Below are 57,671 nucleotides of genomic sequence, written 5' to 3'. Positions count from 1 at the left end.
CTTGCTGTTCTCTTTTAAAACCTCCCCATTTCCCAGCAGGTATAACAAGCGCTTGTATTTGTCCATCTCTCTCATCAATTTCTAAATCTGCATGACCTAAAACTCCCATTTTTTCTGCTCTTTCTAAATCCACAATCTCTTTACCACTTAATTCACTTAAACGCATTAAATCTCCCCCTATCCTATTTTTCATGAAGGTTATCCTATAATAAGTACCTATTCTGCATATACAAAAAAAATAACCGTATCTCATATAAAAGAGATACGGTTATTTCCGAAAGCGAATGAATTACAAAATCGATTAAAGTTTCATTCCTTTTGGCAGTTTTCCATCTGGACTAATAAGTGCCGCAGAGAATTCATCGGTAAACATATTGCGAATTAACTCGTCTACATTTTGCTTTGTTACAGTGTTTACACTTTCAATAATCTCATCAAGAGAACGATGTTTACGAAGAAGCAATTCGTTTTTACCATTACGGCTCATACGACTATTCGTACTTTCTAAACTTAACATTAAGTTCCCTTTTAATTGTTCTTTACTGTTAACAAGCTCTTTTTCTGTAATACCTGTATTTTTCAACGTATTTAACGTTTCTTGCATTGTTTCATACAGTGTATCTAATTGTTTACTACCTGTTCCACCGTAAAGTGTTAACATTCCTGTATCTTCATAAGAAGAGTGATAAGAGAATACTGAGTACGCCAATCCACGTTGCTCACGTACTTCTTGGAATAAACGGCTACTCATACTACCGCCTAAAACATTATTTAATACAATTAAGTTATAAATATCTTCGTGTCCCATTTGCAAGCCTTTATATCCTAAACATAAATGCGCTTGTTCTGTTTCCTTCTTACGTGCTACTTTATTGAAATGGAAAATTGGGCTATGTACTTGTTCACGATTTGTTGTTCCTTCGTAACTACCGAAATATTGCTCTACAGTTTGTAAAAATGCTTCATCAATATTCCCTGCAATTGATACAACAACATTTTCAGGTGTGTAATGATCTTTCATATATTGGCGTAACGTATCACCTGTAAATGTTTCAAGCGTTTCTTCTGTTCCTAAAATAGGATATCCAAGCGGATGCGTTTCATATGTTGCTTTCGTTAACATATCATGTACAATATCATCTGGCGCATCTTCGTACATTTTTATTTCTTCACATACAACATTCTTCTCTTTTTTCAGTTCTTCCTCATCAAATGTTGAATTAAAGAACATATCTGCTAAAACATCTAACGCGTATTTAGCATGCTCATCTAGCACTTTCGCATAGTAACATGTATATTCTTTTGAAGTAAAAGCATTTACTTGTCCACCAATGCTATCAAATGATTCTGCAATCTCTCTTGCACTTCGCGTTTCTGTCCCTTTAAAGAACATATGTTCCAAAAAGTGTGAAACCCCATTATTTTTTTCATTTTCATTTCTTGAACCTGCGTGGATCCATATACCAATCGCAACCGAGCGTACAGTTGGTATATTCTCCATAACAATTCTTACACCATTTTTACACGTATATTTTTTAATCAAAAACTTTCCTCCTAATGCCAGTTTCTCTAAATAATTGCTATTATTTAATGATAACAAGTTTAGAGTTGAATGTCATGCAAATGTATTTAATCCACACGTTTTTCATCTAGTAATTCTGTAATATTCCCCACTTTATATCCTTGTTCCTTTAAATTTTTAATCATAGTATCTAGCGCTTCTGTTGTAGATGAAGTAGGATGCATTAGCACAATAGCACCTGGATGTATTTTTCGCATTACTCTCTGCAATAGCACACCCGGTTCTGGCCGCTTCCAATCAATTGTATCTACAGTCCACATAATCGTCCCCATTTGGAAATCATCTGCTATTTTTACTACCTCATCTCGAAAGCTTCCGCTTGGTGGAGCAAACCATCTCACTTTCTGATTCGTAGCCGCTTCTATCATTCGATTCGTTTTTTGTAATTGCTCTCGTATTTCATCTGAAGATAGCGTTTTCATATTGGGGTGTGTGTAAGAATGATTTCCTACTTCTTGATTTGCATCGACAATCATTTTGGCAAATCGTAAGTTTTCTTTCACCCAGCGTCCTTCTAAAAAGAAAGTCGCCTTCACATCATGTTTTTTCAATATCTCTAATATACGTGGCAAATACTCATTACCCCAGGCCACATTAATTGTTAATCCCACCATTTTTTTATTTGGATGTCCTCGATAAATGGGAGCTGGTGGTAAATCTTCTAAGTGAATACTCGGCGATACTTCCTTAAATTCAAGTTGTTTTTGATCAAACTTCTTGATTTTCTTCATATTATTATAGGACGCTTCTATATCCACTTGTTTTCCATTATACCCAGGCATCGCCTTCCAAATCTTATCAATCATCGCATTTTGCGGCATAATCTCGTACTGTTTTGCATGTTTTTGAATCTCTTCATGCAAATTATCCTGCGCAAAAACGGAATAAGAGCCAAAACCCACATATAAAGAAAATATAAATATGTACGCTAATATACGAGCTTTCATATAAAACCCTCCCATTAACTATAAAAAAGAAACCATTTTCTTCTTATCTTTGTTAATTTGAGCGTTATGATGAAAACTATACCTATACTCACATAAAAATCTAAATGAATCACATTTTTTACATAACAAAAAAAGCCAGCTAAACTGGCTTTCACTTATTGTTGTTCTTGTGCGTTTTCTTCTTTAGCGTTTTCTTCTTTAGCTGCTTCTTTTTCTTGCTCTTCTTTTAGCAATACTTTTCTAGATAAGTTTACACGACCTTGTTTGTCAATCTCGATAACTTTAACTGAAATCTCATCATCGATTTTCACAACATCTTCTACCTTACCTACACGCTCAAGTGCAAGTTCAGAGATGTGAACAAGTCCATCTTTACCGCTAAATAATTCAACGAACGCACCGAATTTTTCAACACGTTTAACTTTTCCTAAGTAGATTTCGCCTACTTGTACTTCGCGAACGATATCTTCGATAATTTTCTTCGCTTTTTCATTCATCTCTTGATTAATTGATGAAATGAATACTGTACCATCTTGCTCGATGTCAATTTTAACGCCAGTTTCTTCAATGATTTTATTAATTTGTTTACCACTTGGTCCAATAACATCACGAATTTTATCTGGGTTAATTGTCATTGTAATAATCTTTGGAGCATACGCAGATAACTCAATGCGAGGTTCAGCGATAACAGATAACATGTGATCTAGAATGTGCATACGACCAACTTTCGCTTGTTGTAATGCTTCTTCTAAAATCTCACGAGATAAACCATCGATTTTAATGTCCATTTGTAGTGCAGTTACACCTTTTGCAGTACCTGCTACTTTAAAGTCCATATCACCTAAATGGTCTTCCATTCCTTGAATATCTGTTAATATTGTGTAATGCTCACCAGATTTCACTAGACCCATTGCAATACCAGCAACTGGTGCTTTAAGTGGTACACCCGCATCCATCATCGCTAATGTACTACCGCAAATACTCGCTTGTGAAGTAGAACCATTTGATTCTAATACTTCAGATACAAGACGAACTGTATATGGGAAATCCTTTTCAGATGGAATTACAGGTTCAAGAGCACGTTCTCCTAGTGCACCGTGACCAATTTCACGACGACCTGGTCCACGCATTGGTCTTGTTTCACCAACACTAAATGAAGGGAAATTATAATGGTGCATAAAGCGTTTTGACTCTTCTACACCTAGACCATCTAAAATTTGCACATCGCCTAATGCACCTAATGTACAAATACTTAATGCTTGCGTTTGTCCACGTGTGAATAGACCAGAACCATGTGTACGAGATAAAAGGCCAACCTCTGATGCTAAAGGACGAATTTCATCACCTTTACGACCATCTGGGCGGATTTTTTCAACTGTAATAAGACGACGTACTTCTTCTTTTACAATTTTATATAAAATCTCACTTACTTGTCCTAATGTATCAGCATCAGCTTCCTCAGCTTCGTAATGCTCAATTACACGCTTTTTCACTACGCTAATTGCATCTTCACGTGCATGTTTTTCGTGCACTTGAATTGCAGAATGCATATCTGTCTCAGCCATTTCACGTACAGCTTGGTTCAAAACAGCATCCACTTCATAAAGTTTCACTGCTGTTTTCTCTTTACCGACAGCTTGTACAATCTCTTCTTGGAATGCAATTAGACGTTTAATTTCATCGTGTCCAAACATAATTGCTTCTAACATTGTTTCTTCAGGTACTTGATCCGCTCCTGCTTCAACCATGTTAATTGCATCTTTCGTACCAGCTACAACAAGGTGCATATCACTTTGTTCTTGCTGTTCAACTGTTGGATTAATAACGAACTCGCCATTAATACGACCAACTGTCGCACCTGCGATTGGACCTTCAAATGGAATATCTGAAATAGATAATGCTAATGAAGAACCAAGCATAGCTGCCATCTCAGAAGAACAGTCTTGATCAACACTCATTACGATGCTGACAACTTGTACTTCATTACGGAAACCATCTGCGAAAAGTGGACGGATTGGACGGTCAATTAAACGACTTGCTAAAATTGCTTTTTCACTTGGACGGCCTTCGCGCTTAATAAAACCGCCTGGGATTTTTCCAACTGCATATAAACGCTCTTCATAGTTTACTGTAAGCGGGAAGAAATCTACATTTTTTGGCTCTTTTGATGCAGTTGCTGTAGATAGAACTGCTGTGTCGCCATATCTTACTAATACTGCTCCGTTTGCTTGTTTTGCAAGCTGACTTGTTTCAATTGTTAGCTGACGACCAGCTAAATCTATCGAGAAGACTTGCTTTTCCTGACTCATTTAAGTACCCCTCTCAATTTAAAATATTCAATTCTTCTATGTAAATGGATAGTATATCACAATATTCTTTCCTCTAGTATTGCCGAAAATTAAGTAAGCTATAAAGAGTAGAAGATATATTTTTACCTAACAAAAAAGCGGGAATATTCCCGCTTCTTTGACTATCGACGTAAGCCAAGCTTTGTGATTAATTCACGGTAACGCGTGATATCGCTATTACGAAGGTAAGTAAGTAAGTTACGACGTTTACCAACCATCTTTAATAGACCACGACGTGAATGATGATCCTTCTTGTGAGTACGTAAGTGCTCGTTTAGAGTGTTAATTTGCTCCGTTAGGACAGCAATTTGAACCTCTGGAGAACCAGTATCAGTCTCATGAGTTCTAAATTGTGCAATGATTTCATTTTTACGCTCTTGTGTTAAAGCCATCCTATTTCACCTCCTAATAATTAAACCCCCAGTTACCTAGCAAGCATCGGTGAGTCGCAATGCCAAGTAATGGTTGTCATAAAGTACATAACATAGAATACTACTTTTCATTTGAAAAAGCAAGTATATTCTTTACGCTCGCAAAATATTCTTGGGCAATCTTTTTATCTTGAGCGATTTGCGCAACTAACTCATCAATTCCATTAAACTTTTTTTCTTCTCTTATACGCATGTGCCACTCCACTGTAACACTTTGATCGTATATGTCTTTATTAAATTCAAATAGATGCACTTCAATAGATAATTGACGCTCATTCTCTTTGAAAGTTGGTTTATATCCGATATTACATACACCATCATGCCATTCATCATGAACCTTCAACCTTACCGCATATACACCTACAGGTGGCAACAGATATTCATCACTTAAACCTACATTTGCAGTTGGAAAACCAATTTGACGTCCACGCTTATCACCGTGTACAACTGTTCCTTCTACCGTGTAAGCTCTCCCTAAAATAGATGGAATTTGTTCCATTTCACCGTTTCGAATTAACTTTCGTAATGAAGTAGAACTTACTTTTTCTTCTTGATATTCAACTTTTTCGATCACGGTCTGTGTAAACTCCCCTCTTGCATGAAATGGTAAAGTCTCCATCTTCCCTTTTCCTAAACGTCCATATGAATAATCAAAGCCTGCTACTACATGCTTTACATTTAAACCAATAATATACTCATCGACAAACTGTTGTGGCAATAATCCAGCAAATGGCTCATCGAATTTCACCACATATAAGATATCAATTCCTAAACTTGCGATGATTTCTTCTTTAAGGCGCATCGGTGTAATATACTCCACATGCGCTTCTTTTTTTCCTAATACAACAGATGGGTGTGGATGGAACGTCATGACAGCACTTTTACATCCTCTTTCATCCGCTATTTTTTTCGCTGTTCGAATCACACGTTGATGTCCTAAATGAATGCCATCAAAATATCCTAATGCCATTACAGTAGGTGGTAATTCTATTGTATTTTGTTCATGTGGATGAGTTAAATGAATAAGTTTCACGCTTGAATTCACCTTTTTCTGTAATAATCCTTCCAATAATTCATTATAGCTTTAGTTCTTGATTATTCACAAGTACTTTCATTGGCTTTAGCATGCCAGGGTGTTTTGGGTGATGCTCATAAATTGCTAAGCAACGATCATTTTTATCAAATACTGTAATAAATGGTGCTGTTGTTCCTAATTCATTCTTTAAGAACATACCGTTCTTTATTTTTTCAGCTTGCTTTTCATCTACAACCATTTTTGGAAACTTACTTAGCGCCTCATCAATTGAGATGAAAATAGACTCTACTGTTCCATTTTGCACGTTTTCTTCAATTTCTTCAAATGATATGCAATCTTCTAGTAAAAATTCACCAGATGCTGTTCTTACAAGGTGAGACATATGTGATGGAAATCCAAGTTTTTCACCAATCATTACTGCTAGCGTTCTTACATATGTTCCTTTACTACACGTTACACGGAAACGAAATGAAATGTTTTCCCCTTCAAAAACTTCACGTTCATCAAGTAATACAAATTCATGAATTGTAATTGTACGAACTGGACGTTCAACTTCTTGTCCTGCCCTTGCATATTCGTATAGTTTTTTCCCGTTAACTTTTACAGCAGAGAACATCGGTGGCATTTGTTCAATTGTCCCTGTTAGTTCCGCTAGTACCTCTTCTACTTCTTTACGTGTAATGACACGATTTACATCTTGTTTCTCCACAACTTCACCAGAAGCATCTTCTGTTGTTGTTGAAAACCCTAATGTCACTTCACCTTCGTATGTTTTTGTTTCACTTGTTAAAAATTGCGCAATTTTCGTTGCACGCCCTACGCAAATAGGTAATACTCCTGTTACATCTGGATCCAGTGTCCCTGTATGACCAATTCGTTTCTCACGCAATATCTTTCTTAATTTGAACACACAATCATGTGATGTCATTCCCTTTGGCTTATGTAATAATACTACACCTTCCATATATTCACCTCATCGTTATTCTTCTGTAGTAATTGTAATTATGCAAAACTTATTTTACATTGAAAAAATGGATAGACAAATGTCTATCCATTATTCTTCACGTTTACCGTCTTTATTAATTTCATGTAAAAGTGTATCAATTCGATGACCATATCCGATAGACTCATCAAACTCAAAGGAAATTTCCGGTGTTTTACGAAGACGAATACGTTGGCCAATTTCTGAACGAATAAAGCCTTTTGCCTTCGCTAAACCTTTTAATGTATTTTCTTTCTGTTCTTCGTCACCTAAAACAGAAATATATACTTTAGCAATTTGTAAATCTCCACTTACTTGTACATCTGTTACTGTAACAAATCCAATACGTGGGTCTTTAATTTTACGACTGATAATGTCGCCTAATTCTTTTTTCATTTGCTCGCCCACACGGTTCGCACGTAATTTCATAACTCTTCACCTCATTCAATACCATTCCAAATGTGTTATCGTACGTTCAATTTCAGGAAATGAATCGATATACTCAAGTACACGATTCATTTCTTTTTCACAGACAACACGATTTGAGGATACGGAAACAATTGCAATTTCTGTACGTTGCCATACATCTTGATGCCCAACTTCAGAAACAGCTACATTATAGCGCTGTTTCACACGAGTTAACACACGTTGTAAAATTGCTCGTTTCTCTTTTAAAGAATGCACATCGTAAATCATACACTCGAATGAGAGTGAAGCGATAATCATCGCTTCACTTCTTCCATAACGTATGCTTCAATGATGTCCCCTTCTTTAAGATCATTATATCTCTCAATTGTAATACCACACTCATAGTTTTGTGCAACTTCTTTTACGTCGTCTTTGAAACGTTTTAACGTATCAAGTTGTCCTTCGAAAACTACTACGCCATCACGGATAATACGAACGCCACTATCACGTGTAATTTTACCGTCTATTACGTAACAACCTGCGATTGTTCCAACTTTTGTTACTTTGAATGTTTGACGAACTTCCGCTTGACCGATTACTTTTTCTTCGAATTCTGGATCCAGCATACCTTGCATTGCTGATTCAATTTCTTCGATTACTTTATAGATAATACGGTGTAAACGAACATCAACTTTCTCTAATTCAGCTGTACGCTTCGCATTCACATCAGGGCGTACGTTAAATCCAATTATAATTGCATTAGATGCAGAAGCTAAAATAACATCAGATTCTGTAATCGCACCTACGCCTGTATGGATAATTTTCACTTTTACGCCTTCAACATCAATTTTACGAAGTGATGCTGCCATTGCTTCTACAGAACCTTGTACGTCTGCTTTCACAATTAAGTTAATTTCTTTTACATCACCCTCTTGGATTTGTTGGAATAAATCTTCCAGGCTGAATTTAGATTTCTCACCACGTTGTGCAACTAACGCTTCTTGTGCACGTGATTCACCGATTTGACGAGCTTTCTTCTCATCAGCGAATGCCATGAAACGATCTCCCGCTTGTGGCACTTCATTTAAACCTGTAATTTCAACAGGAGTTGATGGACCAGCAACTTTTACACGACGACCAATATCACTTACCATTGCACGAACACGACCGAATGATGTTCCAACAACAATTGGATCTCCAACTCGAAGTGTACCGTTTTGAACAAGTAATGTCGCGATAGTTCCTTTACCTTTATCAAGCTGTGCTTCAATTACAGTACCAGCTGCATAGCGATTTGGATTTGCTTTATATTCTTCTACTTCACTCACAAGAAGAATCATTTCTAGTAAGTTGTCAATTCCCTCGCCTTGAATTGCAGAAATTGGTACGAAAATCGTGTCTCCGCCCCAAGCTTCTGGAACTAATTCATATTCTGTTAACTCTTGCATTACACGATCAGGATTTGCCGCTGGTTTATCCATTTTATTCACAGCAACAATAATTGGTACTCCAGCTGCTTTCGCATGGCTAATCGCTTCAACTGTTTGTGGCATAACACCGTCATCAGCTGCAACAACAAGAATTGTAATATCTGTTACTTGTGCACCACGAGCACGCATTGTTGTAAATGCCGCGTGACCTGGTGTATCTAAGAACGTAATTTTCTTATCATTTACATCAACTTGGTATGCACCGATATGCTGAGTAATTCCACCAGCTTCGCCAGCAGTTACTTTTGAATTACGGATAGAGTCAAGCAATGTTGTTTTACCGTGGTCAACGTGTCCCATAATTGTAACAACAGCTGGACGTTCTTTTAAGTTTTCTTCATCATCTTGCTCATCGATAAATGTTTCAAATTCAGTTTCACTTACAACTACTTCTTCTTCTACTTCAATACCGTAATCAGTAGCAATTAACTCAATTGTATCTTTATCTAAGTCTTGGTTAATTGTTGCCATAATTCCTAGCATGAAGAGCTTTTTAATAATTTCAGATGGCTCTTTGCTTAACTTTTTAGCAAGGTCACCTACTGTAAGGCTTCCAGAGAAAGTGATTTTATCTGGTGTTTCTACTATTTGCGTTTGTTGTCTTCCAGCAAAGTTATCTTGACGTTTGTCTTCATTTCCTTTGCCTTTTTTCTTCTTCTTATTGCTGTTCTTTTTACTGCGAACAACTTTCTCTTCTACTTCAAACTCATCTGCAACAGAAGGTTTTTCTGCTTCAGTGTTATATTGATTATCTAATTTGTTTACTACTTCATCTTCTAACATTGTCATATGATTCGAAACCTCGATATTCATCTCTTTTAGTTTTGTCATAAGATCTTTACTTGAGATATTATTTTTTTTTGCATATTCATGTACTCGAATTTTACTCATACCTTCACCCCCGGTAATTTGTATCGAGCATGCTACGTAGCTTTTTCGCAAAGCCTTCATCTAACACAGCTACAACGACTCGCTCGTCTCTCCCAATCGCATGCCCTAATTGTTGTCGATTTTCGACTTTTCTCATTGGTATGTTGTAGTACGTGGTTTTATCAATGATACGTTTTGTAGTGTTCGCTGACGCATCTTCAGAAAGCAATACTAGCTTTGCTTTGCCACTTCGCACTTCTTTTAAAACGAGTTCTTCACCCGAAATAATTTTTCGAGCGCGGTTTGCTAGTCCTAAAAACGATTTCCAATCAGACACTTATTTCGACTCCTTCTCAACAAGCTCAAGAAGCTCTTCGTACAGAGAACTGTCGATTTTCGCTTTTAGATGATGTTCCAAAATGTTTTTCTTTTGGGCTTGAATAATGCTTTCTTTATCTTTTGATAAATATGCACCTCGTCCTGATTTTTTCCCTGATAAATCAATAGACACTTCGCCCTCTTTGGAACGAACAATGCGAACGAGCTCTCGTTTTGATTTCATCTCTTGCGTCGCAATACATTTTCGTAACGGAACTTTTCGATTGCTCATACTCATCACCTCTATTCGATTTCGTCTTCAACTGAATCGAATCCAAATGCGATTACGCTATCTTCTTCTGTCACAATACCAAGTTGTTTCGCATCAGACTCACTTTTAATATCAATTTTCCAGCCTGTTAATTTAGCTGCAAGACGCGCATTTTGTCCACGCTTACCAATCGCTAATGAAAGCTGGTGGTCTGGAACAACAACAGTTGTTGCTTTCTCTTCTTCGTCTACAAGTACTTTAACAACCTGTGATGGACTTAAAGCATTTGCAACATATTCAACTGGGTCATTCGACCAGCGAACGATGTCAATCTTTTCACCTTTTAGTTCATCTACAACGCGTTGTACACGTTGTCCTTTCGGTCCTACACAAGAACCTACTGGATCAACATCGATATTCACTGCATGTACAGAAATTTTAGAACGGTCGCCTGCTTCACGTGCTACAGAGCGAATTTCTACAGTTCCATCATAAATTTCTGGAACTTCCATTTCGAATAAACGTTTTAAAAGACCAGGATGTGTACGTGATACGTAAATTTGTGGTCCTTTTGTTGTCTTTTCTACTTTTGTAATAAATACGCGAATACGATCATGTGGTTTATATTGCTCATTTGGCATTTGCTCACTTACAGGTAATAAAGCTTCTACTTTACCTAAGCTTACATAGATGAAACGAGCATCTTGGCGCTGTACAATACCAACCATAATGTCTTCTTCACGATCACTAAATTCTGAATAAATAACACCACGTTCCGCCTCACGAACTCGTTGTGTTACAACTTGTTTTGCAGTTTGCGCTGCAATACGACCAAAATCTTTTGGCGTTACTTCAATTTCTAGTACGTCGCCATCTTGGTAGTTTGGATTAATTTGTCTTGCCTCTTCTACAGAGATTTCAAGACGTGGATCAAACACATTATCCACAACGTCCTTACGTGCTAAAACTTGAATTGTTCCCACTTCTGGATTAAAGCTCACACGAACGTTTTGTGCTTGGTTAAAATTGCGTTTATAAGCAGAGATTAATGCTGCTTCAATCGCATCAATAATAATATCTTTACTAATACCTTTTTCTGACTCTAATACGAGCAAAGCATCTAACAACTCAGTGCTCATGAAGATCCCCCTTCTTACTAAAACGTAACAGCAAGTCGCGCATTTGCAACTTTATCCATTGGAATTTGGATTTCTTTTTTACGTGTTTTAATTGTTAATAGTAGTGTAATTGTAGTACCGTCGTAGGAAAGTAGCTTTCCTTCAAACATCTTCTCACCATCAATCGGCTCATATGTTTTAATTGCCACTTGTTTTCCTACCGCTTGCTGGAAGTCTTTCTCTTTCTTTAATGGGCGTTCCGCTCCAGGAGATGATACATCCAAAAAGTAAAGATGAGGAATTGGATCCTCTTTATCTAAAGCTTCGCTTAAACGTTCACTTACCGCACCGCATTCTTCAATGTCGACTCCCTTTTCAGAATCGATGAATACGCGTAAGAACCAGTCTTGTCCTTCTTGCACATACTCTACATCTACAAGTTCAAGATTTAACTCTTCAACGATTGGCTGCGCAAATGCTTCTACAACTTCTGTGACTTTCTTATCCATAAACAGCCTCCTTCCTGCCGCCATGTACCATTTACAAGAAAAGATCCCGTTCATAAAGACGGTCTATCTTATTCTTTCTCGTTAGCTAACAAAAGCCCCTGCCGTTAAGCAGGGAATATCTGTCTTAGTATTACCAAATTTAAGAAGTAAAACTTGTAACAAAATATGTATATACGACAGAAATATCTTTACTATCTACATAAACAAAATGTAGATAGTAACACGAAAGAGTGGGTTTCCCCACTCTCTTTTTCACAAAATATACATGACATGGTTATCTCGGTTTATAGTATACCATAGCAAATGTTGATTTGCAAAGACTTTTCCTACCTATTAGAACAGTGACAATTGGTTTTGATCCGGTAAATCTCCTAGACAACCTTGACCATCTAAATACTCAATAATCGTTTTAGAAACCTTACTGCGCTGCTGTAAGTCTTCTTTTGATAAGAAATCACCATTTTTACGGGCTTCAACAATACTAAAAGCTGCGTTTGTACCAAGACCAGGCACTGCATTAAATGGAGGAATTAAAGTATCCCCATCAATTATAAATTCGGTTGCATGTGAGCGGTATAAATCAACCTTTTGGAATGAATAACCACGCTCACACATTTCAAGTGTCATTTCTAGTACCGTTAATAAACTCTTCTCTTTCGGTGCTGCATCCAATCCTTTCTGTGCAATTTCATCAATTTTTACACGTATGGATGCTGAACCTTTCGCCATCGCCTCTACATCAAAGTCATCTGCACGAACTGTAAAATATGCCGCATAAAATAAAAGTGCGAAATGTACTTTAAAGTATGCGATACGTACAGCCATAAGTACGTAAGCAGCCGCATGGGCTTTAGGGAACATGTACTTAATCTTCTTACATGAATCAATATACCAACCTGGTACATTGTTATTTCTCATTTCCTCTTCCCATTCTTCTGGTACACCTTTACCTTTACGCACCGACTCCATGATTTTGAAGGCTAATGATGGATCCAAGCCTTGATAAATTAAATATACCATGATGTCATCACGACAACCGATAACTTCACTCAGTGTACACGTACCGTTATAAATTAATTCATTCGCATTACCTAACCATACATCTGTACCATGAGACAGTCCAGAAATTTGGACAAGCTCTGAAAACGTCGTTGGTTTCGTTTCTTCTAACATTTGTCTTACAAATTTCGTACCAAACTCTGGTATACCAAGTGTACCTGTTTTACAGTTAATTTGTTCTTCAGTTACCCCTAAAGATTCTGGACCAGAGAAAATCTTCATTACTTCCGGATCATCCGTTGGGATTGTTTTAGGATCAATACCACTTAAATCTTGAAGCATACGAATAACAGTCGGATCATCGTGTCCTAATATATCAAGTTTCAATAAATTATCATGAATTGAGTGAAAGTCAAAGTGTGTAGTTCTCCACTCAGCACCTATTGAATCAGCAGGAAACTGAATTGGTGAAAAGTCAAAAATATCCATGTAATCTGGTACAACGATAATACCACCTGGATGCTGTCCGGTTGTACGCTTTACACCTGTACATCCCGCAACTAGGCGATCAATCTCTGCATTTCGAATTGTTAAGTTATGATCATTAGCATAACCTTTTACATACCCATAAGCGGTTTTTTCCGCAACCGTACCAATTGTTCCTGCACGGTATACATAATCTTCACCGAACAGTACTTTCGTATAGTTATGGGCACGGGGTTGGTATTCTCCGGAGAAATTCAAATCGATATCGGGCACCTTATCTCCTTTAAACCCAAGGAACGTTTCGAACGGAATATCATGTCCATCTTTCACGTATGGAACATTACATGTTGGACATTCTTTATCTGGCAAGTCAAAACCAGAACCTACAGAACCGTCATTAAAGAACTCTGATTGTTTACACTTTGGACATACATAGTGCGGTGGTAATGGGTTTACTTCTGTAATTTCCATCATCGTTGCAACAAATGATGAACCTACCGATCCACGCGAACCTACTAGATAACCGTCCACTAACGATTTTTTCACAAGCTTATGTGAAATTAAATAAATAACGGCGAATCCATGTCCAATAATACTTTTCAATTCTTTTTCCAAACGAGCTTCTACAATTTCCGGTAGTTCATCTCCATAGATACTTCGTGCCATTATATAACTCATATCACGTGTTTCATCATCGGCACCTTCAATTTTCGGTGTATATAAATCATCTTTTACTGGATGAACATCACCAATTAATGATGCAATCTTTTGTGTATTTGCCACAACAATTTCTCTTGCTTTGTCTTCACCTAAGAATGAAAAACAATCTAGCATTTCATTTGTTGTACGGAAATGTACAGGCGGTAATGAATGGCGATTTAACGGATTAGCTCCGCCCTGCGAACTTACTAAAATTTTTCGATAAATCGCGTCCTCTGGATCTAAATAATGCACATTCCCAGTAGCAACAACTGGCTTATCTAACGTCTCACCTAGTTTTACTAAGTTAGAAATTATTGTTTTTAACTGTCCTTCATCTCGAACAAGTTCACGTTCTACTAAATGACGTAACACTTCTGGAGGCATAACCTCAATGTAATCGTAAAACTGTGCAATTTCTTCTACTTCTTCAGGCGCTTTTTGCATCATAGCTTCAAACACTTCACCTTTATCACAAGCTGTTCCTACTAAAATGCCTTCGCGATATTTTTTTAATAGTGATCGTGGTACACGTGGTACACGATAAAAGTAATTCAAGTGAGAATATGAAACAAGTTTATATAAATTTTTCAACCCCACATCTGATGTGACAAGTAATGTCATATGACTTGGACGCCCACGTTTATATGCATCCCCTTGTCCCATACTATCGTTTAATTGATCGTGGTATTCAAATCCCTTTTCAATCACATCTTTTAACATCTTCACAAGTAAATATCCCGTTGCTTCTGTATCATAAATCGCACGATGATGTTGCGTTAATTCAATATCAAGCTTTTTACACATCGTATTTAATCGATGATTTTTCATTTCTGGGAATAAGAACCGTGCAAGTTCTAACGTATCAATAACTGGATTTTTCGTTTTTTCTATCCCAGCCTTTTTAAAACCTACGTTAATAAAGCCCATATCGAAGCTTGCGTTATGAGCAACAAGCGTATGGTCACCCATCCATTCCTCAAACTTTTTAAACACTTCGTCCACTTCTGGTGCATCAGTTAACATATCATCTGTAATACCTGTTAATTCGATAATCGTCGCCGATAATGGTTGATGAGGATTTGCGAAAGATTCAAAGCGATCAATAATTTCGCCACCTTTTACCTTTACAGCAGCTAACTCAATGACTGTATCATATACAGCAGATAACCCTGTTGTCTCAACGTCAAAGACAACATATGTTTCTTCTGCAAGTAGACGATGTGCTTCGTTATACGCTATCGGCACACCATCATTAACTAAATTTGCTTCTACACCATATAGAACTTTAACTCCAGCCTTTTTACCAGCAGAATATGCTTCTGGGAATGACTGTGCAACAGCATGGTCTGTAACTGCAATAGCCTCATGCCCCCATTTTCCAGCTTGGGCAACGAGCTTAGAAACAGAAGTAACAGCATCCATTTGACTCATTGGAGTATGAAGATGAAGTTCTACTCTTTTTTCCCCTTCTTTTGCTTTATCTTTACGAGAAGGTCCCGTTATTTCATTTATATCATTTGCGATCATAACTAAATCACGCACGAATGTATCATTCTGAACTGAACCACGCGCTTTTACCCAAGTTCCTTTTTTCAAGGATTGTAACATCGGGATATCCTCTTTATCACGTGAGAACATCTTAATCATAATAGAGTCCGTATAGTCAGTTATCTTTAAAGTTAATAACGTACGTCCACTACGAAGTTCTTTCGTCTCTACATGGAAAACATACCCTTGAACGGTCTTTCTTCTTTCTTCATCTTGAATTTCACGCAGCGGCGTAATCTCTTCATCTGGCTTAATAAGATAACCAAGCACAACTGGTCCTTCATGAACAACATCACTTTCTTCAGCTTGCTTTTTAGCCATCTCTTCCATAGCCTGTATAACTCGTTGACGATCTTCTTCCTGTGTTTGCTCACGAAACTTTTGCATTTCTTCTGCATTTTGCTTTATATGTGTGTCTAACTGAAAACGTGGGAATCCAAAAGCTTCGTATTGATCACCTACTGGTTTCGCAACGTTTTTCTTTAAAGCAGTAGATTCCAGCTCATTATTCACATTTAATAGCAACTTCACGCCATTGACCTGCGGAAGTTGCTTCTTTAAGTACGCGAACATAGGTGAAAATGTAATTCGTTCTGTACAAAGCGGCCAATATGCCTTCACTTCTTCTTCTGTAAATTGTTTATTCTCTGTTTCTAATGCAAATGTTGTTCTTGCAATATGAGAAAATGATTGCTTAAGCTTTGTTTCTAGCAACTCATATAATTCTGTCGGCAAAATACGTGGCACTTGTAAGTCAAAATGCCAACTTTTATTCGCTTTATCAATAACTAGCTTTTCAATACCACCGCCATGTAAATATTGATTTATAAGGTTTTCTGGTATTTGCAACTGTTGGAGCAAAATTTGAAATCGCTCTTGTTGTTCATTTGTTAATGACATAAGCACTCTCCTTCCATTTGCTATTATAAATTGAAACGCACTACAAAGAAAGATTTCTTCCTTCTTCTTTTACAAAATACGTTTACAAAGAAAGAGAAGGTACCTCATTACGAGGTACCTCTTCTTATTTTAAAATATTAGCAATATATGTTTGCAGTTCTTCTACTTTCACTTCTTCAGACTCGCCTGTAGCACGTACTTTCACTTCTACAATACCTTCATCTGCTTTTTTACCAACTGTAACACGAACTGGAAGGCCGAATAAATCTGCATCTGCAAATTTAACACCTGCACGTTCTGCACGATCATCTAGTAATACTTCGTATCCTTGCTCTTGTAATGAGTTGTAGATATTTTCACCCATTTCACGTTGTGCATCAGATTTCATATTTACTGGAATTACATGCACATGGAACGGTGCAACAGCTTTTGGCCAAACTAAACCATTCTCATCATTAAACTGCTCTGCAATTGCTGCCACTGTACGAGATACACCGATACCGTAACAACCCATAATAAGTGGTTTTGTTTTTCCGTTTTCATCTAGGAACGTTGCGTTCATTGCTTCACTATAACGAGTTCCTAATTTGAATACATGACCAACTTCAATTCCGCGTGCGAAAAGAATTGTTCCATTTCCATCTGGAGATTGGTCTCCTTCTTGGATGAAGCGTAAATCTGTATATTGACTTACTTTAAAGTCACGTTCTGGATTTACATTTACATAATGGCATCCTTCTTCGTTCGCTCCTGAACATCCGTTGACAATTGATGCTACAGCATGGTCAGCGATAATTTCGATATCCCCTGTAACACCAATCGGTCCTAAAGAACCAACTTCACAGTTTAATAACTCTTTTATTTCTTCATGTGAAGCAAGCTCCACGACTGAAGCTCCGTATACATTCTTCACTTTTACATCATTGACTTCATGATCGCCACGAACAAGTACTACTACTAATTTCTCATCTACTTTAAACACCATAGATTTAATGCATTTTTCCGCTGCAATATTTAAGAATGCAGATACTTCTTCAATAGCTTTTTGATCTGGAGTTGCTACTTTTTCAAGTGCTTTTTCGGCTTCATCACTCTTCGTATACGTAGCAACAACAGGAGCCATTTCAATATTTGCCGCATAATCAGATGTATCAGAATACGCAATTGTATCTTCACCTACATCAGATAACACCATAAATTCGTGTGTATCTTTTCCGCCCATCGCTCCAGAATCAGCGATAACTGCACGGAAATTCAAACCACAACGAACAAAGATATTAGAATACGCTTTGTATAAACCGCTATATACTTCATCCAAACTTTCTTGTGTTGCATGGAAAGAATACGCATCTTTCATTAGAAATTCTCTTCCGCGTAATAAACCGAAACGTGGTCTTTGCTCATCACGGAATTTTGTTTGAATTTGATATAATGTTAATGGTAGTTTTTTGTATGATTTAATTTCATCACGTACAAGGTCTGTAATTACTTCCTCATGAGTTGCCCCTAGCGCAAACTCGCGAGCATTACGATCTTTCATACGCATTAATTCTGATCCGTAAGAATACCAACGGCCTGACTCTTGCCATAATTCAGAAGCTTGCATAGCTGGCATTAATAGTTCTACAGCCCCTGCGCGCTCCATTTCTTCACGAACAATACGTTCTACTTTGTGTAACACTTTTAAACCAAATGGTAGAAAACTATAAATACCAGAAGCATTTTGACGCATAAACCCTGCGCGAAGTAATAATTGATGACTCTTAATTTCAGCATCTGCTGGAACTTCACGTAATGTAGGACTGAATACCATACTTTGTTTCATTTATTCGCACCTCTTCATTTTACTCTTACACGCCATAAAATCCCTCACCTCGAGTTAGGTGAGGGATTTTATTCTACGAGCTCTATTTCATTATAAACTTCTTCTTATTTTACAAGAAAAACTTACGGATGTCATTCCATGTTACAACTAACATAAGCAACATTAATAATGCAAACCCAATAAAGTGAACCATTCCTTCTTTTTGACGATCAATTGGTTTTCCTCGTAACGCTTCAATTAAGAAGAAGAACAAACGTCCACCGTCTAAAGCTGGGACTGGTAATAAATTAAATAAACCAAGGTTAATACTTAAAACTGCCGCTAAACTTAGTACACGCGTAAATCCATAATCTACAACTTGATCTGTTAGATTATAAATTCCTACTGGACCTGACAACTCATTAATAGAAAATTGACCCGTTACTAATTTCACAAGAGAATCAAAAATTAGTTTCGTCCATTCGTATGTTTGTTCAAATCCTGATTTAATAGAACCCATCACTGTTTTCTCTACAGGAGAATAAACACCAATTCTACCAACTTCGTCTTTTCCTTCTTTATCAAGCGTTGGTGTTACTTTCACATTAAATTGCTCACTATCACGCTTTACATGTAACGTAATTTCTTTATTTGGGTTTTCACGTACAATCGTTACAACATCTTTCCATGTACTAGTGTTCTTCCCATTGATTGCTTGAATTGTATCGTTTTCTTTTAATCCAGCTTGTTCTGCAGCACTATTCCCCATTACTTTTCCGACCATCGGTTTGTCAACAGGAACTCCTTGTACAAATCCAAGAATCACAAAAATAACAAATGCTAGAATAAAGTTCATTGCAGGACCTGCAAAGATTGTTAGAGCACGTTGGCCCAATTTTTTAGAGCCAAATTGTCTATTGTACGGAGCGATTTGAATTTCTTCTCCCGCAGAAATGATACGAGCTTTTTCATTCACTCGGAATGTTTGCAGCTCCTCCTCATACTCTTCATAACCCGAAATTGTAAGATTATGCTCTAAATCAGCTTGTTCGACTTCAATGACACGAACATTTGGATATTTTTCATGTCCGTCAAAAACTAATTTCACAACTTCGTCTTTTTCATTTAATACAAGCCCAACCTTTTTTCCAGGTTTTAACTCAACTGTGTCCGCATCCTCGCCAGCCATTCTTACATAGCCACCAAGGGGCAGTAATCGAATCGTATACACCGTTTCATTCTTTTCAAATGAGAATATTTTCGGACCAAAACCAATCGCAAACTCGCGGCACAAAATACCTGCTCTTTTTGCGAAATATAGATGCCCTAGCTCATGGAAAAATACGAGTGCACCGAAAATTAATATAAAGGCAATCGCTGTATTCAATTCCATAACCACCTTTGCTAAATTTGTTCCATCACAAACCGTCTTGTGGCTGCGTCAATTTCCTGAATTTCCTCTAAGCTCGGACGTGCAATGACAGTGTGATGGTGCATTGCTTTTTCAATGAGGTCTTCCACTGTTAAGAAACCAATTCTCTTTTGTAAAAAAGCTTCAACAGCTACTTCATTTGCCGCGTTCATTACAGCCGGCATACTTCCACCTGTCTTTCCAGCTTCATACGCAAAACGTAGACAACGGAAACGTTCTTGATCCATTTTCTCAAAATGCAATGTTCCCATTTCCCATAAATTTAACTGTTTTGTGTCTGAAAGAGGTAATCTATCAGGATATGTAAGCGCGTATTGAATCGGTACTCGCATATCAGGTGAGCCAAGCTGCGCCATTACACTACGATCTTCAAATTCAACCATAGAATGAATAATACTTTCTTTATGTAGAACAACATCGATTTGCTCATAAGGGATACCAAAAAGCCAATGTGCTTCAATTACTTCTAGCCCCTTATTCATCATTGTAGCAGAATCAATTGTAATTTTCGAACCCATTGACCAGTTTGGATGACGAAGTGCATCTTCTACGGTCACTTGATGCAATTCATCTCTCGTTTTATCACGAAAACTTCCGCCTGAAGCAGTTATAATTAAGCGAGAGATTCTTTTTTCATTTTCACCATTCAAGCATTGAAAAATAGCTGAATGTTCACTGTCTACTGGAAGTAACGATACATTATGTTTTCGTGCTGCTTCCATTACAAGATGCCCTGCAGTTACTAACGTTTCTTTGTTTGCAATTCCAATTGTTTTTTTCGCCTCAATTGCGCGGAGTGTCGGTAATAACCCTACGCTACCTACAACAGCATTCACTACAATTTCTGTATCTGGGTGCAACGCTACTTCTAATAAGCCTTCGCTACCATATACGACTTTTGTATTACCAGACACAGCTTGTAATTTTAAAACATCTTCCTCTCTTTGCACAGAGACAATTTGCGGAGAAAATTCTTGAATTACCTTTACTGCGTAATCAACATTTTTCCCTACAGAAAAAGCAACGAGACGGAATTGGTCTGGGTGCGAGCGTAACACATCTAATGTTTGTGTACCGATTGATCCGCTTGCACCTAATAAACTAATGTTTTTCATGACTCCAACCCCTCGTTCATTTATTAATTGTATTGTAATAAGAAGTATAGAATTGGTAACACAAATAACCAACTATCTGTTCGATCTAAAATACCACCATGTCCAGGTAAAATTGTACCTGAATCCTTTACACCATAATGGCGTTTAAATGCAGATTGCACTAAATCACCAATTTGTCCAAAAATAGAAATGATAATCGTCAGAACGATTAAAACTCCTACATTCGCTTCAACTGGGAAGAACATATTGTAAACAAGTGCAACAACAATTCCACAAACAATACCGCCTAATGAACCTTCAATCGTTTTATTCGGACTAATTTCTGGCCACAATTTTCTTTTTCCAAATGCTTTTCCTATGAAATATGCACCTGAATCAGTTGCCCATATGACAAATAGTGCACAGAACACATATTTGATTCCTAATATTCTCGTTTCATTTAAATATAAGAATCCCATTCCAACATATGTCGTTGCCATAAGTAAAAATGAAGCATTGTCAAAAGTAAATGTATTCTTAGAAAGGACTGTATATGATAAAAGTAATAAAACAATCACAAATGTGATTTCTAATTTACCTAACCCAATCCATGTAAACAGTTCTGATGCACTACTCGGAATTAAAATAATCCACAATAATACTGCAGCTAAAACTGTCGGTACCGAAATAAGCGTAAGCTTGTTCATACGAATTAATTCATATAAACCTATAGAAGCAAGTGCATACACTAAAACTGTAAAAGGCACGCCACCGTAAATTACGATGGGAATGAATAGCGCGGCAGCAATCACTCCAGTAATAATTCTCTGTTTCACTACCAAACCCTCTCTTTCTACACGCCTCCGAACCTGCGCCCTCTATGCTGAAAGTCCGTAATTGCATTTAGCAAATGTTCCTCGGTAAAATCTGGCCAATACACATCTGTAAACCAAAATTCCGAATAAGCAATTTGCCATAACATGAAATTACTAATACGTAGCTCTCCGCTTGTACGGATTAACAACTCTGGATCAGGTAAAGAACTCGTCATTAAGTAAGAAGAAATCATTTCTTCACTTATTTCTTCCGAACGAATTTTCCCTTCCTCACTATCTTTCATCATATGTTGCACAGCAGAAACGATTTCATCTCGACTTCCATAGTTTAACGCGAAATTAAGAATTAATCCCGTATTCTCTTTCGTATCTTCCATGGCTTTTTCCATCGCTCTGCGCGTATGCGTAGGAAGACGATCTTTTTGCCCTATTACTCGGACTTGTACGTTTTCTTCAATCAACTCTGGTAAAAATGCACCTAAAAATTCTTCTGGAAGCTTCATCAAATAATCAACTTCTTTTTTCGGTCTTTTCCAGTTCTCAGTCGAAAAAGCATAAAGAGTTAATACTTTCACATCAAGCTTACTTGCAAATTTTGTGATTTTTTTCACAACTTGCATACCTTCATGATGGCCAGCAATGCGAGGCATCGCTCTTCTCTTTGCCCATCTTCCATTACCATCCATAATAATAGCAATGTGTTCTGGGATATATCCTTTTTTTACTTTTTCAATGAGATGATCAAACGATGTGACCTTTTTACTTTTAAAAAAAGGAAACTTTTTAAACATCATTCATACCCTCCAACAAGCAGACGTATGCCTAAAAGTGTAAAAAGACCCCCTTAAGAAGAGGGTCATATTTGCGAAATTATCGCTATTACACTTCCATAATTTCTTTTTCTTTGTTTTTTGCGATTTCGTCAACTTTTGCAATATATTTATCAGTTTCTTTTTGGATATCTTCAGTATATCCTCTTAAATCATCTTCTGTAATGTCGCCAGCTTTTTCAAGCTTCTTAAGGTCATCATTACCGTCACGACGTACGTTACGAACAGCAACTTTTGCTTCCTCAGCATATTTTTTCACAACTTTTACAAGATCACGACGACGCTCTTCTGTTAATGCAGGGAATGCAATACGAATTACAGTTCCATCATTAGAAGGGTTTAAGCCTAAATCTGCTTTTAAAATTGCTTTTTCAATATCACCGATAGAAGTTTTATCATAAGGTTGAATTACAAGCAAACGTGCTTCTGGAACTGTAATGTTCGCTAATTGCACAACTGGTGTTGGTGCACCATAGTAATCAACTTGTACCTTATCCAATACAGACGAGCTTGCGCGACCAGCGCGAACTGTTGCTAATTCACGAGAATAAGCAGCAACTGCTTTTTCCATTTTTTCATTTGAAGACTTCAATACTTGTTGTCCCATAATTTATTTCCCCCTTACAACTGTTCCAATATTTTCGCCTAAAACGGCACGTTTAATATTACCTTTTTCCATAACCGAGAATACAATTAATGGAATATCATTATCCATACATAAAGAAGAAGCTGTAGAATCCATTACACCTAAACCTGCTTTTAATACATCTAAGTAAGTAAGTGTTTCGTATTTCGTAGCTGTTGGGTCAATAGATGGATCTGCACTATATACGCCATCCACATTATTTTTCGCCATTAAAATAACGTCCGCTTCGATTTCAGCTGCACGTAATGCTGCTGTCGTATCTGTAGAGAAGTATGGGTTACCAGTACCTGCAGCAAAGATAACAACACGTTTTTTCTCTAAGTGACGAATTGCTTTACGACGAATGTAAGGCTCTGCCACTTGACGCATCTCAATTGAAGTTTGTACGCGAGTTTGAATTCCAATATTCTCTAAGCTATCTTGAAGAGCTAATGAATTCATAACTGTTGCCAACATGCCCATGTAATCTGCTCCTGCACGATCCATGCCCATTTCGCTTCCAATTTTCCCACGCCAAATGTTACCGCCACCAACAACAACAGCAACCTCTACATCAAGTTCTGCAATTTCTTTCACTTGTTCCGCAACTGACTTAATAACAGCTGGGTTAATTCCAAATCCTTGCTCGCCAGCTAAAGCTTCTCCGCTCAGCTTTAAAACGACACGATTATATTTCGGTTTACTCATAATGAACCTCCAATTGCTTACATCTTTATTTTAAAAAAGGGAACACAATGTGTTCCCTAATCTGTATTAGTTGTTACCTTTTACTTGGTTCATTACTTCTTCAGCAAAGTTGTCTTCGCGTTTTTCGATACCTTCACCAACAGCGTAGCGAACGAATCCTTTTAATGTTCCGCCTTTAGACTCAACGAATTGACGAACTTTCATGTCAGGATTCTTAACGAATGTTTGGTCAAGTAAGCAAATCTCTTCAAAGAATTTGCCAAGACGACCTTCTACCATTTTCGCAACGATTTTTTCAGGCTTGCCTTCGTTTAAAGCTTGTTGTGTTAATACTTGACGCTCATGCTCAACTTCTTCAGCTGTTACAGCATCGCGGTCGATGTATTTAGGATTAACTGCTGCAATGTGCATTGCTACATCTTTAGCAGCTGCTTCATCAGTAGAACCTTCAAGAACTGTTAATACACCAATACGTCCACCCATGTGTAGGTAAGCGCCGAATGCATCTGCATCAGTTTTTGATACGATTTCGAAACGACGAAGTGTAAGTTTTTCACCAATTTTAGCGATTGCTTCATTGATGTGCTCTTCTACTGTTTTGCCGTTAGCAATTGTTTGAGCCATAGCTTCTTCAACGTTAGCAGGTTTGTTAGCTAATAAGTGAGCAGCTAGTTCTTTAATTAATGCTTGGAAACCTTCGTTTTTCGCAACGAAATCAGTTTCAGAGTTTAATTCTAAGATTAAACCTTCGTTACCGTTTGTTTCGATGAAAGTTAAACCTTCAGCAGCGATGCGGTCTGCTTTTTTAGCAGCTTTCGCAATACCTTTTTCACGTAAGAAGTCAATTGCTTTCTCCATGTCGCCATTAGTTTCTGTTAAAGCTTTTTTGCAGTCCATCATACCTGCGCCAGTTTTTTCACGAAGTTCTTTTACCATTTGTGCAGTGATTGCCATGTTTTTCATCCTCCTAAAATATGTATTTATACCTTAAAAAAGGTGATAAAAGGCCGAACCCCTTATCACCTTTCCAAATTTGTTACGCAGTAACAGTTTCTTCACCTTGTTTTGCTTCAAGGATCGCGTCTGCCATTTTAGATGTAAGAAGTTTTACAGCACGAATTGCATCATCGTTTGCTGGGATAACGTGATCGATTTCGTCTGGATCACAGTTTGTATCAACGATACCGATGATTGGAATGTGTAATTTGCGTGCTTCAGCAACTGCAATACGCTCTTTACGAGGGTCTACTACGAATAATGCACTTGGAAGACCTTTCATATCTTTAATACCGCCTAAGAATTTCTCAAGACGCTCTAACTCTTTTTTAAGTTGAACAACTTCTTTCTTAGGAAGTACTTCGAAAGTACCATCTTCTTGCATTCTTTCGATATCTTTAAGACGCTTGATACGCTTTTGGATTGTTTGGAAGTTTGTTAAAGTTCCACCTAACCAGCGTTGGTTAACGAAGTACATACCAGCACGAGTTGCTTCTTCTTTAATAGCTTCTTGTGCTTGTTTTTTAGTACCTACGAATAAAATGTCTCCACCTTCAGCAGCGATGTCACGCATTACTCTGTAAGCTTCCTCAACTTTTTTCACAGTTTTTTGTAAGTCGATGATGTAGATACCGTTACGCTCTGTGAAAATGTAACGCTTCATTTTTGGGTTCCAACGACGAGTTTGATGTCCGAAATGAACACCAGCTTCAAGCAATTGCTTCATAGAAATTACTGACATAATTTAGTTCCTCCTAAATGGTTTTTGATATCCTCCGTTTACTTCATCTCTAAGCGAAACTACGAACGTAGCACCAACACTTAAATCAGTAAACGTGTGTACTTTGTACTGACACCACTGCTTACTATACCATACTGAAATATTACAATCAAGTCGAAAATGCGAAGAATGTAAAACTTTCTTTTTTCACGCTCAAATTCTAGTATTACTAACCTTCAATTCCTTTAAGCAAGGAATTGAAGGTTAATTAATAGTTTTCTAATGAACGTTGTCATGCCGCCTTACGCAAGCATTTTTTCTCTTAAAAAGCAAAAAACTCTCCTCAACCGAGGAGAGTTTTTTTATAAATTAGTTTGTTTTTAATTTAGCAAGTTCCTGTAGAAACTTGTCGTTTAGCACTTTAATGTATGTTCCTTTCATACCTAAAGAGCGAGACTCAATAACACCAGCACTTTCTAATTTACGTAGTGCATTTACGATTACAGAACGAGTAATTCCTACGCGATCAGCAATTTTACTTGCAACAAGTAAACCTTCTGTTCCATTTAATTCTTCGAAGATATGCTCGATTGCTTCTAACTCACTGTAAGATAATGAGCTAATCGCCATTTGAACAACAGCTTTACTACGCGCTTCCTCTTCGATTTCTTCTGCTTTTTCACGTAAGATTTCCATACCTACAACAGTTGAGCTGTATTCAGCAAGAATTAAATCATCGTCTAAGAACTCTTGACCAAGACGAGCTAAGACTAGTGTACCTAGACGCTCACCGCCACCAACGATTGGTACGATTGTAGTTAAACCTTGACCGAATAATTCTCTATTTTCTACTGGGAATGCTGTGTAGTCACTATCCACACCTAAATTTGAAGATGTTTCTGTAACATTGAATAAGCTTTGCGTATACTCTTCTGGGAATTGACGCTCTGCAAGCATATGCTTCATACGTTCGTTCTCGATTTGTTGGTGAATCGCATATCCTAATAATTTACCGCGACGACTTAAAACGAACACGTTCGCTTCAATTACTTCACACATTGTATCAGACATCTCTCTAAAGTTTACAGGCTTTCCTGCTGCGCTCTGTAATAACGCATTTAATTTTCTCGTTTTTGCTAATAATTCCATTTCAAAATTTCCTCCTACATGTTACTTACATATTTTTTCATCACTTGGAAACTAGGGCGAGTCACCTGATGACACTATTACAAAATAAACTGGCTCACATCTTTATTTTTAGCTATTGTCGCTAATTTTTCCTCAACATATTGAGGTGTTATCGTTATTTTCTCTAACGTAATTTCAGATGCCTCAAACGATAAATCTTCAAGGAGCTTCTCCATAATAGTATGAAGTCTTCTCGCTCCAATATTATCTGTATCCTGATTAACTTGATAAGCAATCTCAGCAATCTTACGAATAGCTTCGTCTGAAAATTCAATTTCTATACCTTCAGTCGCTAATAACGCCATGTACTGCTTAATTAGCGCATTGTCAGGCTCGATTAATATTTTAACAAAATCATCCGCCGATAATTTTGTTAATTCTACTCGAATCGGAAATCTCCCTTGCAATTCCGGAATTAAATCCGACGGTTTAGACATATGGAACGCTCCAGCTGCAACAAATAAAATATAATCTGTTTTTACTGATCCATATTTTGTTGCAACATTCGATCCTTCTACAATCGGTAAAATGTCACGTTGCACACCTTCACGCGATACATCTACGCTATTCGACTGCTTACCAGCAATTTTGTCAATTTCATCGATAAAAATAATCCCGAGCTGTTCAGCACGATAAACAGCCTCTTGTGTAACTTCATCCATATCAATTAAGCGCTGTGCCTCTTCATTTGTCAAGAGTTTTCTTGCTTCTTTTACAGAAAGTTTACGTTTTTTCGTTTTTTTCGGCATGATACTTCCTAGTGCATCTTGGAAATTCATTCCCATTTGCTCCATGCCAGTTCCTTGCAACATATCAAACATAGAAGACTGTTGTTCCGTCACTTCGATCGATACCACTTCATCTTCAAGAAGGCCTGCGGCAAGCTTTCTTTCCACATCTTGACGTTTCTTTTCGATTTCATCATCTTCCTGTGCATCAGATGTTTGGTTTGAATTTTGAGTACCACCAAAAAGCATTTCTAATGGGTTTTTAAATCCAGATTGTTTCTCCGGACTCGGCACTAAAATTTCAACAAGACGTTGATTCGCTTGCTCTTCTGCTTTATCTTGAACTTTAACTACCATTTCCTCTTTTACGATACGAACGGACGTTTCAACAAGGTCGCGGACCATCGACTCTACATCTCGACCCACATATCCAACTTCTGTAAATTTCGTCGCTTCAACTTTAATAAAAGGTGCTCCAACGAGTTTCGCCATTCGCCGTGCTACCTCTGTTTTACCAACACCTGTCGGTCCAATCATTAAAATGTTTTTAGGTGCAATTTCATCACGTAAATTTTCAACTAATTTACTGCGACGGTATCGATTTCGTAGAGCTACAGCAACCGCTTTCTTTGCATCTTTTTGACCGATGATGTATTGATCTAATTTTTCCACAATTTGACGCGGAGTAAAATGTAAATGCATATAAAATGCCTCCCTTACGATTCTACAATTCTTCAACAATTATGTTGTGGTTCGTATAAACACAAATATCGCCTGCAATTTCTAAACTGGCCTTCGCAATTTGTTTCGCTGTTAAATGTTCACTTGCATGTTGCTTTAAAGCACGACCAGCAGCAAGTGCATAATGTCCACCTGAACCAATTGCTAAAATACCATCATCTGGTTCAATTACTTCTCCTGTACCTGAAACAAGGAGCATCGTTGTTTTATCCATGACAATGAGCATTGCTTCTAGCTGACGTAGCATTTTATCACCACGCCATTGTTTCGCCATCTCAACTGCAGCGCGCTGCAAGTTGCCATTATACTCTTCTAATTTTCCTTCAAACATTTCAAAAAGAGTAAATGCATCAGCAACTGAGCCTGCAAAACCAGCTAAAACTTTCCCTTGGAAAAGTTTGCGAACTTTGCGAGCTGTATGTTTCATTACAACAGCATTCCCCATCGTTACCTGACCATCTCCAGCCATTGCACATTCTCCATTATGATGAACTGCAAATATCGTTGTAGCGTGGAAATTTCCCATAGAAAAAACTCCTTTATATGTTTTTATAGCTTTAAAAGCAATTTATGCCCGCGGGTGATGCTTCATGTACACAGAACGCAATCTTTCTTTAGAGACATGCGTATAAATTTGTGTCGTCGACAAATTCTCATGACCTAGTAGCTCCTGCACAGTACGTAAATCCGCTCCTTCATCCAACATATGTGTAGCAAATGTATGCCTTAACATATGGGGACTTATCCGCATTGTAAGTGAAGCTTTCTTAATGAGTTCGTTCAAAACATACCGTACACCCTGATCTGTTAACGGCTTACCTTTCGCATTTAAAAATACCATATGAGATTGTTCTTCAGTCTTTTGAGCTAACTGTTTTCTCCCGTTCTCTATATAAGTAATTAAAGCATCTTGTGCATAGCTTCCGAACGGAATATATCTTTGTTTTTTCCCTTTTCCCATCACTAAAATTGTTCCCACTGCAAAGTCAATGTCGGTAAGTTTCAAATTAACGCATTCGCTTACACGAATCCCAGTTGCATACATCAACTCTAATAAAGCTTGATTCCTTTGACCTAATGGCGTCTCCGTATCAGAAACTTCAAACAATTCCTCTAACTCTTCAGCATATAAAAACTTTGGGATTGACAATTCTTTCTTGGGGAGTGACGCAAGTGCAAACGGATTATCTTTTTGATAACCTTCACGCATCAAAAAACGATATAAACTTCGTAAGCTTGATACTTTCCTTGCGACAGATTTACGGGCTAACTTTTCATCGTGCAACGTCGTCAAGTATAAACGAACATCCGCGTATGTAACATCTAAAAAAGAGGATATTCCTTCTCGCTCCATAAATTGCACAAAATGTTCTAAATCATTTTGATAACTTGCAATTGTATATTTTGAATAATTTCTTTCAATTTGTAAATATCCAACGAATAATTGTAACAATTTCTTCACATTCACATCCATATAACCCACCTCAATAAAGGCTACTAAATCGTATCACAACTTAGTAGCCTTTGCAAGAAATTTAATTAAATATTTACAAAATTTTGAATTGTTTCCAAAGCGCGTGTGGCATATGCTTCATTTCGCTCTTGTTTCTTTTTAATTTTCTTCTCTAACGGTGTAAATAATCCGAAGTTTGCATTCATCGGCTGGAAGTTTTTTGCATTTGTCGCAGTAATATAATTTGCCATACTTCCCATTGCAGTTACAGGTGGTAATACAACTGGCTCTTCACCTTGTACAAGTCGAGCAGCGTTAATACCCGCTAATAACCCTGATGCTGCTGATTCAACATAACCCTCTACCCCAGTCATTTGACCAGCGAAGAATAAATCATCACGTTGTTTATATTGATATGTTGGACGAAGCAAATTAGGCGAATTAATAAACGTATTACGATGCATTACACCATAACGTACAATCTCTGCGTTTTCTAGTCCTGGAATTAGCTGTAACACTTCTTTTTGTGGCCCCCACTTTAAATGTGTTTGGAAGCCTACAATATTGTATAATGTTCCTGCTGCATCATCTTGACGTAACTGAACTACCGCATACGGTGTTTTCCCTGTTTTCGGATCTTCTAACCCAACAGGCTTCATCGGTCCAAATACTAACGTCTGTCTCCCTCTACTTGCCATAACTTCTACTGGCATACAACCTTCAAAGAAAATTTCTTTTTCAAATTCTTTTAAAGGCACTGTCTCAGCAGCAATTAAAGCCTCATAAAAACGATCAAACTCTTCTTCTGTCATTGGACAGTTTAAATATGCCGCTTCACCTTTATCATAACGAGATTTTAAATATACTTTATTCATGTCAATGCTGTCTTTCTCAACGATTGGCGCTGCAGCATCATAGAAATAAAAATAATCTTCACCTGTTAGCTTTTTTAATTGTGCAGAAAGATCTGGAGACGTAAGTGGACCTGTCGCAATAACAGTTGGTCCCTCTGGAATTTCAGTGATTTCCTCATTCATTACAGTTACGTTCGGATGATTTTTCACATATTCAGTCACTTTCGCCGCGAATTCATGACGGTCTACAGCTAAAGCACCTCCTGCTGGTACAGAGCACTCATCAGCTGCACGAATAATGACAGAATCCATTAGGCGCATTTCTTCTTTAATAACACCAACAGCATTTGTTAATGTGTTTGCGCGAAGTGAGTTACTACATACTAATTCAGCAAATTTATCTGTATGATGAGCTGGTGTTTGCCTTACTGGTCTCATTTCATATAATTTTACTTGGACACCACGCTTTGCAATTTGGTAAGCTGCTTCGCTTCCTGCAAGACCTGCGCCAATGACGTTTACTACTTGTGTTGTCATATATATCACCTTTCCTTTTCTTCCCGAAAAAAATGTGAGCAGTTACGCTCACATTTGTTGTTCTTCTTCATAATCACACGAAATACATTGTACTTGCACGCCTTTTTTCAACTTTTTCTCTACGAGCATACCTTCACACTTCGGACATTTACGACCAATTGGCTTATCCCAAGATACAAAGTCACATTCTGGATACGTACCGCATCCGTAGAAAAGACGTTTCTTTTTATTACTACGGCGTTCAATAATTTGCCCTTTATCACACTTCGGACAAGTAACACCGATTTCTTTTACAATCGGTTTTGTATTACGACATTCCGGGAAATTTGAACAAGCCATAAACTTCCCATATTTACCCATTTTAAAGACCATCGGGTGACTACATAATTCACAGTCTTCCCCAGCTGGTTCATCTTTAATTTCCACTTCACGCATTTCTTTTTCCGCTTTTTCTAAGCGCGGTTCAAATCCTACGTAGAAATCATCAACAATTTTCACCCAATTTGCATTTCCTTCTTCTACTTCATCAAGGCTTTGCTCCATATTGGCAGTAAATTCAATGTTAATAATTTCTGGGAAAAACTCTAAAATAAGTTCGATTACTATTCCACCAAGCTCAGTCGGAACGAAGCGTTTATTATCTAAAGCAACGTATCCTCGTTTTTGGATTGTTTCAAGTGTCGGTACATAAGTAGACGGTCTCCCAATTCCAAGCTCTTCAAGTGTTCTTACTAGACGAGCCTCTGTATAACGCGGCGGAGGCTGTGTGTAATGTTGCTTTGGTTCTATATCTTTTGAAAATACAGTTTCACCTACTTCTAACGGTGGCAACATCTTATCCTTTTCTTCCGCACCATCGTCTTTCGACTCTACGTACACTTTCATAAATCCTGGGAACTTTACAACTGATCCACTTGCACGGAACTGAACATCGTTATTAATGAGTCTCGCTGTAACAGTATCCATTATAGCAGATGCCATTTGACTTGCAACAAATCGCTCCCAAATCAGTTTATACAAACGGAGTTGATCACGACTTAAGAAACTTTTTAGTTCCTCTGGCTTTCTCATTACCGAAGTAGGACGAATCGCCTCATGCGCATCTTGTGCTTTCGACTTTTTCGTTTCTTTCTTCTTCTCTGTTCCTATGTATTCCGCACCAAACGCCTCAGTAATGTAATCACGAGTCTCTGTTTGAGCTGTTTCTGAGATACGTGTTGAATCAGTTCTCATATACGTAATAAGACCTACAGTCCCTTGTTTTCCAAGATCTATCCCTTCATACAGCTGCTGTGCAAGCATCATTGTTTTCTTTGCTCGCATATTTAACTTACGCGCTGCCTCTTGTTGTAGAGAAGATGTTGTAAACGGTAATGCAGGGTTACGCTTTCGCTCTTTTCGCGTTACATTTTCAACCGAAAACGCATTGTCTTTCATCTTTTCGATTATTTCGTTCACTTGTGCTTCGTTCGTTAATTGAACTTTTTCACCATCTACACCGTAAAAGCTTGCTTCAAATGTGTCTTTCCCTTTCGCAAATTCTGTTTTAATTGTCCAGAATTCTTCAGGTTCAAAACTTTGAATTTCTCTTTCACGTTCGATGATTAAACGAACTGCTACAGATTGTACGCGTCCTGCACTTAATCCTTTTTTTACTTTCTTCCATAATAAAGGACTAATATTGTAGCCAACAAGACGATCGAGTATACGCCTTGCCTGTTGTGCATCTACTAAATCCATATTAATTGCACGAGGATATTTAAATGATTCTTTTATTGCATCTTTTGTAATCTCATTAAATACAACTCGGCAATCTGATTCAACGTCCACATTTAACGTATTTGCTAAATGCCAAGCAATTGCTTCTCCTTCACGATCCGGATCGGCCGCGAGGTAGACTTTCTTTGCTTTTTTTGCCGCTGATTTTAAATCTTTTAAAACGGGACCCTTACCACGAATGGTAATATACTTCGGGGTGAAGTTATTCTTTACTTCTATCCCCATTTGGCTTTTAGGTAAATCGCGGACATGTCCCATGGACGCGACGACTTTGTATTTTTTCCCTAAATATTTTTCAATGGTCTTCGCCTTAGAAGGCGACTCCACGATTACGAGGTAATCTGACATGCTAGTGCCTCCTTAAGAGGTGGATTCAAGTCTTCATCAATCTTATTGATTTCTCTTGTTTTTGTCAATCAAGAATGAATATACCATACAGCGACAATCTACCATTTGTCAATAATTGTTTAATAAAAACATAAAAATATATGGTTAATTTAAAATTCCTTCAAGGATATCCTCCGCATTTCTTACTAGCTTTGCGCCTTGTTGAATTAGATGATTCGTTCCCGCTGCACTCTCTATAAATATAGGTCCAGGAAGCGCAAACACCTCTCTATTTTGTTCTAACGCAAGGTCTGCAGTAATAAGGGATCCACTTCTCATTTTCGCTTCTACAACTAAAACACCTTTACTTATACCGCTAATAATTCGATTTCTTTTTGGGAAATACCATTTTTTCGGCACATAATGCGGCGGATACTCTGTCAATAACAATATATAATCTTTCCACGTGTCATATAAACCTCTATTCTCCTTTGGATACATATAAGATAACCCGTGTCCTAATATTGCAATAGTCGGGCAATGCTGCCTTACTGTAACTTCATGAGCAATTGTATCTATCCCTCTTGCAAACCCACTAACAATAAGCCATTCTTTTTCAAATAAAGGTTGTAAAATAAACTTCATACTCTCCTTTCCATATAAAGACGGTTCACTCGTTCCAACAATCGCTAATTTATTTATCTTGCTGAGAAAATCTCTCTCTCCTTTTCCGTATAAAACAAAAGGGGGATCTTGTATTTCCTGCAACAGTTGTGGATACTCCTCATCCCATATGGTTATATAAAATATTCGATTTTTTTCTAAATAGGAGACATATTGCTTTAGATTTGAAGTCTGAAGGAAATTTGCTAGTTCTGAAGATTTTTTCGGGGATATTCCAGCGTAATATTCAAATTGTTTCGGACTAAAAGTGTATATTCCCTTCAGTTCTGGATCAACATATAGTAGTCTCTCCATCGCCTTCCAATGATCCGCCAACATGTAATGAAGGTGCAATAAACGTTCTTTTTTCATCTCAATTCTCCTTACCCATAATTTTTATTATGTAAACAAAAAATGTGTAAAAAGACACCCTCTAATAAGAAGGTGTCTTTCAAAAAGATTAGTAGTTTTTACAAGTCTCAAATAATCCCTTTTCTTTTAAAACAGAGATTAATGTTTCACCCATAACAGCTGGTGTTTCCGCTACTTTAATACCACAAGCTTCCATTGTTTTAATCTTTTCAGCAGCAGTTCCTTTGCCGCCAGAAATGATCGCCCCAGCATGACCCATACGTTTGCCTTCAGGCGCAGTTTGACCACCAATGAAGCCTACAACTGGTTTTGTCATATTAGCTTTTACCCATTCTGCTGCTTCTTCTTCTGCCGTACCGCCGATTTCACCAATCATAATTACAGCATGCGTTTCTTCATCTTCATTAAATGCTTTTAACGCATCAATAAAGTCCGTACCGTTAACAGGATCTCCGCCGATACCTACAGCAGTAGATTGGCCAATACCTTCTTGTGTTAACTGATGTACAGCTTCATACGTTAATGTACCAGAGCGAGATACGATACCAACATGACCTTTTTTGTGAATATATCCTGGCATAATACCAATTTTACATTCGTCAGGTGTAATGACACCAGGGCAGTTTGGTCCAAGTAAACGTGTATGTTTACCCGCCATATATCTCTTTACTTTTACCATATCTAATACAGGGATTCCTTCAGTAATACATACTACTAAATCAACCTTTGCATCAACTGCTTCCATAATTGCATCAGCCGCAAAAGCGGGTGGAACGTATACAACTGAAGCGTTTGCGCCTGTTGCTTTCACAGCATCTTCTACTGTATCAAATACTGGTACACCTTCAATATCAGTGCCACCTTTACCTGGTGTTACACCACCTACAATTTTCGTACCGTATTCAATCATTTGCTTTGTATGGAATAACCCTTGAGAACCTGTAATACCTTGAACAATAACTTTTGTATCTTTATTAACTAATACGCTCATTTTTCTCCCCCGCTTTCTATTAGCCCACTAGTGAAACAATTTTTTGTGCACCGTCTGCCATAGATTCTGCTGCAACAATATTTAAACCAGACTCATTTAAAATTTTCTTTCCTAACTCTACGTTTGTACCTTCAAGACGTACAACTAAAGGCAACTCAAGACCTACCTGCTTCGTTGCTTCAATAACACCTTCTGCGATAACATCACACTTCATAATGCCACCAAAAATGTTAACGAAGATGCCTTTTACATTTTTGTCAGAAAGGATAATTTTGAATGCTTCTGTAACTTTTTCAGCTGTTGCGCCGCCACCAACATCTAAGAAGTTAGCTGGGTCACCATGGTAATGTTTAATGATATCCATTGTAGCCATTGCTAAACCTGCACCATTAACCATACAACCGATATTTCCATCTAAAGGAATGTAGTTTAAGTCATATTTAGAAGCTTCAATTTCTTTTGAATCTTCTTCTTCAAGATCACGAAGTTCTAAGATATCTTTATTGCGATATAGCGCATTAGAATCAAAGTTTAATTTTGCATCTAACGCCATAACTTTACCGTCACCTGTTGTAACAAGTGGATTAATCTCAGCAATAGAGCAATCTTTTTCGATAAACGCACTGTATAAGCCCATCATAAACTTCACAGCTTGTCCTACAAGTTCTTTTGGAATATTGATGTTAAACGCGATTCGACGCGCTTGGAAACCTTGTAAACCTACTGCTGGATCAATATATTCTTTAAAGATTTTTTCAGGCGCTTTTTCTGCTACTTCTTCAATTTCTGTTCCACCTTCTTCAGATGCCATTAAAACAACTTGAGAAGTTGCACGATCTAATACAAGACCTACATAATATTCTTTTTTAATATCGCAACCTTCTTCGATAAGTAAGCGTTTTACTTCCTTACCTTCAGTACCTGTTTGATGCGTCACAAGTGTAGTTCCTAAAATGCTTTCTGCATATGTACGAACTTCTTCTAAACTTTTCGCAACTTTTACACCGCCAGCTTTGCCGCGTCCACCAGCGTGAATTTGCGCTTTAACTACACATACGTCCGTTCCTAATTCTTTCGCTGCTTCTACAGCTTCTTCTACTGTAAATGCAACCTTCCCGTTCGGAACGCTAACCCCATAGCTTCTAAGGACTGCCTTACCTTGGTACTCATGGATATTCATGGTCCCATCCTCCCCTGTTTTCCTGTTTTACTCAAAAAGTTTTTTAATGTTTAAAAAACATTACATTGCCATTGTATAAGATGATTGGCACGCTGTCTACAATAAAGTGTCAGAAAACTGAAATCGCTTTATTCTTTTTCGAAAATAATAATGTTTATATACCAAAATAAAAAATAAGCTGTGAATATACAGCTTATTTTTGAATCATATCTTTAATTGGCGCGAATGATTTTCGATGTTCCTCTAATACTCCATGTACTTCAATCGCTTCTAAATGCTGTTTCGTCCCATATCCCATATGTTGTTCAAATCCATATGCAGGATACTTTCCTCCTAACTCTTTCATCATGCGATCTCTCGTCACTTTCGCAATAATAGATGCAGCTGAAATAGAGACACTTTTCGCATCACCTTTAATGATTGATGTTTGCGGAATTGATGTAGGAAGCTTCATCGCATCGATTAATAAATATTCTGGTGTACATGATAAATTAGCAACGGCATCTAACATCGCTTGCTTCGTCGCTTGATAAATATTTATTTCATCAATAACTTGTGGTGATACAATTCCCACTCCAATCGCAATTGCATGCTTTTTAATTTCATCATAAAAACGCTCACGTTTCGCTTCACTTAATTTTTTCGAGTCATTTAATCCTGGAATATAAAAATCTTCTGGAAGGACGACAGCCGCCGTCACAACCGGTCCTGCTAACGGCCCACGGCCCACTTCATCAATGCCAGCAATGTATGTGAGGCCTTTTTCACGTAACTCATTTTCGTACTTTGACATTTCTAGAAATTTTTCTCTTTCTTTTTGCGCTAACTCTTTTTGTTTATACCACTTCAAAATTAGTTTTTGAACACCTTTTCGCTCATCTTTCACTAACATTTGAAAACGCTCGTCTTCTTCACTCATAATTTCTTGCAGCAAACATTCCGCTTCTTGAATAGTCATTTTTTGCATCTATTTACACTCCTTTTAAACGTAACCAAAAAGAAAAGACGTACAAACGCACGTCTTATACTTCTTCTACTTTTTCTACATCTTCCACCTGCTCCGCAAACTCTTCTGGTGTTTCAAATGTCATTTTTCCAAATCTTCCACCACGAAGCTCACGAAGTATAAGCTCAGATGTTTTATCATAATCAATCATTCCGCCGCCCATTAAGCAACCTCTGTTTTTTCCAATTGCATCAAATAACTCCACAATTTCTTCTGGAATGTCATTTAACTTATATCGCTCTTTTAAACGTTCTGGATAATGTTTTTCCATAAAACGTAACGCATAAATAGCTACATCCTGTAGATTTAATATAGAATCTTTAATTGCACCAGTCGTCGCTAAACGAAGACCAACTAATTCATCTTCAAATTTAGGCCACAAAATACCTGGTGTATCTAATAATTCCATTTCTTTCCCAACTTTAATCCACTGCTGGGCCGTTGTCACACCAGGACGATCTCCTGTTTTTGCTATATTCTTCTTCGCTAATTTATTAATCAGTGTAGATTTACCAACGTTTGGAATACCTACAATTAAAGCACGAATTGCTCTTGGTCTAATGCCTTTAGCAACCATTTTATCGAATTTTTCTTTGACCAGCACTTTACAAGCTGCTGCAATTTCTTTCATACCTTGTCCAGCTTGCGCATTAATTGAAATTGCCTTTTGACCTCTTTCATCAAAATATGCAATCCACTGCTTTGTAAGACGATCATCCGCCATATCCGCTTTATTTAAAACAACAAGCCTTGGTTTATGTGTAATAATTTCATCAATCATTGGATTACGAGAAGATAAAGGTAATCGAGCATCTACAAGCTCAATTACAACATCAATTAACTTTAATTTTTCTGTTACTTGGCGTCTAGCCTTTGCCATATGTCCCGGGAACCATTGGATTACCATGTTGCCACCTTCTTTTTCTTTTATTTCACAATACGTGCATCTTTTAACGGCCAATATAGCATATTTGCTTTACCAATCACTTGGTCCATTGAAATTGTACCAATCGAACGGCTATCTTTACTAAAACGACGATTATCGCCTAAAACAAATAATTGACCTTCTGGAACAGTTTTCTTTCCTGTCATTTCTTCAAGAGTAAAATCATATGTAAGCGGTCCGTCAGCAAGTTGTTTTTTCTGCTTATCTAAATACGGCTCCTCATAAGGTTTCCCGTTAACATATAGTTTATCATTACGGTATTCGATTTCGTCGCCTGGCAGGCCAATAATACGCTTAATATAATCTTTTTCTTCCGTCGCTCGGAATACAATAATATCAAAGTGTTTCGGATCACCTATGTGATAGCCAATTTTATTAACAATCATTCGATCACGGTCATGTAAAGTCGGCGACATCGATACACCATCTACGAGAATTGGGGCAAAGAAAAACTGTCTAATTACGCCCGCTAATACAACAGCAATCAAAATTGCTTTGATCCATTCCCAAAGTGAGCTCTTCTCTTTCTTCATGATTTCCCCTCCACAGTTATGTAAGCTGCTCGTATTATACCAAAATTTCATATAGATTGGAAAAAGGGAGCTTGTGTATTTACAAGCTCCCATACATGTCTTATCGAATTTCTTTAATACGTGCTTTTTTACCGCGAAGGTTACGTAAGTAGTATAACTTAGCACGACGTACTTTACCACGGCGAAGTACTTCGATGTTCGCGATTCTTGGCGTGTGAACTGGGAATGTACGCTCAACACCTACACCGTAAGAAATCTTACGAACTGTGAATGTTTCACTGATTCCGCCACCACGACGTTTAATTACAACACCTTCGAAAAGCTGAATTCTTTCACGAGTTCCCTCAACTACTTTTACGTGTACACGTAAAGTGTCTCCAGGACGGAATGAAGGAAGGTCAGTTTTTAATTGGCCTTTTGTGATTTCTGTGATTAATTGTTGCATATTAAATTCTCTCCTTTAAACAGATGCTCTTATAAAGTCTTATTAAATTACAGCGGAACATCGTTAATACGGCTACTGATTTCAGTAGCACAAATGTTATAATAGCATATTGCTAGGACTGTTGCAATAGAAAATATATCAAGCCCTTATCGGTCTTCTTTAATCTGTTCCAGCCATTTCTCTTCTTGCTTAGATAATTCTCGTTCTTCCAGTAAATCCGGTCTACGTGTGTACGTACGACGTAGTGATTCTTTATGGCGCCATTCATCAATGTTTTTATGATTTCCTGACATTAGTACATCCGGTACCTTCATACCACGAAAATCAGCAGGACGTGTATAATGTGGGTGCTCTAACAAACCTGTGCTAAAAGAGTCTTCCACTTGTGACGTTTGATTCCCAAGCACTCCTGGCAAAAGACGTACAACACTGTCAGTGACTACCATAGAAGCCAATTCTCCACCCGTTAATACGTAATCCCCAATAGAAATCTCATCTGTTACAAGATGCTCACGAATTCGTTCATCGTATCCTTCATAATGGCCACATACAAAAATAACATGCTCTTCTCCAGCAAGCTCTTCTGCCTTCTTCTGCGTGAAACGCTCTCCTTGTGGACACATTAAGACGATTCTCGGCTTACGGTCTGTTTCCTTCGTTAACTCTTCTACTGCGTCAAAGATAGGCTGCGGGGTTAATACCATACCAGCGCCCCCACCATACGGATAATCATCTACACTATTATGCTTACTAGTTGTATACTCACGGAAATTGACAACACGAAGCTCTACCGCTTCTTTTTCTTGTGCTTTCTTTAAAATTGAAGACCCAAATACTCCCGTAAACATATCTGGAAACAATGTTAAAATGTCAATTTTCATTATAGTAGACCTTCCATTACATGAATGGTTACTAATTTATTTTCAATGTTAACTTGAAGTACAACGTCATCAATATAAGGAATTAACAGATCTTGACCCTTTGGACGTTTAATCACCCAAACGTCATTCGCACCAGGAGATAGAATCTCTTTGATTGTCCCTAACGCTTCTCCTTCTTCCGTTACAACGTTGCAACCAATAATTTCATGGTAGTAGTATTCACCTTCAGCTAGTTCGCCTAACTGCTCTTCTGGTACTTTTATTAAAGAACCTTTAAACTTCTCTACTTCATCTACATTGTTGTATCCTTCAAGTGTTAATAAATCAAATGTCTTATGTTGACGATGAGAAGTTACCTTCACTGTAAGATATTCTGTACCTTTCTCATCCCATATGTATAACGTGTTCCCTACCTTATATCGCTCTTCTGGAAAATCAGTACGAGAAATAACACGAATTTCTCCTTTTACGCCATGAGTATTTACAATTTTCCCTACGTTAAACCATTTTGTCATAAATAGTATGTCACCCCTGGTTTCTATATAAATTAAGCATTTCCATTTTATATATGGAACATGCAATTTCTCTTTAAATGTTAAAAAAGGGAGAGGAAATAACTCCTCGCCCTTTTTACGTTTATTGAATTTCCAGTGTGACGTTCTCATCATTATGATGTCCCACTGAATACAAGAGCATTCGAATCGCTTTCGCAACTTTCCCTTGCTTTCCAATGACTTTTCCAACATCCTCAGGATGTACAGTTAATCGATACTTTATTTCTCCGTTGCAAAGTTCCTGTGTAACTTTTACATCTCCAGGATGATCTACAAGAGGTTTAACAATTGTCTCGACTAACATTTTCATTGTCATTGCCTCAATTACTTACCTTGTTTAGATAAGTGGAATTTCTCCATGATACCTTGGTTAGAGAAAAGGTTACGAACTGTATCAGATGGTTTAGCACCATTTCCTAACCATTTTAATGCTGCTTCTTCGTTGATCTTAACTTCCGCTGGTTGAGCAACCGGATTGTAAGTACCGATTTCCTCAATGAAACGTCCGTCACGAGGAGAACGAGAATCTGCAACAACTACACGATAGAAAGGAGTTTTTTTAGCTCCCATACGTTTTAAACGAATTTTAACTGCCATTTATAAAGCACCTCCGAATTTATTTCACACAGATAATTATATTAGCAAAAAGACTATTGCTTTGTAAAGTATTTTTTCTTAACAGAGCCATCTTTTTTCCTTACATGAATGGAAACTTCAATCCACCTAGTCCTTTTTTCTTACCTTTTTGCATTCCCGTCATCGTCTTCATCATTTTTTTCATATCATCAAATTGCTTGATTAGACGATTGATTTCTTGTACTGTTGTACCGCTACCTTTGGCAATGCGCTTTTTACGACTAGCATTGATTATTTCCGGTTGTTCTCGTTCTACTTTAGTCATAGAACGAATAATTGCCTCAATATGCCCAATTTGTTTTTCATCAACTTGTGCATTTTTCAGCCCTTTAATTTTATTTGCACCAGGAAGCATTCCTAACAATTCGTCAAGCGGTCCAAGTTGACGCACTTGTCCAAGTTGTTCTAGGAAATCGTCAAGCGTAAACGAAAGCGTACGCATTTTTTGCTCAAGTTCTTTTGCTTTCTCTTCATCAACTGTAGCTTGCGCTTTTTCAATTAATGTTAAGACGTCGCCCATCCCTAAAATACGGGATGCCATACGTTCTGGATGGAACGCTTCAATTGCATCTAGTTTTTCACCCATACCAGCAAATTTAATTGGTGTATTTGTTACAGCCTTAATAGATAATGCCGCACCACCGCGCGTATCACCATCTAATTTCGTTAATACAACACCTGTTAACCCTAACTGTTCATGGAAACTTTGCGCTACATTTACCGCGTCTTGTCCTGTCATCGCATCGACAACAAGGAAAATTTCATCCGGTTTCGCAACTTCTTTGACTTTCGCTAATTCATCCATTAGTTCTTCATCAATATGCAGGCGACCCGCTGTATCGATTAAAACATAATCGTGATGATCTTCTTTTGCTTTCGCAATCGCTTGTTTCGCAATTTCAACCGGACTTACTTGATCTCCTAAGGAGAAAACAGGCATGTCCAATTGCTTCCCTAATGTTTCAAGCTGTTTAATCGCTGCTGGACGGTAAATATCCGCTGCAACAAGCATCGGTTTACGATTATGCTTTTTACGAAGTAAATTCGCAAGCTTACCTGTCGTCGTTGTTTTACCCGCACCTTGCAGACCAACCATCATTATAACAGTAGGTGGCTTATTAGCAACAGCAATTTTGCTTTGCTCTCCGCCCATAAGTTCTGTAAGTTCTTCCTGTACGATTTTAATTACTTGTTGTCCAGGTGTCAAACTTTTCATTACATCTTGTCCGACAGCACGCTCAGACACACGCTTTATAAAATCTTTTACTACTTTAAAGTTAACATCCGCTTCTAAAAGAGCTAGACGAACTTCTCTCATCATTTCTTTCACATCGGCTTCAGAAACTTTTCCTTTGCCGCGGATTTTTTGCATTGTCTGTTGAAGTCGGTCGGCTAATCCTTCAAATGCCATATTGCCGCCCTCCTAATCTAATTTTTCGATAGCTTCAACAACTTGTTTCATTTCTTCATTCACATGCTCTTCTTCGCTGATTAGCTGTTTTAGCTTTGCAACAAGTCGCTGTCGCTCTTGAAACTTTTGAAGTAATACTAATTTATCTTCATATTCTTCAAGCATCGCTTCAGTCCGTTTAATGTTATCATACACGGCTTGGCGACTTACATCAAATTCTTCCGCAATTTCACCAAGAGATAAATCATCTAGATAATAAAGCGACATATAACTTCTTTGTTTTTGCGTTAACAACGATTGATAAAAATCAAATAAATAATTCATTCTCGTTGTTTTTTCGAGCATGTTGGATCATCCTTTGTTAAGTGATTTCCCTTTACATGAATTAGTTTACATGGAGTACAAAAGAGTGTCAAGTTTTTTTCTTAACATCACTTATTTTTTATAGAAAAAGAAGCGGTAATGCCGCTTCTTTCCTTTATACTTCTTCTGTTTCTACTAAGTTCGCAAACAAACCATAAACATATTGTTCTGGATCAAACTGCTGCAGATCATCCATTTGCTCTCCTAGCCCAACAAATTTCACCGGAACATCCATTTCGTTACGAATCGCTAAGACGATACCACCTTTAGCAGTTCCATCTAACTTCGTTAAAACAATACCAGTAACATTCGTTGCTTCACGGAATGTTTTCGCTTGGCTTAAACCATTTTGTCCTGTTGTTGCATCAATAACTAGTAATACTTCATGAGGAGCCCCTGGTACTTCACGCTCAATTACACGCTTCACTTTCTCTAACTCTTTCATTAAGTTTACTTTATTTTGTAAGCGCCCTGCTGTATCACATAGCAATACATCCACTTTACGGGCCTTTGCCGCTTGTACAGCATCATACATAACCGCCGCTGGGTCAGATCCTGATCCTTGTTTAATTACTTCTACACCAACACGATCGCCCCATACTTCTAATTGTTCAATCGCCCCAGCACGGAATGTATCTCCTGCCGCCAATAGGACAGACTTACCTTCTGATTTAAATTTATGTGCAAGCTTACCAATCGTCGTCGTTTTCCCCACACCATTAACACCAACAAATAAAACTACTGTTAATTGATCCTCTTGTATATTAACTTCATTACTAAAGTCGCTGTCACCTTTGTAAATTCCCACTAGCTTTTCAGAAATAACAGCCTGTACTTCTTTCGGATCTTGAATGTTACGACGTTGCACTTCTTCTTTCAACTGATCAATTAATTCCATCACTGTCGAAACTCCGACATCCGCACTAATTAAAATTTCTTCTAATTCCTCAAAGAAATCTTCGTCTATTTTACGGTAACGGTACACTAAGTCATTTACTTTATCAGCAAATGAATTTCTCGTTTTTTCTAATCCTTGTTTAAACTTCTCTGTTACCGTATCCGTTTGTTTTGAAATTTTTTCTTTTAATTTTTTAAAAAAACTCATACTTCCCATCCTTCCTATCTACTTGCAACAAGTTCTTCACCATCATCTAAACGAACAGAAACAAGCTTCGACACCCCTGATTCTTGCATTGTGACACCGTACAATACATCAGACTCTTCCATTGTACCTTTTCGGTGTGTAATTACAATAAACTGTGTTTCATCACTAAATTTCTTTAAATACTGCGCAAAACGAGCAACGTTTGCCTCATCAAGAGCTGCTTCTACTTCATCTAGCACACAGAATGGAACTGGGCGTACTTTTAAAATACCAAATAAGAGCGCAATTGCCGTTAAAGCACGCTCTCCCCCTGAAAGTAAACCTAAGTTTTGTAGTTTCTTCCCTGGTGGTTGCGCTACAATATCAATACCAGTATTTAGTAAATCTTCTGGATTTGTCATTACTAAATCCGCTCTTCCACCTCCGAATAATTCAGAGAATACAGATTGAAACTCTGTTCGAATCCCTTCGAACGTAGTAGAAAAGCGTTTTTTCATCTCTTCATCCATTTCCGTAATAAGTTGATGCAATGTCGATTTCGCTTCTTCTAGGTCATCTCTTTGCTCTAATAAGAATGTATGGCGCTCTGCTACACGTTCATACTCATCAATTGCCCCTAAATTTACTGCACCTAACTCTTCAATGGATAGTTTAATTAGTTTCACCTTTTTACGTGCATCTTCTGCAGGCATCATCATTGTATACTTAAGTTTTGCTGCTTCAAATGAAATAGTATATGTTTCACGTAAATGTTGCAATCTATTTTCCAGCTCTACATCAAGTCGGTTAATTTTCACTTCTTGATCTTTCAACATCTCAAGAATATATTTATGTTTACCTATTGTTTCTTTCGCACCGCGCTCTAAATGCTCGACTCTTTCTTGCAATGATACGCGTTGTTCACGACGAGAACGAATTAACTCCGAAGTTTGATTACGATCATACGCTTTCTTCTCAATCATATTCATAATTTGTTCTTCGCCACTTGAATTAGATGTCATCTCTTGCTTTAAGAACGCTAAATCTTCTTTCGTTTTTACAAGCGTCGCATCAGTCTCTTCTTTTTCCTTCGTCAATCGTTCGACTTTTTCTTTTTGATTAGACAAACGTTGTTGTTGTTCAGCAGCTTGTACTTTTAGCTCCGTCATTTCCTTCTGAACTTTTTCTTTTGAAGAATGTTGTTCACTTTTTTGTTTCGTTAAAACGACGATTTTGCTATCTAATTCCCCAATCTCCGCTTGAAGAGTCGCTAAAATCTTTTCTAACTCTTCTTTGCGCCCTTGCATTTTTACTTGATCTTGTAAAAATCCTTCAATCTCTAAATCGTAAATCGATAAACGATCATTAATACGATGTTCATCTAATTCTAAACGATTAATTTCTTCTCTTAGCTTCTGTTCATCTACACGTTCGGTCTCTACACCTTGGCGTAGCTCTCGTATTTGTACTTCTTTTTCTTGAATCTCTTGCTTTACTGCTTTAACAAAGTTTTCTAGCTTCGTTGTTTTTTCTTCCATGTCAGTTAGTTTTTTAGTCCACTCTTCAAGTTCACGTTGACGTCCCAATAAAGAGGATTTCGCCTGTTTTACAGCGCCACCCGTCATAGAACCACCCGGATTCACTACGTCACCTTCGAGTGTTACAATACGATAGCGGTATTGCAGTTGTTCCGCTAACTCATTTGCTCCGCGTAAATCTTTCGCAACAACAACTGTACCTAATAAACTTGAAACTACATTCTCATATTTATTATTGTACTGCACAAGTTCTGCCGCTACACCGACAAACGATGGATGCTGATTCACAATGCGTAATTGATCAAATGATAGCGATCGGCTTTTAATAACAGTTTGAGGTAAAAACGTTGCACGGCCATGTTTATTTTGCTTTAAAAATGCAATTGCATTACGAGCATGTTCTTCTGTTTGTACTACGATATGTTGCATCGCTGCCCCAAGGGCGATTTCCATCGCGATTTCATATTCTTTCGGCACAGTCAGAAGTTCTGCAACAGCTCCCTCAATACCTTGTAGCCTATTTTCTCTAGCCTTTAATACTTCACGTACCCCTTGATAGAAGCCAGAGTAGTCCTCTTGCATCTCTTCTAACATTTCTTTCCGAGAGCGCGCCTGTTGCACAAATTGATACGCTTGATACAGTTTCGTTTCATTTTCACTATACTGTGACTTACATTTCCCAAGTGCTGTTTCTGTCTTCTGTATGTTATAAATAATGCCAGCTATTTTCTCTCTCGCTTGCTCATAACTTTCTACAAGTTTCGCCTTTTTCGCTGTAATTTCCACACGCATCTGTACATACTTTTCATTTTCTTCATCAAGTCGTTCGTTTTTAGAGTTTTGCTGTTTTGATTGTTCTTCAATCATAGATAATTCATTACGAAGACTTGCTTGTTGATTTAAAAGTTCAATATAGTCACCTTTTAAATTCTCAATTTGTTCCTCTAAATTCTCAGCAAAAGTCGCAAGTAATTGCTCGTTATCATGCAATTTCTTCTCCAATTCTTTTACTTGATTCACAAATTGCATTAACGCTTCTGTACTTGTTTCAATTTCGCCATCATAACTTGTAGCTTTCTCTGTTAACTCAACAATTAGCTTTTCAAGCTGCGCACAATGTGTCCTTGCATTTTGCTTTCTTTCCTTTAACAGCTCGCGTTGCCCTTCTAGTTTTTCTAGTTCTTTACTAGACAGAAGTAGAACTTCTTGTAAGGAATTTACAGATTCATCAACGGCTTGTAATTGCCCGCGTAATTCCTTAAGCTCTTCTTCACTTTTTTGTAAGTTCGCCGACATTTTAGCTTCTTCATCTTTATTATGCCCAAATTGATTTCGAAGCGCTTCCCACTTTTCATGTAATTCTTCAATTTCATGTACAATAAGCGCTGCTTCTACTTTCTCTAATTCTTCTTTTTTCTCAAGATAATCTTTCGCAATAGAAGCTTGTCTTTCTAGTGGTTCTACTTGACTACTTAATTCGTGAATAATATCTTGTACACGATTTAAGTTTTCTTGTGTTTCCGCCAATTTCCCTTCAGCTTTCTTTTTACGAAGTTTGTATTTCAGCACACCCGCAGCTTCTTCAAATACACCACGACGTTCTTCTGATTTACTACTCAAAATCTCTTCGACTTTCCCCTGGCTAATAATTGAAAAAGCTTCTCTTCCCATACCAGAGTCCATAAATAAATCAATAATATCTTTCAATCTACAAGATTGTTTATTAATATAAAAATCACTATCACCCGAACGAGATACACGACGCGTTACACACACCTCGTTATACTCAATCGGTAAGCGTTGGTCTTCATTATTTAAAGTTAATGTAACTTCAGCAACATTAACCGCTCTTCTCGTATCACTGCCGGCAAAAATAATATCCTCCATCTTTGCACCGCGTAATGACTTTGCAGATTGTTCACCAAGTACCCAGCGAATTGCATCAGTAATATTACTTTTCCCGCTCCCGTTAGGTCCTACTACAGAAGTTACACCTGGAACAAAATCGACAGATACACGCTCAGCAAAAGATTTAAATCCTGCTATTTCTAATCTTTTTAAAAACACGAAAGGCCTTCCTCCTATTCTCCGTTGTTGTAAACGTTGTCTGTACGAAAACAAGCTACTATACGGATTTCCCACTCCTTTTATTTATAAATAAAAGGAAAGTTTCATTCTATGCATAAGGAATCCCCCTCATTCAAAGGGGGATTCCTCATGATTGTTCTTTTAATTTTTTCAATGCTTCTGCAGCAGCTTGTTGCTCTGCCTCTTTTTTTGACTTACCACTTCCAAGACCTAATGCCTCATTATTTAAAGTTACACGGGACACAAATTCTCGGTTATGGGCCGGTCCTTTTTCTTGCAAAATTTGATACTCAATATTGCCACTACCATCACGCTGAATCAATTCTTGCAATTGACTCTTATAATCCATCACATGAGAAAAAGCACCTTCATTAATTTTTGGATATACAACTTCTTTTAAGTATCCCCAAACTGTTTCTAGCCCTTGATCAAGATAAAGGGCACCAATAAACGCTTCAAAGACATCCGCTAATAAAGCTGGTCGTTCACGTCCACCCGTCATTTCCTCACCTTTTCCTAATAAAACAAGGCTACCAAATGACATTTCGTTTGCAAAACGAACAAGAGATGGCTCACATACAATAGCTGCACGTAGTTTTGTTAACTCTCCTTCGCTCATTGTCGGATATTTTTGAAACAGATACTGTGATACAGTGAGTTCCAATACAGCATCGCCAAGAAATTCAAGACGCTCATTGTCCTCATGCGGTTTTTTTCGATGCTCATTCACATACGATGAATGCGTAAATGCTTGAATCAATAATTTTTCATCTGTAAACGTAATACCTATCTTTTCTTGAAATACTTTAAAAGCTTCACGATATTTTGCTTCGTATTTTTTTTCTCTATGTTTTCGGTACGGCATAGGTCCCTCCAGATATAAGCCGAGAAGCCCCGTTAAAAAACGGGACTTCACTCAACATTATAGATGACTCTCTATGTAAGTCACAGCATCGCCAACAGTAGCAATCTTTTCAGCATCTTCATCAGAAATTTCCATTTCGAATTCATCTTCTAATTGCATTACAAGTTCTACTACATCTAGGGAGTCTGCGCCTAAATCTTCTTTGAAGCTTGCAGCTGGTACTACTTCAGTTTCTTCTACTCCTAAACGATCAACGACAATTTTTGTTACACGCTCTAAAACATCTGCCATTCTATTCACCTCCCCTCAAATATTATATAAAATATTGTCCAAAAAAACTAGGTGAAATCGATTCTTTTATTACATTACCATACCACCATCAACATTTAACGTTTGACCTGTAACATATTTACTTTGATTAGAAGCGAAAAACGTCACAGTATTTGCGATATCTTGCGCTTCTCCAAACTGAGCTGCAGGAATTAATTTTAACATTTCTGCTTTTATATTTTCATCTAATACATCCGTCATATCAGTCGCAATAAACCCTGGAGCAATTGCATTTACAGTAATATTTCGGCTCGCTAATTCTTTTGCTGATGTTTTTGTCAATCCAATTACACCAGCTTTAGCAGCAACATAATTTGCTTGTCCTGGGTTTCCTGTTACACCAACAACAGAAGCGATATTAATAATACGTCCATGACGTTGACGCATCATATAGCGCGATACTGCTTTCGTACATAAGAAAACACCTTTTAAGTTTGTATTAATAACTGTATCCCATTCTTCTTCTTTCATACGCATTAATAAATTATCTTTTGTTACACCAGCGTTATTTACAAGAATATCAACTTGTCCAAACGTATCTACAGTTTGTTTCACCATTGCAGTAACATCATCAGCATTTGCAACATCTGCTCTTACTGCAATGGCATCTGAACCTAATTTCTTTATTTCATCAACTACTTCATTCGCCTTTTGCTCATTACCAGCATAATTTACTACAACATTTGCCCCTTGTTTCGCTAAATCAATGGCAATCGCACGACCAATCCCACGTGAAGCACCAGTTACTAATGCTACTTTCCCTTTTAACATCAGCTTTCTCCTCTCAAATTTGAAATGGTATCTTTTAATGTCTCTTCATCATATATCGCATATGCTTTCACTGAAGAATCAATCGACTTCATAAGACCAGCAAGTACTTTTCCAGGTCCGATTTCAATAAATGTATCTACCCCTTGATTCACCATATACTCAATAGATGGGTACCATAATACAGGCGAATAGAGCTGTTCAATTAGCTTTTCTTGAATATCTGTACCACGTGTAATAACATCTGCCGTAACATTTGCAATAACAGGAATATTCGTGTCTTGAATTGTAATTTCATTTAAAACACTTTGGAATTTCTCAGCAGCTGGTTTCATAAGCGAGGAATGAAACGGTCCACTTACTTTGAGCGGAATTGCTCTTTTAGCACCATTTTCTTTCGCTCTTTGAGAAGCAAGTTCTACTCCTTGCTTTGTTCCAGAAATAACAATTTGCTTCGTACTATTCATATTAGCAATTTGTACTGCGTATCCTTCACTTGTTACTTCTTCTGTAACTCGTTTCAGCATATCCGGATTGGCACCTAAAATAGCTGCCATTGCACCTTCCCCGCCCGGAACAGCTTCTTCCATATATTCTCCACGTTTCCTTACAGCATATACAGCGTCTTCGAATGTTAATGCACCAGCAGCTACAAGAGCGCTATATTCACCTAAACTATGTCCTGCGACAAAACCAGGTGTAATATCATACTCCTTCAAAGCTGTTAAAATTGCAAAGCTCGTTGTTAATAGTGCCGGCTGCGCATTTGTCGTTAATGTTAACTTTTCTTGCGGTCCTTCAAAAATAACTTCTGAAAGAGAATCATGCAAAACCTCATCCGCTTTTGCAAACACTTTCGCAACCTCTTTATTATTCTCCGCTAACTGTCTACCCATTCCAACTGCCTGTGAACCTTGGCCCGGAAAAAGAAATGCTATTTTTCCCATTTCAAATCCTCCTCTTATTGAAGCGGCTCCTTCTCCATTACACTTGAAATTGTAGGAATTACTTCTTTCGCTACCATTTCTCTCGTTTGACGAATCGCACTAAATATCGATTGGTCATTAGAAGAACCGTGAGCCTTAATGACAGGAGCTTTCAATCCAAACAACGCCGCTCCTCCATACTCCGAATAATCCATTTTATCTTTCAATACCATAAGTTTTGGTTTTAATACCGCTGCTGCTAATTTGCTCGTAAACGAACTCATTAATTGTTCTTTTAACATAGAGAATAACGCAAGTGCTGTTCCTTCTAATGATTTCAACGCTACATTACCCGTAAAACCATCACATACAACAACGTCTGCTACACCTTGCAATAAATCTCTTGATTCAACGTTTCCAACGAAATTAATTGGTGCATCCTTGAGCATAGCAAAGACCTGTTTTGAAAGCTCGTTTCCTTTACCATCCTCTGTTCCAACATTTAAAAGTCCAACGCGTGGATTTTTAATTCCTCTTACCTTCTCTGCGTAAACAGAGCCCATTACTGCATATTGATATAAATGAATTGGTTTTGCATCAACGTTTGCTCCAACATCTAACATAACAAAGCCTTCTCCATCAACAGTTGGCATTGTAGGTGATAAAGCTGGTCGTTCAATTCCTTCCATACGACCAACAACAAACAATCCAGCTGCCATCAAAGCTCCTGTACTACCTGCTGATATACAAGCATCCGCTACACCGTCTTTTACTTGCTGCGCTGCTAGTACCATTGAAGCTTGTTTTTTTCGACGAACCGCTCTTACTGGTTCATCTGTCGATTCGATTTTTTCGTCCGTATGAAGTATAGTAATTCGCTCTTCACTCGTTAAATATTGACGAATTCCCTCTTCTTTCCCTACTAACGTAATATGTAAATCTGAGTATTCCTTAATAGCTTTCATTGCTCCTAATACTACAGCCTTTGGCGCATGATCGCCGCCCATTGCATCTATTGCGATTTTCATAAGTTGTTACCTTCCTCACTATAATTACTAGATCGATACATTTCAAAAGTGCCTGTAAAAACAAGTTCTTCTCCAACAAAGCTACGCACTTTGACAACCGTCCGTCCTTTATCATTCTCTACATCTTCAACACGTGCTTTTGCAACAACACGCTCTCCTAATTTTACAGGACGAATATATCGAATGGTGGACTTTGCAGTTAAAGCTAATTCTTCATCAATAACCGCAACAGCTAGTGAGTTTGCTTGTGCAAACAAATGATGCCCACGAGCAATTTGATTTCTTTTAAATACATGTTCTACCTTTACTTCAAAGATAGAAATCGCGTGTCTATCTAATTCTATATCGATAATTTCTCCGACAACCTCTTCTAACGGTAAAGATTTCACATCTTCTTCATGTTGTTTTGTAGCCACATGCTTAATTCGTTCTCTTAATTCAGGAATAGATAATTCCATACGATCAAGACGAACAGTTTGTATGCTCACTTGAAATTTTTCCGCTAAATCTTCATCCGTTATAAAAGGATTCGTTTCTATTGTTTGTTTTAATAATTCTTGTCTTTCTTTTTTACTTCTTCTTTTTTTCATACCGCACCATCCATTTTTATGACTAGGTACTAAAAGTAGTATATAATCATTAAAAGTAGAATGCAACAAAAATTTTTGCAGACTACTTTTAATCGAGCTTCTCTCCCTGGAACACACCTGTCCCATCAAGATAAGTACGCAGCGAAGCATACTGATCATTATGCCAAAACGCTTCTGAATCAACTAGTATCGCCGCATCTTGTCTTGCTGTTTCTAACGCCCGATAATCATGCACCATATCAGCAACCTTAAATTCTGGTAGACCACTTTGCTTACTTCCAAAAAAATCCCCAGGACCTCGTAACTCTAAATCTTTTTCTGACAATACAAATCCATCATTTGTTTCAGTCATAATGCGCATTCTTTCTTTTCCCGTTTCTGATTTCGGGTCCGCAATTAATAAACAATATGATTGTTCACTACCACGCCCTACACGCCCCCTCAGCTGATGGAGCTGTGATAAACCGAAACGTTCCGCGTCATAAATAACCATAACAGTCGCATTTGGTACATTCACACCTACTTCAACAACTGTTGTCGACACAAGAATTTGCACTTTATTTTCACTAAACTGTCCCATTATCTCTTCTTTTTCTTGAGATGATAGTCTCCCATGCATTAATCCAACTTGGCATTTCCCTTGATAATGATGAGTCAGCATACTATGTAAGTCGATAGCATTTTGTACATCAAGCTTCTCAGACTCTTCAATAAGAGGGCAAATAACATATGCCTGTCTTCCTTTTTTTATCTCTTTCTCCACAAAGCCGAGAACACGATCTAACATATCATGTTTTGCCCAGTACGTTTCGATTACCTTTCTACCAGCTGGCATTTCGTCGATAATAGAAACGTCCATCTCTCCAAATGCAGTGATAGCTAACGTTCGTGGAATTGGGGTCGCCGTCATAAACAACACATCTGGACTTTCACCTTTCTCACGTAAAACCCGGCGCTGCGCCACACCAAATCGATGCTGTTCATCGGTAATAACGAGACCTAACCTATGAAATATAACTTCGTCTTGAATTAAAGCGTGCGTCCCAACAAGGATGTCTACTTCTCCCTGTTCTAATCTCGACAAAATTTCTCGACGTCTCGCACCTTTAACAGAACTTGTTAGCAATTCAACCTTCATACCGAAATGTGAAAACGTCTCCGCGAGCGACTGATAATGTTGTTCGGCTAAAATTTCTGTAGGAACCATCAAAGCACCTTGATAATGAGCCAATTTCGCCGCATAAAGAGAAATCGCAGCAACAACTGTTTTCCCAGAACCTACATCCCCTTGCAATAATCGATTCATTCGGTACGGAGATGTCATATCTTTCATTATTTCATCTACAACCCGGCGTTGTGCGCCAGTTAATGGAAACGGAAGTGCATCAGTAAACTCTTGCAATTCTACTAATGAAATTTCTTTTTTCGTCCCTTTCGAGTTTTCCCTTTCCATTTTCCGTAATGTTTGCATTTTCAACTGAAACAAGAAAAACTCCTCATATACAAAACGGCGACGCGCTTGCTTTAAGTCTTCCTGTCCCACTGGAAAATGTAACCCTCTGAGCGCTTCATAGCGTGATAATAATTTATATCGACTTAACAAACCATCTGGTAACACTTCGACTATAGAATCTCCATACTCCTTAAATGCTTGTGCAACAAAACGGCGCATCTGTTTTACTGTCAGTTTTCCTTTCACTGAATATACAGGTTCTACTTCTTGTTGTCGTACAACCGGTCCAAAATTCAGTTCTGATACAGCAATTGTTTGGCGATGCTGATCCCATTTACCAGTAATCGTTACCGTTTCATCTAAATTTAACTTTTGTTTATAGTATGGTCTATTAAAACATACAGCTGTAATTAAATAACGACCGACGAGAACACGAACTGTAAGACGTGACTTCTTCTTCCCATAATATTGCAGTAAAGGAGCACTATGAACTTTCCCCTCAACCGTTACACGCTCGTCATGCTTTACTTCAGCAAGATCTTTCATCGCATAGTCTTCATAGCGGTACGGAAAATGTTCTAATAGATGAGAAACTGTATAAATTCCCATCTCGTGTAACAACTCAGATGTTTCTCCTCCGATTCCCTTTACATCCGTAACAGGAACTTGTACAACTTCATTCAAGATTCTCACGCTCCGTCACATTATTTTCTTTGATTCATTCTATTGATTGTCCAATAACATCGTTGACATCTGTAATCGCTCTATTTCACCCTATATATTCTATCATAGGCATTCTAAGAGAAACTACTCTAATCCCTCTATATAAAGTGAAACTATAATCAGTGGGGGTTTTGTTCATCCCCCACTGATTATTAGTTGAACCAATCGGGCGTTTACGGGCAGTTAATCTCCCACCTAACTTCTTTGCTCCAACCGAATTTAGGGGTAGGAGTTTTACTGCCCGTTAATGCGGGATAAAACAAAGTTGTACAATACGTAAGAAAAGAGCCTCACTATTAGCAGCAAGGCTCTTTTCTATCATCAATATGCTAGCCTTTTGAATAAAAACTAGTAATAAACTTCATATCACTACTTCTTATCCATTAGCAAGTAAAGTAAGTAACCCATTTATTTTCAAACCGAATCTTTTCTTATTCTACAGAGAAGATGAAAGAATACACCGGTTGGTTCCCTGCATGTACTTCTACTTCTGCATCTTCAAAGTTCTCTTCTACAAACGCAACTAATTCAGCCACTTCTTCATCTGTTGCATCTTCACCTTGTAGAATCGTTACGATTTCAGAATCCTCATCAATCAGCGCTTCTAGTAATTGCTTTGCAGCTCCTACTTTCTCAGCATTTGTAGATACAATTTTTCCATCTGCAATACACATGAAATCATCTTTTTGAATCGCTACACCGTCAATTTCCGTATCACGAACAGCATACGTAATCTGACCTGTTTTCACATGAGCTAAAGCTTCTTTCATGTTTTCTTCATTCTCTTCTAGCGTTCCAACTGGATTAAATGCTAACATTGCAGCCATACCTTGAGGAACTGTTTTTGAACGAACAACAATAACTTCTTGTTCTACAACTGACGCTGCTTGTTCTGCTGCCATCACTATATTTCCGTTATTTGGTAAGATGATGATTTTTTCAGCATTCGCCTCTTCAATCGCCTTCACAATATCCTCCGTACTCGGATTCATCGTTTGGCCACCTTCGATAACTTTCGTTGCGCCAATGCTCTCAAATAGAGTTTTAATACCCGATCCCATAGCCACAGTTACAATACCATACGGTTGTTTCTCTATTGGCTGATTCGTTGGTTCAGGCATCATGGTAGGTTCATCTAATAAAGCGGTATGCTGTTCACGCATATTTTCTACTTTGATCTTAATTAGACTACCGTAACGTTGTCCATAGTTCATAGGATCTCCAGGATGTTCCGCATGAATATGAACCTTTACAACCTCATCATCCGATACAACAAGTAGTGAATCTCCGTACACACTAATATCTTCACGGAATTTTTGTTCAGAGAAATTATGTTCCTTCATTTTTTCAGGCTCTAATTTCACCATGAATTCCGTACAATATCCATACTTAATATCTTCTGTACTCAATTGGCTTTGTACACTACGGTGATGTTCTGCGCGTACCATGTCATTCATAGATGGTTGGGCAGGCATATTAGAAGAAATTGTTTCTCCTTTTAAGTCAGCTAAAAATCCTTCATATACAACAACAAGACCTTTACCACCGCTATCTACAACGCCAACTTGTTTTAATACAGGTAATAAATCTGGCGTACGATTTAACGATGCGTTTGCTTCTTTTACAACGTCTTCCATAAACAAAACAAAGTCGCGCTGTTTTTTCGCAACTGTCACTGCATATTTACCCGTTTCTCTTGCAACCGTTAAAATCGTTCCTTCAATTGGTTTCATAACCGCTTTGTAAGCTGCCTCTACTCCAGCTTCTAAAGCTGCAGCAAAATCAACTGTCGTTAATTCTTCTTTTTGTTCAATGGATTTAGAGAAACCACGGAATAACTGAGATAAAATAACCCCAGAGTTACCACGAGCTCCCATTAATAATCCTTTAGCTAAACTTACACCGACTTTACCAGCATGCTGTGAAGGATTTGCTTTCACTTCACGTGCGCCTGAAGTCATTGATAAGTTCATATTTGTACCGGTATCGCCATCTGGAACTGGGAATACGTTTAATGCATCAACAAGCTGAACATTATTTGTTAAATTATTGGCTCCTTGAATGATCATTTGTGATAAACGTTTTCCATCAATTTTTTGAATTGACACAGATTTTCCTCCTTAATGCACATTACAAGTTTATTACTTTAACTCCTTGTACGTAGATGTTTACAGAATCTACTGCTAGTCCTACAGTTTGATCTAATGTATATTTCACTTTAGTCTGCACGTTATGTGCTACTTCTGAAATTTTTGTACCATAGCTCACAATAATATACATATCAATATGTACTTCGTCTTCATCTTTACGAACAATAACGCCTCTAGTGAAGTTTTCTTTTCGTAAAATGTCTGTTAATCCATCTTTTAACTGATTTTTTGATGCCATACCTACGATACCGTAGCAATCTACTGCGGCACCTCCAGCAATTGTTGCAATTACATCTGTACTAATATCAATTTGACCGTACTTTGTTTTAATTTCAATTGACATCTCGTTTCCCCCTTCATAAATGGTGAAAGTGAGCTAGACTACTTTAGTTACTATCATATAATCTTTTCAAAGAAAATTCCATCGTTCTTTCTTTTCACTCTCATATTTTATGTTTTTAATTACATTTTTTTATGATGAGCAAAATAGTCCATTGTTATTATACAACATGTACCACTATAGTATGTCAAGCAATTTTTCTTGATTTC

General features: G+C 37.6%; 54 protein-coding genes (1 of these 54 running past the window's edge). All 54 read right to left on the bottom strand.

The features are described 5' to 3' along the window. Positions 1-166 carry the 5' portion of a YlmC/YmxH family sporulation protein gene (locus tag MR071_RS18450; RefSeq protein WP_105586456.1) on the bottom strand. 83 nt of this gene lie to the left of the window's left edge, so the window shows 166 of its 249 coding nt (coding positions 1-166); its start codon is at positions 164-166; its stop codon lies beyond the left edge, outside the window. A gap of 135 nt (positions 167-301) precedes the next feature. Further along, positions 302-1,543 (bottom strand): M16 family metallopeptidase, encoded by a 1,242-nt coding sequence (locus MR071_RS18445; RefSeq protein ID WP_002088150.1) that lies wholly within the window; start codon positions 1,541-1,543, stop codon positions 302-304. A gap of 86 nt (positions 1,544-1,629) precedes the next feature. Beyond that, on the bottom strand, positions 1,630-2,529 hold the full coding sequence (locus MR071_RS18440) for a polysaccharide deacetylase family protein (protein WP_105586455.1): 900 nt from the start codon (positions 2,527-2,529) through the stop codon (positions 1,630-1,632). 155 nt (positions 2,530-2,684) lie between these two features. Beyond that, on the bottom strand, positions 2,685-4,838 hold the full coding sequence (gene pnp / locus MR071_RS18435) for a polyribonucleotide nucleotidyltransferase (protein WP_105586454.1): 2,154 nt from the start codon (positions 4,836-4,838) through the stop codon (positions 2,685-2,687). Between the two features lie 161 nt (positions 4,839-4,999). Further along, positions 5,000-5,269 carry a 30S ribosomal protein S15 gene (gene rpsO, locus MR071_RS18430; protein WP_001229392.1) on the bottom strand — a complete coding sequence of 90 codons (270 nt, stop codon included), beginning with the start codon at positions 5,267-5,269 and terminating at the stop codon, positions 5,000-5,002. Between the two features lie 100 nt (positions 5,270-5,369). Continuing rightward, on the bottom strand, positions 5,370-6,341 hold the full coding sequence (ribF, locus tag MR071_RS18425) for a bifunctional riboflavin kinase/FAD synthetase (protein WP_105586453.1): 972 nt from the start codon (positions 6,339-6,341) through the stop codon (positions 5,370-5,372). Positions 6,342-6,384: 43 nt separating this feature from the next. Beyond that, entirely contained in the window at positions 6,385-7,308 is a 924-nt protein-coding gene (gene truB, locus MR071_RS18420; protein ID WP_105586452.1) for a tRNA pseudouridine(55) synthase TruB, read from the bottom strand. A gap of 90 nt (positions 7,309-7,398) precedes the next feature. Next, on the bottom strand, positions 7,399-7,755 hold the full coding sequence (gene rbfA / locus MR071_RS18415) for a 30S ribosome-binding factor RbfA (protein WP_002173084.1): 357 nt from the start codon (positions 7,753-7,755) through the stop codon (positions 7,399-7,401). Between the two features lie 15 nt (positions 7,756-7,770). Then, the gene (locus tag MR071_RS18410; protein WP_002088157.1) at positions 7,771-8,052 is read right to left on the bottom strand and encodes a DUF503 domain-containing protein; all 282 of its coding nucleotides are present in this window, start codon (positions 8,050-8,052) and stop codon (positions 7,771-7,773) included. Next, positions 8,049-10,115, bottom strand: a complete 2,067-nt coding sequence (gene infB, locus MR071_RS18405; protein WP_105586451.1) for a translation initiation factor IF-2 — start codon at positions 10,113-10,115, stop codon at positions 8,049-8,051. Before infB ends, MR071_RS18410 begins: the two co-directional genes overlap by 4 nt. A 4-nt stretch (positions 10,116-10,119) precedes the next feature. Continuing rightward, positions 10,120-10,431, bottom strand: a complete 312-nt coding sequence (locus MR071_RS18400) for a YlxQ family RNA-binding protein (protein ID WP_001286519.1) — start codon at positions 10,429-10,431, stop codon at positions 10,120-10,122. Further along, positions 10,432-10,704, bottom strand: a complete 273-nt coding sequence (gene rnpM / locus MR071_RS18395) for an RNase P modulator RnpM (protein ID WP_002088161.1) — start codon at positions 10,702-10,704, stop codon at positions 10,432-10,434. It abuts the gene before it with no gap. A gap of 11 nt (positions 10,705-10,715) precedes the next feature. Next, the gene (gene nusA / locus MR071_RS18390) at positions 10,716-11,822 is read right to left on the bottom strand and encodes a transcription termination factor NusA (RefSeq protein ID WP_105586450.1); all 1,107 of its coding nucleotides are present in this window, start codon (positions 11,820-11,822) and stop codon (positions 10,716-10,718) included. 17 nt (positions 11,823-11,839) lie between these two features. Beyond that, entirely contained in the window at positions 11,840-12,310 is a 471-nt protein-coding gene (gene rimP / locus MR071_RS18385) for a ribosome maturation factor RimP (RefSeq protein ID WP_000359098.1), read from the bottom strand. A 333-nt stretch (positions 12,311-12,643) separates the two neighbouring features. Then, on the bottom strand, positions 12,644-16,945 hold the full coding sequence (locus MR071_RS18380) for a PolC-type DNA polymerase III (RefSeq protein ID WP_242237393.1): 4,302 nt from the start codon (positions 16,943-16,945) through the stop codon (positions 12,644-12,646). A 124-nt stretch (positions 16,946-17,069) separates the two neighbouring features. After that, positions 17,070-18,770 carry a proline--tRNA ligase gene (locus MR071_RS18375; protein WP_105586448.1) on the bottom strand — a complete coding sequence of 567 codons (1,701 nt, stop codon included), beginning with the start codon at positions 18,768-18,770 and terminating at the stop codon, positions 17,070-17,072. A gap of 109 nt (positions 18,771-18,879) precedes the next feature. Then, on the bottom strand, positions 18,880-20,136 hold the full coding sequence (gene rseP / locus MR071_RS18370; RefSeq protein ID WP_002160740.1) for an RIP metalloprotease RseP: 1,257 nt from the start codon (positions 20,134-20,136) through the stop codon (positions 18,880-18,882). Positions 20,137-20,153: 17 nt separating this feature from the next. Continuing rightward, positions 20,154-21,296, bottom strand: coding sequence for a 1-deoxy-D-xylulose-5-phosphate reductoisomerase (gene dxr, locus MR071_RS18365; protein ID WP_242237390.1), 1,143 nt, complete (start codon positions 21,294-21,296; stop codon positions 20,154-20,156). A gap of 23 nt (positions 21,297-21,319) precedes the next feature. Beyond that, positions 21,320-22,111 (bottom strand): phosphatidate cytidylyltransferase, encoded by a 792-nt coding sequence (gene cdsA / locus MR071_RS18360; RefSeq protein ID WP_002088171.1) that lies wholly within the window; start codon positions 22,109-22,111, stop codon positions 21,320-21,322. 17 nt (positions 22,112-22,128) lie between these two features. Beyond that, the gene (uppS, locus tag MR071_RS18355; RefSeq protein ID WP_002111371.1) at positions 22,129-22,905 is read right to left on the bottom strand and encodes an isoprenyl transferase; all 777 of its coding nucleotides are present in this window, start codon (positions 22,903-22,905) and stop codon (positions 22,129-22,131) included. Positions 22,906-22,990: 85 nt separating this feature from the next. Beyond that, positions 22,991-23,548 carry a ribosome recycling factor gene (frr, locus tag MR071_RS18350; RefSeq protein WP_000531504.1) on the bottom strand — a complete coding sequence of 186 codons (558 nt, stop codon included), beginning with the start codon at positions 23,546-23,548 and terminating at the stop codon, positions 22,991-22,993. 3 nt (positions 23,549-23,551) lie between these two features. Then, entirely contained in the window at positions 23,552-24,274 is a 723-nt protein-coding gene (pyrH, locus tag MR071_RS18345; RefSeq protein ID WP_002111372.1) for a UMP kinase, read from the bottom strand. 66 nt (positions 24,275-24,340) lie between these two features. Continuing rightward, the gene (tsf, locus tag MR071_RS18340) at positions 24,341-25,228 is read right to left on the bottom strand and encodes a translation elongation factor Ts (protein WP_242237388.1); all 888 of its coding nucleotides are present in this window, start codon (positions 25,226-25,228) and stop codon (positions 24,341-24,343) included. A gap of 82 nt (positions 25,229-25,310) precedes the next feature. Continuing rightward, entirely contained in the window at positions 25,311-26,012 is a 702-nt protein-coding gene (gene rpsB / locus MR071_RS18335) for a 30S ribosomal protein S2 (protein ID WP_100061361.1), read from the bottom strand. A 348-nt stretch (positions 26,013-26,360) separates the two neighbouring features. Continuing rightward, the gene (gene codY, locus MR071_RS18330; RefSeq protein ID WP_105586446.1) at positions 26,361-27,140 is read right to left on the bottom strand and encodes a GTP-sensing pleiotropic transcriptional regulator CodY; all 780 of its coding nucleotides are present in this window, start codon (positions 27,138-27,140) and stop codon (positions 26,361-26,363) included. Between the two features lie 77 nt (positions 27,141-27,217). Beyond that, positions 27,218-28,609 carry an ATP-dependent protease ATPase subunit HslU gene (gene hslU / locus MR071_RS18325; RefSeq protein ID WP_105586445.1) on the bottom strand — a complete coding sequence of 464 codons (1,392 nt, stop codon included), beginning with the start codon at positions 28,607-28,609 and terminating at the stop codon, positions 27,218-27,220. Between the two features lie 22 nt (positions 28,610-28,631). Then, positions 28,632-29,174: an ATP-dependent protease proteolytic subunit HslV gene (gene hslV, locus MR071_RS18320; protein ID WP_002014538.1), complete on the bottom strand. Its 543-nt coding sequence runs from the start codon at positions 29,172-29,174 to the stop codon at positions 28,632-28,634. Between the two features lie 42 nt (positions 29,175-29,216). Continuing rightward, entirely contained in the window at positions 29,217-30,116 is a 900-nt protein-coding gene (xerC, locus tag MR071_RS18315) for a tyrosine recombinase XerC (RefSeq protein WP_105586489.1), read from the bottom strand. 71 nt (positions 30,117-30,187) lie between these two features. Then, on the bottom strand, positions 30,188-31,492 hold the full coding sequence (gene trmFO / locus MR071_RS18310; RefSeq protein WP_002066796.1) for an FADH(2)-oxidizing methylenetetrahydrofolate--tRNA-(uracil(54)-C(5))-methyltransferase TrmFO: 1,305 nt from the start codon (positions 31,490-31,492) through the stop codon (positions 30,188-30,190). A 48-nt stretch (positions 31,493-31,540) separates the two neighbouring features. After that, on the bottom strand, positions 31,541-33,619 hold the full coding sequence (gene topA / locus MR071_RS18305) for a type I DNA topoisomerase (protein ID WP_105586444.1): 2,079 nt from the start codon (positions 33,617-33,619) through the stop codon (positions 31,541-31,543). Between the two features lie 144 nt (positions 33,620-33,763). After that, positions 33,764-34,633, bottom strand: coding sequence for a DNA-processing protein DprA (gene dprA / locus MR071_RS18300; protein ID WP_242237386.1), 870 nt, complete (start codon positions 34,631-34,633; stop codon positions 33,764-33,766). A gap of 88 nt (positions 34,634-34,721) precedes the next feature. Beyond that, entirely contained in the window at positions 34,722-35,624 is a 903-nt protein-coding gene (gene sucD, locus MR071_RS18295; RefSeq protein WP_105586442.1) for a succinate--CoA ligase subunit alpha, read from the bottom strand. A 19-nt stretch (positions 35,625-35,643) separates the two neighbouring features. Continuing rightward, positions 35,644-36,804 carry an ADP-forming succinate--CoA ligase subunit beta gene (gene sucC / locus MR071_RS18290; protein WP_242237383.1) on the bottom strand — a complete coding sequence of 387 codons (1,161 nt, stop codon included), beginning with the start codon at positions 36,802-36,804 and terminating at the stop codon, positions 35,644-35,646. Between the two features lie 193 nt (positions 36,805-36,997). Further along, positions 36,998-37,771: a ribonuclease HII gene (locus MR071_RS18285; RefSeq protein WP_105586440.1), complete on the bottom strand. Its 774-nt coding sequence runs from the start codon at positions 37,769-37,771 to the stop codon at positions 36,998-37,000. A gap of 55 nt (positions 37,772-37,826) precedes the next feature. Next, positions 37,827-38,717, bottom strand: a complete 891-nt coding sequence (gene ylqF, locus MR071_RS18280; protein ID WP_002066792.1) for a ribosome biogenesis GTPase YlqF — start codon at positions 38,715-38,717, stop codon at positions 37,827-37,829. A gap of 20 nt (positions 38,718-38,737) precedes the next feature. After that, positions 38,738-39,289 carry a signal peptidase I gene (gene lepB, locus MR071_RS18275; protein ID WP_105586439.1) on the bottom strand — a complete coding sequence of 184 codons (552 nt, stop codon included), beginning with the start codon at positions 39,287-39,289 and terminating at the stop codon, positions 38,738-38,740. A 100-nt stretch (positions 39,290-39,389) separates the two neighbouring features. Next, positions 39,390-39,734: a 50S ribosomal protein L19 gene (gene rplS, locus MR071_RS18270; RefSeq protein WP_002014524.1), complete on the bottom strand. Its 345-nt coding sequence runs from the start codon at positions 39,732-39,734 to the stop codon at positions 39,390-39,392. Positions 39,735-39,880: 146 nt separating this feature from the next. After that, positions 39,881-40,615, bottom strand: coding sequence for a tRNA (guanosine(37)-N1)-methyltransferase TrmD (gene trmD, locus MR071_RS18265; RefSeq protein WP_002014522.1), 735 nt, complete (start codon positions 40,613-40,615; stop codon positions 39,881-39,883). Next, positions 40,615-41,130 carry a ribosome maturation factor RimM gene (rimM, locus tag MR071_RS18260; protein WP_105586438.1) on the bottom strand — a complete coding sequence of 172 codons (516 nt, stop codon included), beginning with the start codon at positions 41,128-41,130 and terminating at the stop codon, positions 40,615-40,617. The genes trmD and rimM overlap by 1 nt, the downstream gene beginning before the upstream one ends. Before the next feature lie 121 nt (positions 41,131-41,251). After that, a complete protein-coding gene (locus tag MR071_RS18255) occupies positions 41,252-41,479 on the bottom strand; it encodes a KH domain-containing protein (protein ID WP_002088196.1) in 228 nt (75 codons plus the stop codon). Positions 41,480-41,493: 14 nt separating this feature from the next. After that, positions 41,494-41,766, bottom strand: coding sequence for a 30S ribosomal protein S16 (rpsP, locus tag MR071_RS18250; protein ID WP_000268750.1), 273 nt, complete (start codon positions 41,764-41,766; stop codon positions 41,494-41,496). Positions 41,767-41,866: 100 nt separating this feature from the next. Continuing rightward, positions 41,867-43,216 carry a signal recognition particle protein gene (gene ffh / locus MR071_RS18245; RefSeq protein ID WP_002111383.1) on the bottom strand — a complete coding sequence of 450 codons (1,350 nt, stop codon included), beginning with the start codon at positions 43,214-43,216 and terminating at the stop codon, positions 41,867-41,869. 12 nt (positions 43,217-43,228) lie between these two features. Further along, positions 43,229-43,561, bottom strand: coding sequence for a putative DNA-binding protein (locus MR071_RS18240; RefSeq protein ID WP_000891061.1), 333 nt, complete (start codon positions 43,559-43,561; stop codon positions 43,229-43,231). Positions 43,562-43,694: 133 nt separating this feature from the next. Further along, complete coding sequence (gene ftsY, locus MR071_RS18235; RefSeq protein WP_000007653.1) at positions 43,695-44,684, bottom strand: signal recognition particle-docking protein FtsY; 990 nt, start codon at positions 44,682-44,684, stop codon at positions 43,695-43,697. Between the two features lie 14 nt (positions 44,685-44,698). After that, positions 44,699-48,268 (bottom strand): chromosome segregation protein SMC, encoded by a 3,570-nt coding sequence (gene smc / locus MR071_RS18230; protein WP_242237380.1) that lies wholly within the window; start codon positions 48,266-48,268, stop codon positions 44,699-44,701. A gap of 148 nt (positions 48,269-48,416) precedes the next feature. Next, positions 48,417-49,154, bottom strand: coding sequence for a ribonuclease III (gene rncS / locus MR071_RS18225; protein WP_070144596.1), 738 nt, complete (start codon positions 49,152-49,154; stop codon positions 48,417-48,419). 57 nt (positions 49,155-49,211) lie between these two features. Further along, on the bottom strand, positions 49,212-49,445 hold the full coding sequence (acpP, locus tag MR071_RS18220; protein WP_002014515.1) for an acyl carrier protein: 234 nt from the start codon (positions 49,443-49,445) through the stop codon (positions 49,212-49,214). 69 nt (positions 49,446-49,514) lie between these two features. Further along, positions 49,515-50,255, bottom strand: coding sequence for a 3-oxoacyl-[acyl-carrier-protein] reductase (gene fabG / locus MR071_RS18215; protein ID WP_105586434.1), 741 nt, complete (start codon positions 50,253-50,255; stop codon positions 49,515-49,517). Next, on the bottom strand, positions 50,255-51,199 hold the full coding sequence (gene fabD, locus MR071_RS18210) for an ACP S-malonyltransferase (RefSeq protein ID WP_105586433.1): 945 nt from the start codon (positions 51,197-51,199) through the stop codon (positions 50,255-50,257). Before fabD ends, fabG begins: the two co-directional genes overlap by 1 nt. A gap of 14 nt (positions 51,200-51,213) precedes the next feature. Next, on the bottom strand, positions 51,214-52,206 hold the full coding sequence (plsX, locus tag MR071_RS18205; RefSeq protein WP_002128828.1) for a phosphate acyltransferase PlsX: 993 nt from the start codon (positions 52,204-52,206) through the stop codon (positions 51,214-51,216). Then, entirely contained in the window at positions 52,203-52,796 is a 594-nt protein-coding gene (gene fapR / locus MR071_RS18200; protein ID WP_105586432.1) for a transcription factor FapR, read from the bottom strand. The genes plsX and fapR overlap by 4 nt, the downstream gene beginning before the upstream one ends. Before the next feature lie 88 nt (positions 52,797-52,884). Then, positions 52,885-54,933, bottom strand: coding sequence for an ATP-dependent DNA helicase RecG (gene recG / locus MR071_RS18195; RefSeq protein WP_105586431.1), 2,049 nt, complete (start codon positions 54,931-54,933; stop codon positions 52,885-52,887). Between the two features lie 470 nt (positions 54,934-55,403). Further along, positions 55,404-57,080 (bottom strand): DAK2 domain-containing protein, encoded by a 1,677-nt coding sequence (locus MR071_RS18190; protein ID WP_242237376.1) that lies wholly within the window; start codon positions 57,078-57,080, stop codon positions 55,404-55,406. 22 nt (positions 57,081-57,102) lie between these two features. After that, on the bottom strand, positions 57,103-57,465 hold the full coding sequence (locus MR071_RS18185; protein WP_000021109.1) for an Asp23/Gls24 family envelope stress response protein: 363 nt from the start codon (positions 57,463-57,465) through the stop codon (positions 57,103-57,105). Positions 57,466-57,671 lie beyond the last annotated feature (206 nt).

Origin of the sequence: Bacillus cereus group sp. BfR-BA-01316 (genome assembly GCF_022664195.1) — a bacterium.
Lineage (GTDB): Bacteria > Bacillota > Bacilli > Bacillales > Bacillaceae_G > Bacillus_A.
The sequence above is the reverse complement of the archived record's forward strand: the minus strand, read 5'-3'. Positions and strand labels throughout refer to the sequence as shown.

Excerpts from the sequence above, each read along its gene's own strand:
- dprA (WP_242237386.1), bottom strand. The coding sequence starts at position 34,633 with ATGAAAAAAGAACGTTTATTGCACCTTCATTACATGTTGGCGGATCAT.
- uppS (WP_002111371.1), bottom strand. The coding sequence starts at position 22,905 with ATGATGTTTAAAAAGTTTCCTTTTTTTAAAAGTAAAAAGGTCACATCG.
- sucD (WP_105586442.1), bottom strand. The coding sequence starts at position 35,624 with ATGAGCGTATTAGTTAATAAAGATACAAAAGTTATTGTTCAAGGTATT.
- ylqF (WP_002066792.1), bottom strand. The coding sequence starts at position 38,717 with ATGGTAATCCAATGGTTCCCGGGACATATGGCAAAGGCTAGACGCCAA.
- pyrH (WP_002111372.1), bottom strand. The coding sequence starts at position 24,274 with ATGAGTAAACCGAAATATAATCGTGTCGTTTTAAAGCTGAGCGGAGAA.
- MR071_RS18240 (WP_000891061.1), bottom strand. The coding sequence starts at position 43,561 with ATGCTCGAAAAAACAACGAGAATGAATTATTTATTTGATTTTTATCAA.
- ftsY (WP_000007653.1), bottom strand. The coding sequence starts at position 44,684 with ATGAGTTTTTTTAAAAAATTAAAAGAAAAAATTTCAAAACAAACGGAT.
- rncS (WP_070144596.1), bottom strand. The coding sequence starts at position 49,154 with ATGCCGTACCGAAAACATAGAGAAAAAAAATACGAAGCAAAATATCGT.
- trmD (WP_002014522.1), bottom strand. The coding sequence starts at position 40,615 with ATGAAAATTGACATTTTAACATTGTTTCCAGATATGTTTACGGGAGTA.
- frr (WP_000531504.1), bottom strand. The coding sequence starts at position 23,548 with ATGGGACAACAAGTATTGAAGTCTTCAAATGAAAAAATGGAAAAAGCA.
- acpP (WP_002014515.1), bottom strand. The coding sequence starts at position 49,445 with ATGGCAGATGTTTTAGAGCGTGTAACAAAAATTGTCGTTGATCGTTTA.
- MR071_RS18185 (WP_000021109.1), bottom strand. The coding sequence starts at position 57,465 with ATGTCAATTGAAATTAAAACAAAGTACGGTCAAATTGATATTAGTACA.
- fapR (WP_105586432.1), bottom strand. The coding sequence starts at position 52,796 with ATGAAAAAAAGAAGAAGTAAAAAAGAAAGACAAGAATTATTAAAACAA.
- rimP (WP_000359098.1), bottom strand. The coding sequence starts at position 12,310 with ATGGATAAGAAAGTCACAGAAGTTGTAGAAGCATTTGCGCAGCCAATC.
- fabD (WP_105586433.1), bottom strand. The coding sequence starts at position 51,199 with ATGGGAAAAATAGCATTTCTTTTTCCGGGCCAAGGTTCACAGGCAGTT.
- fabG (WP_105586434.1), bottom strand. The coding sequence starts at position 50,255 with ATGTTAAAAGGGAAAGTAGCATTAGTAACTGGTGCTTCACGTGGGATT.
- ffh (WP_002111383.1), bottom strand. The coding sequence starts at position 43,216 with ATGGCATTTGAAGGATTAGCCGACCGACTTCAACAGACAATGCAAAAA.
- rpsP (WP_000268750.1), bottom strand. The coding sequence starts at position 41,766 with ATGGCAGTTAAAATTCGTTTAAAACGTATGGGAGCTAAAAAAACTCCT.
- lepB (WP_105586439.1), bottom strand. The coding sequence starts at position 39,289 with ATGAAGAAAGAGAAGAGCTCACTTTGGGAATGGATCAAAGCAATTTTG.
- MR071_RS18285 (WP_105586440.1), bottom strand. The coding sequence starts at position 37,771 with ATGCAAAAAATGACTATTCAAGAAGCGGAATGTTTGCTGCAAGAAATT.
- MR071_RS18440 (WP_105586455.1), bottom strand. The coding sequence starts at position 2,529 with ATGAAAGCTCGTATATTAGCGTACATATTTATATTTTCTTTATATGTG.
- codY (WP_105586446.1), bottom strand. The coding sequence starts at position 27,140 with ATGGAATTATTAGCAAAAACGAGAAAATTAAATGCGTTATTACAGAGC.
- MR071_RS18255 (WP_002088196.1), bottom strand. The coding sequence starts at position 41,479 with ATGAAAATGTTAGTCGAGACAATTGTTAAACCTCTTGTAGATCATCCT.
- MR071_RS18375 (WP_105586448.1), bottom strand. The coding sequence starts at position 18,770 with ATGAAACAAAGTATGGTATTCAGTCCTACATTACGTGAAGTTCCAGCA.
- topA (WP_105586444.1), bottom strand. The coding sequence starts at position 33,619 with ATGTCAGATTACCTCGTAATCGTGGAGTCGCCTTCTAAGGCGAAGACC.
- MR071_RS18410 (WP_002088157.1), bottom strand. The coding sequence starts at position 8,052 with ATGATTATCGCTTCACTCTCATTCGAGTGTATGATTTACGATGTGCAT.
- nusA (WP_105586450.1), bottom strand. The coding sequence starts at position 11,822 with ATGAGCACTGAGTTGTTAGATGCTTTGCTCGTATTAGAGTCAGAAAAA.
- rplS (WP_002014524.1), bottom strand. The coding sequence starts at position 39,734 with ATGCAACAATTAATCACAGAAATCACAAAAGGCCAATTAAAAACTGAC.
- MR071_RS18380 (WP_242237393.1), bottom strand. The coding sequence starts at position 16,945 with ATGTCATTAACAAATGAACAACAAGAGCGATTTCAAATTTTGCTCCAA.
- hslV (WP_002014538.1), bottom strand. The coding sequence starts at position 29,174 with ATGGGAAATTTCCACGCTACAACGATATTTGCAGTTCATCATAATGGA.
- sucC (WP_242237383.1), bottom strand. The coding sequence starts at position 36,804 with ATGAATATCCATGAGTACCAAGGTAAGGCAGTCCTTAGAAGCTATGGG.
- trmFO (WP_002066796.1), bottom strand. The coding sequence starts at position 31,492 with ATGACAACACAAGTAGTAAACGTCATTGGCGCAGGTCTTGCAGGAAGC.
- rbfA (WP_002173084.1), bottom strand. The coding sequence starts at position 7,755 with ATGAAATTACGTGCGAACCGTGTGGGCGAGCAAATGAAAAAAGAATTA.
- rnpM (WP_002088161.1), bottom strand. The coding sequence starts at position 10,704 with ATGAGCAATCGAAAAGTTCCGTTACGAAAATGTATTGCGACGCAAGAG.
- hslU (WP_105586445.1), bottom strand. The coding sequence starts at position 28,609 with ATGCATTTACATTTTACTCCGCGTCAAATTGTGGAAAAATTAGATCAA.
- tsf (WP_242237388.1), bottom strand. The coding sequence starts at position 25,228 with ATGGCAATCACTGCACAAATGGTAAAAGAACTTCGTGAAAAAACTGGC.
- plsX (WP_002128828.1), bottom strand. The coding sequence starts at position 52,206 with ATGAAAATCGCAATAGATGCAATGGGCGGCGATCATGCGCCAAAGGCT.
- rpsB (WP_100061361.1), bottom strand. The coding sequence starts at position 26,012 with ATGTCAGTAATTTCTATGAAGCAATTGCTTGAAGCTGGTGTTCATTTC.
- pnp (WP_105586454.1), bottom strand. The coding sequence starts at position 4,838 with ATGAGTCAGGAAAAGCAAGTCTTCTCGATAGATTTAGCTGGTCGTCAG.
- infB (WP_105586451.1), bottom strand. The coding sequence starts at position 10,115 with ATGAGTAAAATTCGAGTACATGAATATGCAAAAAAAAATAATATCTCA.
- truB (WP_105586452.1), bottom strand. The coding sequence starts at position 7,308 with ATGGAAGGTGTAGTATTATTACATAAGCCAAAGGGAATGACATCACAT.
- dxr (WP_242237390.1), bottom strand. The coding sequence starts at position 21,296 with ATGAAAAACATTAGTTTATTAGGTGCAAGCGGATCAATCGGTACACAA.
- rimM (WP_105586438.1), bottom strand. The coding sequence starts at position 41,130 with ATGACAAAATGGTTTAACGTAGGGAAAATTGTAAATACTCATGGCGTA.
- rpsO (WP_001229392.1), bottom strand. The coding sequence starts at position 5,269 with ATGGCTTTAACACAAGAGCGTAAAAATGAAATCATTGCACAATTTAGA.